Consider the following 57,671-nt stretch of genomic DNA (forward strand, 5'->3'; position numbering starts at 1 on the left):
CCAGTGCCGCGTAGGGGTCGTCGGCGCTGCGGGACTGCGCGGCGTACTGACGCACTTCGGCCAGCGCGGCCTGTTCACGGGCGATGTCCCGTTCTTGGAAGGCCGTCACGGCGGCGAACCCGGCAATCGTGGCGAGCGCGGTCAGCATGGTGATCACCAGACGCACATGGCGCCGGGTTCTCCGGTGCTGGCGAACGTCGTCGCCGATCAGCTTGTCCTTGTCGACACCGTGCAGGGGGGACGCCAAGCTGGCCAGTGCTGTGCGGAACTCCGGGTCACGCGGCGACAGTTCCGGCCGGGCGCGTGCCCAGCCGAGAACCAGCGCATGGGGTTCCTCTTCGAAGCGCCCCGACAGACACTTGGGTATCGCGGTGGTCCGCTCCCAGTCGAAGTCGCCCCGGAGCTCGTCCCAGACCATCCCGGGCGGCTTCCCCGTACCGTCCGCGAGAGGATCCGTAAGGACGATGACCAGGTTGTCCACGCCCCGTTGGGTGCACCAGTACTCGACCTCTTGCACGACCCAGGGCGCCCGGGCCGAACGTTCGCAGGCCAGCAGGATGAAGTAGCGGGAAGTGCCCAGTGCCTGCTGGATGGAACCCCAGAGCCGTGAGCCGACAGCCAGGCTGCCTTCGTCCCGGAACACCCGCAGAGCCCGCAGGCGGTACCACGGCCTGGCGAAGGCGTGCAGTCCGTCCTGGAGAGCCCGCGCCAGGGCACGGTCGGCTTCCCTGCTGTAGGAGATGAACGCGTCGTACGCGAACTGCTCGTCCGCTTGCGCGGGACGGTCCGTTTTCGCGGGACGGTCCGTGCCGGACTTTCTCCGCCGCGTCAGAGCATGAGGCATCCTCAGCACAGCACCGCACCCCCGTGAACTCCCGCAACGGCCGATCAGTAGGCCACGGCGGGATTCGGTCTGACAAGAATGCGCCCTGAGCAAGGGCGAGAAACAAGCCATGCGGCTCGCCGACCAGCCGGTGACGTTCGTACGTTCGTCGACACCGCCCGACACCGGGGCGACGCCACCCGACACAGGGCCGGCTGGCGCTCACCAACCGGCCCCGCCACTGAAATCGATCCAGAGGATCCAGCCGCCCGTCCGTCCCAACCACCGGCAGCCGCCGGATGCCGGAATCACCCGGGACAGGGTGTGGGTACATCGACTCCGTCCAGGTAGAAGGCCAGCTGCGAGGGAGTCGGTTCCCCGTCGGCGAGCCGGCACAGATCCGCACGCCAGTCGGCGGGCGACACGTTCCACAAGCCGATGTTTCCGTTCGGGCGGATGGTCGCGACCCGGGTTCCGTCCTCCACCAAGGCAAGGTGGGTGAGTTGTCCTCTGGGGACAGTGGCCATCGGCTCCTTCCATGAGCCCACCAGCCGTCCCGTCGCGAGGTCCCAGAGCAGCAGTTGGTTGTGGCTGTCGGCTTCGTCCGCGCCTTGCCTGATGCCGTCGGTGTGCTGCACGACGACCCCCTGCTCGTGGGCGATGACGTACTCGCTCGATCCGCTCACCGTATTGCCGCCGTCCATGGGCCGGGGACGATCAGGCTGGGACCGGCGGACGATCTCGCCCTTGTCCTCGATGTCTCCCAGGACCAGGTATTCACCGTCGTCGCTCACTGCGACCTTGCTCAGCGAACGGTCTGTCCGCGTTCGCCACAGAGCCTTCGGGGCGAGCAGGCCGTCGCACTGCCACACGGTGACGGTCCAGTCGCTGACCTGCCCGTCGGTGTCGGTCTTGCTCGGGATGGCGACGGCGAAGTAACGGCCGTTCACTGCTGTAGCCGGGTAACCGGAAGGGGTGGACAGCACGCGCCGCCCGCCGTCCCACACCGCCGAGACTGTCAACGGGCCGCTGTTGACCGAGCCCGCATTGCTGCGCTCGGTGACGATCCGGAATCCGCCGACGGCAGAGGTCAGCGCCCGGCCTTTTGCCGCGCTGTCGCCGCGGGCCGTGCGCTCGGCAAGAGTTTTCAGAGACTGTGTGTCCCGGACCCGTATGGTGTCGCCTTCGAGCAAGGCGAACCTTCGCCCGTCCGGGCTGAAAGACACCGCCTGTGCCGCCTGCCGATAGATCGCGTGCCGGACCCGACGCCGGACATCCCACAGCTCGACGGATCCGGATTGCCAGGTGAGCAGCCATCTGCCGTCGGGGCTCGCGGTCAGCGATGTGTACGGAAAGTCATTCACCGTATCCCGCGACCGGATACCCGCCGTGACATTGGCCAGCTGTGCTTCGTCCGGCAGTGACGACTGGACTACGTCGCCCACGTCGCTGGTGGACAGGACCACCGAGCCATCGGCGTTCATCGCGATGTCCGCGACCGAGTTGGAGTGCCGGGCGAGGGACTGTTCGGCGGAGAGGTCGGCGGCGAAGCTGACCACATCACCATCACTGTTGCCGGCGGTGATCCACTTCCCGTCCGCCGAAATCGCCGTCGCGATCCACGCCACACCAGGGTCCAACCGCTTGGACGCAACCACCGCTCCGCTCCGCGTGTTCAGAACGCGCAGCTCGCCACCGTCACAGACAATCACGAGGCGTTCGGCCGCACGGCTCGCGTCCCACGGCCGCCAGGGCGCTTCGGGGGTGGCCGGTCCCCGGAACACGCACTCATCCGGAAGATCGGGAAGGAACGGGGGCTCCTCAGAAGCGGACGGCACGCTGGAGGACATGGGTCCGGTCTTGCGTAATTTTCCGGAGGGCACCTCCCATTCAGCGGCCCGGCCCGACGACGGATTACTGACCGTGAGAGTGCGGCCGGAGTCGTCGAAGTCGACGTACGGGGTCAGATTGCCCCCCGTCGTTCCGGTCCGCGAGGGCAGCAGGGCGATCTCCCGGTGCCTGACCGTGTCCCAGACGATCACGTCGTTCACTTGCTGATGGACGAGCGCGGCCATCCGGCCGTCAGGGCTGAGAACGATGCTCTTGACCGTGATTCCGTTGGCCTTTTCCCGGCCCGGAAAGGATTGATATGCCCGCCGGACGAAGGAGGTGATCCGCCCGTTCGCGGCAATCAGCCGCATCAACTGGGCCTTGGCCTCCGGCGTCGAGTCCGCTTCGTATGCGTAGAGCCCGAGCCGTATCGCCAACTGTGGGTCGTCGTCCGAGCGGTCCTGCGCCGCGGCGGCCAGCGCCCGCGACAGCGCCCGCCGGGCCTGGGCACGGGCCTCGTCACGCTGCTGCCATGCCACGACGGCGGCGCTCGCCGCGAGGACGCTGAGCACGGTAAGGCCGACCAGCAGGGACCTGCGCACCCGCACCGCGCGCCGGTGCAGCCGGAGGTCCTCGCTGACCAGCTGTGCCTTGGAGCAACCGCGCAGTGGTGCCGACACCGTGGCCACGGCGTCCTGGAACACCGGGTTACGCATCCGCAGTTCGAGCATCGGTATCGCCCGCATGTCCACCCAGAGCGGTTCCTCCGCGAACCATCGCTCCGCCTCGGGCCGCGGTAACGCGGTCGTCACCGTCCAGTCGAAGTCACCAACGGTGGGATCCCAGCGCAGTTCGCCTCCCGCGAGCACCAGTAGGACCTTCGTCGCCGGCCTGTTCTCCCTCCAGAGAGCGATCTCCTCCCGCACCCAGCGCGACTGGGCGGACGCCGGGGACGCGACGAGTACGAAGTACTCACTGGAAAGGAGCGCTTCCTTGATGGAACCCTTGAGACTCGCGCTCGCGGAAAGATCATGGGCGTCACGGAAGACGTCCACAGCACGCAACCGGTGCCAGGGCTTGGCGAGCCGGTGGAGGCCGTTGTGAAGCGCATGCGCCAGTGGTTCGTTCTCCCGTTTGCTGTACGAGAGGAACGCGTCGAACCGAATCTCTTCCACCGAACATCCATTCCAGTCGGCTCCGCTGAAGTCAACCTCGCAAGTTTATAAGGGAGTTCACGACCAAGAGGGCGGGGAACGGCAATTCGGAGCCGATGACACGAAACCGGTGACAGATGGAAGGGAGCAGCGCTACCTTCTTCGGCATCAGTGCGCATCCGGTACATGGCACGGATACCGGAGGTCACGGCGGGGGTGATGAGACTGATGACGGATTCAGCGCCTCTCCACTCAACCGAATTCAGTCACGAATTCACCTACGACGCGTTCATTTCCTACAGCACCACCGCCGACAAGGATCTGGCCGCGAAACTCCAGCACCACATCGAACGCATCGGCCTGCCTGCATACAGGCGGCGTCGGCTACGGGTCTTCCGCGACTTCACGAATCTGTCGGCGGACGCTGATGCCGGCAGGGTGATCCAGCACGCACTCGCCCGGTCACGGCGGTTCATCCTGCTCGTCTCTCCTGAGGCCAGGCGGTCGAAATGGGTGGGGAGAGAGGTGGAGTGGTGGCGCGACAACCGCTCGGCGGACGACATGTTCCTCGTACTGACCGCCGGCACGATCCGCTGGGACGACACCCTCCGGGACTGGAACTGGACGGAAGGCACACCGCTTCCTGAGGCACTGCGCGGAATGCATCCGGTGGAACCGCTGTGGGTCGACCTGTCGGCACGGACGACGGGCGGACCACGGCGCACCCGCAAGGAACGCGAGCAAGCCAGGATGGACTTGCTGAACGCGTGCGCCACGATCGCCGCTCCGCTGCGGTCGATGGACAAGGATGCCCTGTACGGCGCCCACATTGTGCAGTTGCGGCGGGCCAGGCAACGGCTCATCGGCGGGACGGCCCTGCTGTCGGTGCTCCTCGTCCTCGCGGTGATCGCCACGTTCGTCGCCCGTGACCGGACCAGAGCCGCGGAGGAGCAGGCCCGAATCGCATCCGCCCGCTCCCTGGCCGCGGCTTCCGTCGCAGGCCACGACGATCACCTGGATCTCGCCCAGTTGCTCGCGGTGGAGGCATACCGGCTGGACCGCAGCCCCGAGTCGCGGTCGGCACTCCTCGAGACGGTCACTGCCCAGCCGCACCTTGTCCGCTACCTCCAGGCCGGAGCCACAGTGACCCAGGTGCTCGGCTCGGAGAACGGAGAGAAGGTCGTGGCCGGCACGGCCAAGGGCGAGGTACTCAGCTGGACGGGACCGCAACGGCGCAAACGTACTCTGGGCCGACTCGACAGAGGCATCACCGACCTCGCACTGAGTGCGGACGGCACCATCGCGGCAGCCTGTGACGACACCCGGGCGATGGTCTGGGCAGGCGGGCGAGCCGGCCGTCGGATCGCGGTGCCCACCGGGGAGAAGGCGGATCTCGTCGCGGTGTCACCGTCCGGTCGGTGGGTGGCGGTGCACAGTACGTCGGCCGACTTGGACATGGGAAGCCTGACTCTGCTGGATTTACAGAGCGGGCGGGTGACCCACACGGCGTCAGCGGGATCGTGGTCCGTTCTGGCCTTGCCTTCTGAGGAAGAGGCGATTCTCTTCGACTCTGCCTACGGGACGTGGGAGCGGCGAACGTTCCCGGCACTGAGTCGGCTGGGGGGAGACTCAATTGAGTTCGGAGTTCACAATTCCGCGTCGGCCCTGTCCTCCGACGGCTCAGTATTCACCTACAGCAACGGCGACACATGGCTTCCCGTATGGGAGTCCCAGGAGACTGCGCAGGAACTCAACAAGGCACCGCTGGAAGCCGACAGCGCCGGGCCGAGGCCGACAGCTGTGGCCTTGTCCTCCAACGGGAGCTACGCCGCAACGGCGGCCAACGGCGTCATCCACGTGTCACAGGTCGGGCCGACAGGCGCCGACCGTCCGCCCATGACCGAACTGCGGGGAAACGCGGAGGTCAATCAGGACGCCCTGGCGTTCATCGATGACGGAGACCGCCTGGTCTCCGCCACAGGATCACTGGTCACCGAATGGGATCTGAAGAGACTGAGCCGTATCGGGGTACGAGCGAACGCCCAGGTGCCCGTGACCTGTGGTGCCTGCGCCGAGAGTTGGCTCACGATCAGCCCGGACGGCAGAAATGCCGCCATCACCGGCGGATTGGCAAATGAGGTGTGGCTGCACCCCTTGACCTCACCCACTACGACGGGGAGGGCAGGTGAGGCCGGTTTGTCCAAGGCATACACCGAAGGGCCTGCCCTCTGGGACCACGACGCCGAGAAGCTCTATTTCATGAGTTTCGAGAAGGGCAGCCTGCAGATCTACGATCGGACCACTGGCACCCTCAGCCACTCGCTCTGGGATACGGGAGCGGCCGATACCGCCCTGCCGCTGTCCGTCTCGGCGGATTCGCGGAAACTTCTCGCAGTGATCGGCAACGCCATTGTCGTCCGCGACATACCGGGCAGGCGCACGATCAGCAGAGTCGAACTGGGCACTGAGGCCGCTTCGGGGGAGCTCTCCGCGGCTCGACAAGTAGCAGTGAATTCCTCCTGGACAAAGGCCGCGGTCGTCGCCAAGAACCGTGTACTGCTGATCGATCTCGTCACCGGAAAGGCCTCCCGCCTCCGCGGGACATCCTCCGCCGTGGGCGTCATGTACGGCGGAGAACTGCTCGCCATCGCCAAGAAGGACGGCAGTACTGTTCTGTACGGCCCACGGGGCAGCCGGCCGGAGAGGACGATTCCAAGAGATCCCACGACGGCGTGGCGACCGTTTGCGCTCAACAGCCAGGGCACTCTGCTCGCCCAGCAACGTTTGGACGGTTCCGTTCTGCTGACGGACCCTCAGGACGGTCGGCGGCTGGGCGCTCTGGCGCTGTCTCCTCCTTACTCCGGGTCCAAGACTTCCCTGCGTTTCACCGACGACGGGAAGAAGCTGGTCGTCGCCCTGGAGGACCAAGGGACGGACGAGGCACCGGGAATCATCCAGCAGTGGGACACCACGCCGGATGCCTGGATCGCGGAGGCCTGCCGAACGGCTGGCAGGGATCTGTCGGCAGCCGAATGGGAACGTTACGTTGGCACACCGGCCCCCGACGATCTGCGCTGCGAACGCAGCTGGACCGAGGCCGACTGAGACCAGCCGGGCCTTGGCCCAGCTGGTGCAAGGCATCCCGTCAATCCGTTCCCACCGCGGTCCCCGGCGGGGCAGACCAGCAAGGCGTCAAGCCGACAAGGGCTACGGCTACACCCACCTGGGGTGATGATTATCGCCACGAGGCATCCGATCTGTCAGCGCCGCCTCGCCCGCTGATGTGCCGCTGATGTGCCGCTGATGTGCCGCTGATGTGCCGCTGATGTGCCGCTGCAACAGCTTGACTGCCAAGTCATGGCTGTAGTGAAGGGCAAGGCCCATAGGCGTTTGCCCATCTGGCCCCGGGAGTTGCGGGTCAGCGCCGAAGGACAGGAGCACGGCGGTGGTACGTACAGTCAGCGGGCTGCCGCTCTGCAAGGCGCCATCGCCTTCCGTGTCAATGGCGTGGACCAGGAGCGTCATGTTGTCGCATACCTCATCAGGGTCGACTCCGTTGGCCAGCAACTGGGCCAAGGTCTCCGCGTCCTCGTTCTCCACCGCTTGATGGGCCGGTGTCCAGGTGTTCTCCACGGCGGTATTCAACCGTTTCGGCACCGCGGGCGGCCTGCAAGAAGTGGCCAATGTCGGAGCGGTAGAGGCAGCTGCCCATGGGGGTGAGTGATATCGCTGAGTGTGTCGGCCGATCTCTGGTAGCCACCGAGCCGGCCGTACGTGGCGCGTGCGGTGCCATCGAACGTGTTGCCGTACTCGTGTAGCGCTGGACCTCGGCAGCCTTCGTGTCGTCCAGCGGGAGCGGGACAGCGATGCCACCGTGAAGAGTGGGTCCACCGCCCTGTCCTCCGCTACCGGCCGGGTCGGGCACGTACTCGCCGAGAATCCGCAGGGCGCGGACCTGAACAACAAGTCCGCGGCCGCGATCGCCGATACCCGATACCCGGTACTGTCGGCCCTGACGCAGGCGAGGGGCCTGCTCAAGAAGACGGATACGGCGGAGGCCGACACCTTCCGCAGCACCGTCCTGGTCGCCTTCGAAACGGCCACCCGGGCCCGCAAGGGCGAGACCACCCCCGCCCTGACCGACATGACCCGCAAGATCACCGCGGCCTCGACGCCGCCGCCAGTGCCTGATCAGCGCCTGGACGAAACCATCCCAGCGCCCACGGTCATGGCACTTCGGCGTCTCATTGCCCCAGGTCAGCGACGTGGTGGCGTTCAGACGTTGAACCTGAACGTGCGCGGCAACACAATGACCTGCAGAAACCGCCGTTCTCGGAACACGATCCAGCAGGGATCCAGCGATGAGGCCGGGCCGACCGGCTACATGGTCGCGCGCGGGCTGTAACGACCTGCGCCACGGCTCGGCAGCGGCAAATCCGCGCCCGGCGCGCATCTCAAGTGCAGTAGGCAGCACCTACTTCAGGGCGGTTTCGAAATCCGCATTTTAGCAAATTGTCGCAGGCCCCGGAGGGACGACGTCTGCTGGCCGTGCCGTCTCGTACGCAACGAAGCTCCGGCTGGAGAAGGCGACCTCTCAAGTCGCCCTGCTGAGCCGAAGCTTCGATGTGCCGTCAGTCTGCCAGTGCTGCCTGATCAAGTCACTTACACCGGCCACCCTCACCAAGATTAATCAGGAACTATTCATGAAAGTCACCCATAGTCACGTCCCATCGAAATTCATACCAAAAAGAACCCTCGACATATGCGGACGGGTCGACTCGACGAATCAATTCTTCCACACGAAGCGCGGCATTCTCCCATTCATCGAGATCCGAATCCTCGGAATAGAACGGCGCCATCGCGGTTAGATCGCGAACGCACTCAATGAACTGAGAGAGTGAAGTATTGACAATCGCGACATCGTTCGGACCCATCCCCGAGAGGACGCGCCCGGAATCTTCACCGATGAACACGGAAGTCGCGCGACCGATGATTCCGAATCGAATGAGATGTCCACCTTCGGCCGACGCAACTCTTTCCGCCACATCAAGTGAACGGAAGGCGAAGAACCGGTCAGGCACGACAAGCTCGAAGTCGCCCGAGGGGACAGGCACGCTGACCAGGTTGAATTCCACGATCGCTCCCACTGCATCCGCTTCAGCCTGAAATGGCATGGTATGGCTCGACCGAAGTCGAGCCATACCATTAGATCACACGTCAAGCAGCGCAAATCACTTGCCGTTGAACAGATTCTTTACCGCGGCGGTAAGGTCCCGATTCGTTTTAGCCCTGCCTGCATCCCCAATTCCATTCCAGGGGAATGACCAGCTGACATTCTTGACCCCGGCGGTCCTGAGTTGCGATGCACAGTTATGTCCACTATCGCATGGGGCTCTCTCCGAATATGCAGCAACGATCTTCCTTTTTCCGGCCCGTTCAAGCAGATATTCCTCGGAATGCATTGTGCTGTCGGAGTGGGCGACGAGTGTAGTTCCGTCATCTAGTAGAGCTGACGCATAATTCCCATTCTTCTTATTGTCCAGGATTCGCTGCAGTTGCACCGCGCTGCTGAGATGGCCTTCCCCGTAGGGAATCTGACCCACCAGCTCTATCGCCTCGTCGATCTTCTTGGCGGCCTTTTTGGCGTCCTCGCCTCCGTCCAGAAGCTTCGACAATTTCTTGAGCTTCCCAGCTGGCAAGAAGCCGGCTATCAGCCATCCGCAGCCGTCCAGCTCACCTCTACCGCAACCCTCGAGATCCTCGGTGTCGGGCGCTAGAACGGTTTTCCATGCCTCATAGTTCTCATGGAGTGAGCACTTGACATCCCAGAAGCCGCAATCGGACTTCCAGAGATCGTTCCAGCCGCACTTGACGTCCCAGAAACCGCAGCCGCCGCTAGGCGCGGGAGCCGGGTACTCGACGCTGCCGCCCCCTCCGCCATTGCTTCCCGATGAGGATGTTCCGGATCCGGGCCGGTTGGTGTTCGGAGAGCCAGGGTTGGTGACACCGTCGCCGTTCGAGTCATCCTTGGGGCACGGGGTGTCCGTTCCTGGCCCGCACGCGATCTTCTGGCCGGTGGGGTCCGAATAGGTGGCTGGGTTGTTATTGGCGTAGGCGTAACCGTTGAGGGATTGCTGCTGGTCGAGGGTGAGCAGCGGGTCGACGCTGATGAACTGACCGACGGCTGGGTCGTATTCGCGGGCACCGATGTGGGTGAGGCCGGTGGTGGTGTCGTTGGTCTTGCCGAGGAAGCCCTTGTCATCGGGCCATGCTGCGCCGGCCGGTTTGCCTCGCTCGGCGCCGAAGGCGGTCATGTAGCGCTTGCTGACGGTCTGGGAGCTGTCGGCGCTGATGGTCAGGCTGGAGGTGCCGTGGTGGTCGCCGGTCAGGTAACTGAGTTTGGATGTGCCGGATTCGTTGGTGCGGACTGCGACCGTCATGCCGCCTGCGGCGTAGTAGCGCTGGGCCCACAGGGTGCCGTCTGCCTTGAGGTGCAGTTCGGTAGTGCCCGCGTACAGGATCCGTTCGCCGTCCTGGGTGTTGCGGATCAGCAGTTCACCGGTGGTGTCGTAAAGGTAGTCGGTGGCTTTGCCGTTCTCGGTGAGCTTGGTGAGCTTGCCCTCTTCGGACCAGGCCAGGTCCTGGGTGTTGCCGGCTGTCCCGGGACGCTTGAGAGTGTCGCCTGTGGCGTTGTACTGGTAACTGCGGTCCGGACTGGTGCAGTCGGCCTTGGTGCTGGTGCCGGTCAGCGCGTGGGGCTGGGCGCTCTTGTAGCAATAGGTGGTTTTGGTGTCTCCGCCGCTCTGGTGCTTGGTTTCGCTGGTGCGCTGGCCCGCCGAGTTGTAGGTGTACGAGGTCCAGTACGGGGCCGGGCCTGACAGGCTGGAGGCGTTACGGCCATCAGTGCACTTCTGTGAGGCGGGGGTCCAGGCCTCGGTGAGGCGGCGGTGGCCGTCGTAGGCGAAGCACTGGGTTTCGGCGCTGGTTCCCGCGACCGTGGTGGGGTCCGCGATGGAAGTGACATTGCCGGCTTCGTCGTAGGTGTAGTTGAGATCCTGCAGGACGTATGGAGCGGTCTGACTGTCCGTGTGACTGCGGGTAAGCCGCCCGGTGCCCTGTTCGTAAGTATTGGTGACGTAGGTCTTCTTATGGTCCTCGGTGTTGGCGGTGCCAAGGGTGAGTTGCAGAGGCTGACCGAGGGCGGTGTAGGAGGTGTCCAGGAGGTAGCCGGTGGCGCCGCCGATCGAGGTGACCTGGCCCAGTCCGTTGTAACCAAAGTCGATGATCTCGGAGGGTAGGCCGCCGAGGGCTGGTTCCTTGCTGTTCTGCAGGGTGCCGTCGAGGTTGTAGTAGTTGGTGTACCCCAGCACGGCTGGGGCTCCGGCCTTGACGAACGGGTCGTCGGCGGGCAGTTCCAGTTTGGAGGCCACGGGTCGGGAAAGGTTGTCGTAGTCGGTGACTGTGTCGGTGTAGGCCTGCCCGGTCTTGCCGCCGACATAGCGGGTGGAGGAGGTCGGCTTGCCCTTCAGGGCTGTGTCGTAGGTCTGGGCGGTGAGTTGGTTGGCGTCCGTCTTGGAACCGGCCCAGGTGCCGGTGAGGCGGCCGACCTCGTCGTATTCGCTCACGATGGACTTGCCGCGTGCATCAGTGGCCTTGATGACCTGGTCCAGCACGTTGTAGTCAGCTCGCGTGGTGCCCTTGTCCGGGTCTGAGGCGGACCTCTGCAGGCCGAACAGATCGTAGGTGTAGGACCACTCGGCGCCGTCTGGGCCGGTTATGGACTGCGGCTTGTCGTCCAGGGTGAAGCCGAACTTGGTGGAGGTGTAGGAAGTACCAACGCCGTCGCCGAACTCAGGGTCGGCGGGGGTCGTGCCCGCGTATTCGCGGGTCTCGATCGTGCGGCCACGGGCGTCGGTAACAGTGCGGGTGGCCGCGCCGCCCTCCAGGGCGGTGGTGGCCGTGGAGTTGCCGGTATAGCTGGTGGAGGTAGTCCACTTTTTGACGCCGAACACGAGCAGGGTGCTGCTCACTGTGCGGCCAGCGCCGTCGTAGGCGGTTGCTGTCTGGGTGGGCGCCTGGCCGTATTCGGCGCGGGTATAGGTGCCATTGGGCGCGGCTTCGGGGTCGAAGATGTCGGCGTATGTCTCGTAGGCGAGGCCGCGGGTGTCGTAGCGGGTGTCGGTCAGCAGCCGTCCGCCTTGCGGTGTCGGCGACTGGTTCTGCAGCGGGCGCAGCAGTGAGTCATAGATTGTGTAGTTGGTGTTGTAGCTCGTGCCGTCCTTCTTCAGCGTCGAGCTCGACACCCAGGACTCGTCCTTGTTGTCCAGGTGGTAGACGAACTTGCTGTTTGGAGCATCCCCGGAACTCGTCCGGTTGGGCAACCACACCGCGGTCAGACGTCCCAGCGCGTCGTAGGCGAGTTCGGTCTTCTTGTTGTTCGCGTCGTAGCTGCGCAGCACTGCGCTGCGGCGCGGGTCCAGGAAACTGACCGTCCGGTGACTTTTGGCGTTGGTGGTGATGGTCTGGGTCAGGGGGCCGGACGCCGTTGGGCTATAGGCGGTGGTGGTGACCTTGCCGTCCGCGTTGGTGGCAGAGGTCGGCCGTCCGAGGCTGTCGTAGGCGGTGGCGGTGACCTTCTGGAAAATCACCGTGTCCTTGGTGGGGTAGGCATTGGCGCGGCCACTCCAGGTGGCCAGTCCCTTGGTCGGCTTCATGTCCGCCGACCACGTCGCCGCACCGTCGTAGGCCGTGGCGGTGTCGGACAGCACATCGCCACGGCGCGATGAATCAGTGGGCAGGTCCAGGGTGGTGTTGGTGACTGAGCATGCTTTGCCCACGACGCGGGTGCGTGAGGTAAGACGGGTCAAACCGGCGTCGGTGTTTCGGGCGTACCAGTTGACGGTGCAGGTCTCGTCGCCACTGTTGGCGTCGTCGCCCAGATCCTCTACCTGCTGCGCCATGCCGAAGTTGTCGTAACCGGTCACCACCGAGTGTGCACGCCACTTCTTGGCCACGGTCAGGTAAGTGTGCGTGGTGGATTTCTTGGTGCGTACGAAGCGGGCTGCGTGGTCGGCCGCATCGGGCACGCTCTGGGTGGCGGTCTCCTTGGACCACGGCTCGTTGACCTGCGCGCTGATCGCCATGGCGCCGTCATAGGTAACCTGCTGGCGCAGTTGGCCCGCGTACGGGTCGCTGTCGGCGATACCGGCGATACCGAGGTCGGGAGCCGCTAGTGGTGCCAAGGTCACCGAGCGGGTGGTGCCGTCCTCTTTCTTGTCGCCGTCCATGCCCTGCAGGTAGAGGGAGACGGTCTTGGAGCGGTTCGTCTGGTCCGCACCGGTGTGCACGGTCACTTGCCGGTAGCCGCGCCAGTCCGACCAGGTTCGTTCGTCCTTGGGGGTGAAGGGGTCGTCGGCGTGGTGCCAGGCGGCACCGGTGTAGTCGTAGTCGTTGAGTACCGGCTCGTTGTTGGTCGCCGGGTCGGACACCATCACGGCCTGGACGCGGTACTTGTGAAACCAGTCGACTGACGCGTTCTCCCCGCCGTTGATGTGCCAGTACTGCGGATAGCACGAGCGGGTGTTGGCGTCTTGCGGGGCATCCAGCATTTCGCTGCGCTTGCACTCCGGTGCGGACAGCGTGACCTCAGTGATCGCTCCGGTCTCCGAGGTGATGGTGGAGATGCGGTGCCGCTTCATGGGCAGGATGTCGTCGGTACCGTCCACACGGTTCGGGCGCAGTTGATAGGTGAACGACACGGGGTTGACTGGTATATCGGTGCCGGCTTTGGCGGTGCGCTTGATCGACTCCAGGACCAGGACATGGTCGGTGGTGTCACCGATGTCGCCGGCGTCCTTGTAGTCCTGGGTGAGCGTCCAGGAGTCGACCGGGGCGTAGGTCTTCGTGGTGGTGGCCCACGAGTAGGCGTTGATGCCGGTGAGCCTCTTGCGAGAAAAGAAGGAGGGGCCGGCCGAGTTGCACTCCGTGTCGCCGTCCGAGCAGATCGCTTCGAAGGGAACGTCCGGCCAGTTCTTTGCCGTGTCCTTGGTCAGCTCGGCGCAGTCGGCGACGGTGCAGCGTTCGGCGTGCTCGAAGGTGACCTTCGCGTCGGCGTCGTCGGTGAACAGTGCGTCTTTGCGGAGCCCGTACTTGATCTCCTTGAGGTAACCGCCGCGGGTGTAGGAGGTGTTGGCGGTCTCTGCCTTGTTCTTCTTGTAGTGGTTGGTTTCCTTGGTGTACCAGTTGGTGGAGGCGTTGCCGCGGGTGTCCTCGACGTAGTCGAGGTTCCAGCGCCAGGCCTGGGTCTTGGACCGGTCACCGAAGGCACTGCCGCTGCTGTAGCCCGGTTCGCCGCTGTCGTCACCGAAGACCGGCACGGTCCAGGTGGAGTTGGTGCGCTGATCTGCCGCGCCGTCCAACGTGTTCAGGCCGAAGACGTACTTGGTGCCGTCGCCGGTGATGACGGTCCAGTACTCGCCGTTGTCGTCTCCGTTGTCAGCGCTGGTGGAGCGGGTGACCGTGGAAGCGTCATCATCGGCCAGCCGCCAAGTGCTGTCCCAGTCGCCGGAGATCTTAACTAGGCGGGTGGACTTTCCATTGAGGACCAACTGGGCGTTGTCATACTTCCAGCAGCTGTCGAAGACGTCCTCTTGCCCGTCGTCGTCGCAGCTTCCGTAAGTTCGCTCGATATAGGACTCGGTCAGGCTGAAGCCCTCGCCGATCGCGCTGCCCTGGTTGTTGGTGGTGGCGGTGCGACCATCGATACTGCCCGAGTCATACGACAGAGACAGCTCTGGAGCAGGTCCTGCGGCCGCGGACGGCATCGCGAAATCGTAGGACCAGGTGAACGAGCCTGAGCTGCTACCCGCCTGCCAGGCGGAGGACGGAGCCAGTTCCGTCGCAGAGTAGGTACCCAGGCCCGTTGGCGACTCGCCGCCCACAGCGGCAGCCGTCAGCGCGAACACCGTCCCAGGTGACGCAGCCGATGACAGCCGCGCCCTACCACCGCCGCTGGTCCCGGCCAGGGCGATCTGCGCCGACACCGACTGCTTCACGATGTCGTTGTCCGACTTCAGCGGGGTCTGCTCGCGGCAGGTTGCCTTGGTTGGCGTGGTCAACGCACAGGCAGGCAACTGCACTAGGCGCAGCCGCTGGGACCAGCCACCCCCCAGCGCGGTTGCGAAGTCGCTGTAGTCGACCTTGATTCGTGCCCTGCCCGGGTCGGCGACGGCCGCGGTGAACAGCACGCCCGTGACACCGGCCTTGTCAGCGGCCTTCTGACCCAAGACCGCGATGTCGGCTTTGCCTGCTGCCGGATCGCTGCGTTTCGCGCTCGTGGGTTCGAGCGAGACGGGTATCCCGGCGAGGGCGGCCTTGTCTGTCCTGCCCTCTCTCAGCGTCAGGGTTGCCGAACCCTGCTTCGGCCACGTGGCCTGCTGCTCTCGGCGCGCCTGCTTGCCTTGCGCGACGTTGGCCTTGCGGTCCTTGGCGGCGTGGGCGCGGGCCTCCTTCGCACCAAGCCCCTCGAATTCGCTGACCTTGCTGACCCGCTGCTTGGGAACGTCGGGCAGGCCCCTGCCGCTGCCATCCGCAGCAACAGCCGGCGTACCGAGCGATGCCTGCGCTACGGGGGCAATCAGGGCGAGGGACAGGGCAGGCACCACGATCCTGCGGCTCCAGCGCCGCCCGCCATCCCGCCGCCGTCTTGAGGTGCCTATGCCAAACGCCATTAGTTCTGCCCCACCCGGTTCCAAGAGAGAAGGTCGAAGTCATGTACACGGTCTGCCGCAGGCCGTGGCGGGGCAGCGCTACCCGCTGCCCCGCTTGGTTGCTCAGCCGCCGATGGTGGCGTCAATCTGTTCGGAGCCGGCCATCGCGCCCGCCCACAGCCGGACTTCCGCGACCCGGACCGGCAGATAGTGCTTCCATGCGTCGCCGTTGAAGGCTTTGCCCAGGGCGAAGTCGCCCGTGCCGAGCTTGACCGTGAACTCCTCGGCATCACCGTTTTGGTTGTGGCCGAGATACAGACTGATCGTCCCGTTCAAGGAGTTATAGATGCCGGTGAGACGGACCGAGGTATCGGGTGCGGCAGCCTCGTCGGAGACGACGGAACTGAATGTGCCGTCCGCGTTCAAGCGGCCGAAGTGCCACTTGCCGACCGAGACCGTCTTCTCCTCGAAGGTTTCGTCGTCCAGCACGGTCTCTTTGCCGGTGAGCTCGTACCAGATCCCCCACGCCGATCCGTCCGCGGTGCGCTGACCCAGAACCTGCCCGATGTAGCCGACGTCCTTATCCGCCAGTGCGGCTCCGTTGAGCCTCGCCACGGTGGAGACGGTGAAGGCCGCATGGTCGTACACCAGCGGGCCGTTCGCGGTGGCTGCATCGTCCACCCCGTCCAGCACGATCGCCGATCCGTCCAGCGATGCCCCGCTGCTCAGGGTCAGGGGCCTGCCGTAACCGGAGGTCGTGTCCGCAACCGTGGTGCCGCTGCCCCTGGACGCATCCCAGTCCGCCACCAATTCCGCCGCAGCAAAGGTCTGCGACGTCAGCAACTGGGCCTCCTCTGCGACCTCCTCGGGCTCCAGCGCCCTCTGCCACACCGCGACCTCATCGATCGAACCGGGCAGGTGATAGGTGTAGCTGCTCGTGAGCTGAAGCCTGCCGAACTGCAGCGGCTGATCGGTCGTAACGGACTGCGACACAGCGAGGGGGGTGCCTTGCCGTCGTCCGTCGACATAGAACACCTGCTCCCCCTTCACCGGGTCATAGGTGGCGGCAAGGTGCGTCCAGACATTGGCCTGCGCCTCATAGACCGAGTAGCGGCCCTGGTAGCCGGACGCGCCGACTGCGCGCACACCGAAATACCACTTCTTCGTGTCCGCCAAGTACCACAGGGCGAATGCATTGCCGTCCGGCCCGGTCTGCCCCAGGACAGTCGCAGGCTTGGTCAGGGAGTCCAAACGGACCCACGCCGAGAGGGTGTACGCAGAGCGGGTCTCCAACACAGGGCTCTGGGTCGCCGCGTAGCCGGTGCTACCGTTGAGGGCCAGGCCTTTGTCGGTGACTGCGTTCTCCAGTGGCAGCCCCTGCGCATCGTGGGTGATCAGCCCGCGGCGCCCTCGGTCATCACGGACGGCACCGCCGCCGAGCACTGCGTCGTGCCGGGTCGTGCCGCCGGCCGTGGCGGAGTCCTTCGCCGCGCCGCTGGCTTCGTCAAAACGCCAGCGCCCGATCGGCCCCTCGCCGGCAGCAACCAGGAACTCCACTGTGTTGTCGGCGCCAGGTCTGCCGCTTCCCACGTTGTCCACAGCGTGCACCTGCAGGGTATGCGTCCCCGATCGCTGAGGTGTGAACTCAACGCTCACCGTCGATCCAGTCTTACTGGTCCAGGTATCCTGGTCGGGCAATTTGTACTGGTAGCGGACGACGTTGGTATCCGTTGTGTCGGGGCTGAAGGTGAAGGTGGCCTTCTGCCCGGGGCCGCCATTGGGCATGCAGGCCTCGGCAGTGCACGCCCTATACGGATCGCTGATCGCGATCTGCGGGGCCTTGGGCGCTGAGGAGTCGACCTTGAAGTAGCACCAGCCGGTCGTCGTCGCGTTCGACGGCCCGGAAAGGAAGCTGTTGCCCCCGTTGTAGTAGGAGCGCACCCACGCCCGGTACCGGTACAGGGATCCGTCGTTGAGCGTCGACCAGGACAGGGCAAGTGCTCTGCCATCCCCCGCATAGCCGCTCGGCGGCATCAGGTCACCCGTGCCAGGGGGCGTCGTGTCCGACCAGGTCCCGTCGCTGGCGTTCTTCTGGTCGATGTCGTAGTTAATACGCAGTTGGGCGCCCGACTCTCCGCCCGCCTTGGTCTGTGTCGTCGCCCGCAGTAGCGGCCGCGGGTTTGACACGATTGCCTGATCAGTCTCGCTCTTCTCACACACTGTCCCGGTGCCGGCTGCCAGTCCGACACCGGTCGGCTTGTCCGGCAGGCCAACAAAGTCCACCTCGAGCACCGCGTCATTGCGGAACCGCTTCCAGGCTGAAGTGTCCGTCTCGTCGTGCGCCTTGACCATCAATGTGAGCCGGTCGAACTTTCCGGCCGCGAAGTCACGCACCGTCGGCGTCAGGTTCTCGTTCGACTCATCCGGGTTGTCGTTGAATTCGATCGGTGCGTCCGGCGAGTCCGGATCGCACAGCGACCCACGCCCAGCCGACACGAGGCGGTCTCCCATGGTGTCCCAGCCCCCTGGACGGGAAGCCCATGTGGTGGAGGAAGAGATGTTGTCCTTGGTGCGGATCAGATCCACCCAGCGCGGATCACACTGGAACGCCCATGGCTCAGTCACCCTGAAGGTCGTGTCCAGAACCCTCTTGCCCTTCAAACTGGCCGGCGAGAACTCGAAGTACAGGCGCTGCACATAGCCCGGCCCGCAGTAGTAGCCGTTCCATGTCCCGCACTTGCCCGCGCCTTTGCCCAGGTCGTCCTCGCCGTTGCCCCAGGCGTAGTCCTCATAACCGTCGGAGCGCAGCAATGTGCGCTCCGACTCCCCCCACGTCACGCTCGGGTCGATGAACAGCGGGAACTTCGATGCATCCGACTGGGCCAGCATCCCGGCGTCCGGGGTGACCGACAGCAATCCCTCGGTGACCTTCACGTCCATCCGCGCTACTGCATCGCCCTGGCCCGGCTCGACCCCTGAGCCCGACGGGGCGGACTCGGACGGGTCGGCGGGATCCCCTGCATCAGCCAATGCCCGCTGAGTCGAGGGCGCTTGATCCTTGGCAGCCTTGCCGGCCGAGTCCCACATCCGAGCCGGAGGTGCTTTGAAAACGGCGTTCCCGTCGGAATCTACCGCTGTCACGTTTCCGGCATTGCCTTCCCGGACCTTCAACCCTTCGGTCCTCAACCCGAAGGTGAGTTTCTCCAACTCCGCGCTTGCCGCGGCCTTGCGCGACTTGACCACCAGCACATGCTTGAAACTCTCAACGGTCGCCGTCACCTTCAGGTCGACGTCCGGAAACACCTCGGCATACAACGCACTGGCACCATCGAGTTTCGGTTCAGGCAGTGTGCCCGGCCACTCCAGTTCCAAGGACCGCCCCGTATGAGCGATTCGCGCCAACGGCTCCCGGTCGCCGCCACCGGAGAACACGATCTGCGGCGCGGCCGCCTTGGGCGCCACCGATCCATCCTCGCGTTTGACCAGCGTGGCATCGGGCAGTTGCCATCCCCCGCCGGGTTTGACCACCCGCACCGGAACCGACGACTCCTGCAAGGTGAAGGTGTAACCGTCCGGGTTGGCGAACACGGTTGTCCGCTCGGAACGCTCGCCCGTGACCTCCACCCGCTTGCCGGATTCGGCCGCCTCGGACAGGGCAGTCTGCCCTTCCGACAACTCAGCAGATTCGGCTTCCGGAACGGCCGCCTGCGCGTCCGCCAACGGCACTACAAGCGGGGACAGCAGTGCCATGAAGGCCACAGCCGCCACACCGGCGCTGCCCCGGGATGAACGTCTTTTTCGTACCTGGACACACCGGTACCCCCACCCGTACTCCACAGTCCCCACCCCAGAGTCACAAACAATTCACGAGCGCAGCGAGTTAACGCCTCATCAGTTCCACAAGTCAAGGATCCTGCAGCACAATCAGAAGTCACAGGTGCCGCCTGACCTGCATATTTACACAGATTCGTCCGGGTTAGCGATCACCCTCTAACCAGACCACCTCAACTACTCCGGGTAGCGCTCTTCGGGCAAAACCAGCCGAATCCCGCCTCGATCTTCAGAGATCACTCCTTCGCTGCAAACTTGCCCCAGGGACCTAGTCCACAGGCAAGTTCATGACCGAGTTCCACCCGGCAGCGCCGTTCAGATCTGGCCACGCCAACGGGAGTCTTGGCTCCTTCCTTACTGGCTGCGACGACTACATGGCCGTGACGGGAACCTCGGTAGAACCTGCGCAGACATCATGTAGTTGCCGAGCGAGCGTCGCCGTGAATCGCTCGTCGTCGCAGCCTGCGAGGGTCCCCGAGTGCGAGCTGACCAACTCCAATAACAGGACAAGGACGGTCGAGGTACCAGCCTGCAACCGCCCCGTGCACGCTCCGCTCCATCGGAGGATGTCCCGAGAAGTCCCGTTCAAGGTAGGGCTTTTGCTGTCCGCTGCAGCAGGATCACGACCGTGGCCAGGTAGATCGCGTTCTCCTGGCTGGTGGTCAAGTACTCGTAGTCCCTGGAAAGTCTCAGGTACCGGGCCAGCCTGGCAGAACTCCGCTCGATCACCCAACGGCGCGGAACCACCGTGAACATCGGCACCTCACGTGGTGGAGCGTCGGCCTTGCCCCAGGTACTGCGGAAGTCGGCGTTCTTGCGCAGCACGGCCTGGATGGTGATCCCGCCTCTTCCAGGACCCAGGCCAGGAAGTCCCGGCCGCGGTAGTCCTGGTCGGCCCACAGATGCCGCAGCCGCGGAAACTTCCCGGCACAGCGGGCAAATGGCACCATGGCGCCGTCCCGGTCACTGACGTTCGCCGGGCTGAACACAGACGGCCAGGGCCAAGTCTAAAACCGACGATCACCCGCCATGCTCCGTGGCCCCTACCCGTCCCTCCGCGAACTGGCGCGTCCTCGTTGCCGACGGCACCCGCCGAAGGCTGGTCTTCCAGTCACGCCGACCGAACCAGCAAAAATCCAGCAACCGGAAACCCCCGCCCGGATTCAACTACCGGACCGCAACGCCCTGACCTGCGCAAACACTTTTTCGCAACTCGTGAACCGAGGCCCTGAACGTTTCGCCACAACATACGAATCCAAGCAACAAATCGCCCCCTGACCTGCACGAACGCAGACCAGTGGGCGATTCGAGGTGAAACTAAACGTTGAAGCGGAACTCCACCACATCCCCGTCCTGCATCACATAGTCCTTGCCCTCCATACGGGCCTTGCCCTTGGCGCGGGCCTCCGCGACCGAGCCCGTTTCCACCAGGTCGGCGAAGGAGATGACCTCCGCCTTGATGAAGCCCTTCTGGAAGTCGGTGTGGATGACTCCGGCGGCCTCGGGGGCGGTGGCGCCCTTCTTGATGGTCCAGGCTCGGGATTCCTTGGGGCCTGCCGTGAGGTACGTCTGCAGGCCGAGGGTGGTGAAGCCGACGCGGGCCAGCGTGGCGAGGCCGGGCTCCTCCGCGCCGACGGACTGGAGGAGCTCCAGGGCGTCCTCCTCGTCGAGCTCGGCGAGGTCCTGCTCCAGCTTGGCGTTGAGGAAGATCGCCTCGGCAGGGGCGACCAGCGCACTCTGCTCGGCCTTGAACGCGTCGTCCGTCAGCTCGTCCTCGTCGACGTTGAACACGTACAGGAACGGCTTGACGGTGAGCAGGTGCAGGTCGTGGAGGAGAGCCTCCTGGTCCGAGTCCTGCTTGATGCCCGCGGCGAAGAGGGTCTGGCCGGCGTCCAGGATCTCCTTGGCCGCCTCGACCGCCGCCACCTTCGGCGCGATGTCCTTCTTGATCCGCGACTCCTTCTGGAGTCGCGGCAGGACCTTCTCGATGGTCTGCAGGTCCGCGAGGATCAGCTCGGTGTTGATCGTCTCGATGTCGTCCTTCGGCGAGACCTTGCCGTCCACGTGCACGACGTTCTCGTCCTTGAAGGCGCGGATGACCTGGCAGATCGCGTCGGACTCGCGGATGTTCGCGAGGAACTTGTTGCCGAGGCCCTCGCCCTCGCTCGCGCCGCGCACGATGCCCGCGATATCGACGAAGTCGACCGTCGCCGGGAGGATCTTCTGGGAGCTGAAGATCTCCGCCAGCTTCGCCAGGCGGGGGTCGGGGACGCCGACCACGCCGACGTTCGGCTCGATCGTGGCGAACGGGTAGTTGGCCGCCAGCACGTCGTTCTTGGTCAGGGCGTTGAACAGGGTCGACTTGCCGACATTCGGCAGACCGACGATTCCGATCGTGAGCGACACGTTGCGACTTCCCGTACGTAAGGGTGGAGGACGAGCCAGACGATCCACCAGTCTACGGCGTTCCGCGCCCCGCACCGGCGACGTATCGAACGCTTGCCCAAGGTCGGCGAAAGCGCGTGTCCCAGGGCCTGTTCCACACATAACCCGACCTAAGTTGGACCTGTGGAGCAACACAGAACTCGTACCCCTCAGTCACCGCCGCTGCGACGCGGCGCGCCCCTTCCCCCGCAGGCCGGACGGGGTGGAGCCCGTACGACCCGGCAGGCCGGGGCCGGTGTCCCGCGGACCGCGCCGGCCGTGTCACCGCTCGTGCAGGCCGTACGCCGGTTTCCGAACCCCCGGCTCACCGGGCTGGGCAGCGGGCTGTTCTGTGCCGCGTCGATGTTCGCGCTGGCCTGTCTCGACGCACTGCTGTTCGGGGCCTCGCCCGTCGTCTACGGGGTGCTGTTCCTGCCGGTGTGCGCCTTGACGGCGGTGTGGGTGCGGCGGGCCGACCTCGTCACGGCGGTCGTCGCCGTGCCGATCTCCTTCGCCGTCGGACTGCTGCCGATCGCCGACAGCGACGGGGGGTTCTTCGGGCGGGTGATGGGGCTGGTCACCGCACTCGCGCTGCACGCCGGGTGGCTGTACGGAGGCACGCTGGTCGCCGGGCTCATCGTCACCGTACGGAAGCTGCGGATGATGAGCCGTCGTGCCGCGCAGCGGCGCCGAACCGCCTGACGGTCAATCCCCCTGGGGCGGTCGGCGCCCGGCTCGCCGGACAGGCCTCGCCGGCGGTTGTGGCTAGGCCGACTTCGCCGCCCGCATCGCCGCCCCCACGATGCCCGCGTTGTTCTGCAGTTGGGCCGGGACGATCTCGGCCTTGATGTCCTCGATCAGGGGCAGGAACTTGTGGGACTTGCGGCTGACGCCGCCGCCGATGATGAACAGCTCGGGCGAGAAGAGCATCTCCACATGGGCCAGGTACTTCTGGACGCGCCGGGCCCAGTGCTCCCAGGTGAGGTCGTGGTCCTCCTTGGCCTTGGTGGACGCGTGCTTCTCCGCGTCGTGGCCGTTCAGCTCCAGGTGGCCCAGCTCCGTGTTCGGCACGAGGACGCCGTCCACGAAGAGGGCGCTGCCGATACCCGTACCGAACGTGAGGAGGATGACCGTGCCCTGGCGGTCGCGGCCCGCGCCGAACTGCATTTCGGCGACGCCCGCCGCGTCCGCGTCGTTCAGCACGGTCACCGGCAGTCCCGACAGCCGGTCGCTGAGCATGGCGCGGGCGTCGGTGTCGATCCACGCCTTGTCCACGTTCGCGGCCGTACGGATCGTGGCGCCGCCGGTGACCACGCCCGGGAAGGTGATCCCGACCGGGCCCGTCCAGCCGAAGTGGCCGACGACCTCCTTCACGCCGTCCGCCACCGCTTCGGGCGTCGCGGGGTGCGGCGTGAGCACCTTGTGACGCTCCTCCGCCAGGTCGCCCACGTCCAGGTCCACGGGAGCGCCCTTGATCCCTGAGCCGCCGATGTCCACACCGAAGATCTGCATGGCTCTACGCTACGTCGTACGACGGACAGTCACTCCGCCGAGGGGGTGCTACCGGTGCGCTCCGCCACCAGGGCCGCCGCCTCCGCGCGCAGGTCGCGGCGCAGCTCCTTGGGGAGGGAGAACGTGATGGACTCCTCGGCCGTCTTCACCGTCTCCACGTCTCCGTAGCCGCGCTCGGCCAGCCACTCCAGCACGCCGTCCACCAGCACGTCCGGGACCGAGGCGCCGGAGGTCAGGCCGACCGTGGTGACGCCCTCCAGCCAGGCCTCGTCGATCTCGGCGGCGAAGTCCACCAGGTGCGCGGCGGCGGCGCCCGCGTCCAGGGCGACCTCGACCATCCGGATCGAGTTCGAGGAGTTCTTCGAACCCACCACGATCACCAGCTGGGCGTCCTCGGCGAGCTTCTTCACCGCGATCTGGCGGTTCTGCGTGGCGTAGCAGATGTCGTCGCTGGGCGGGGAGATGAGCTGCGGGAACTTGTTCTTGAGGGCGTCGACCGTCTCCATGGTCTCGTCGACCGACAGCGTGGTCTGGGAGAGCCAGACCACCTTGGAGGGGTCGCGCACCTCGACCTTGGAGACGTCCTCGGGGCCGTCGACGAGCGTGATGTGCTCGGGGGCCTCGCCGGACGTGCCGATGACTTCCTCGTGGCCCTCGTGCCCGATCAGGAGGATGTCGTAGTCCTCCTTGGCGAAGCGGACGGCTTCCTTGTGGACCTTGGTGACCAGCGGGCAGGTCGCGTCGATGGTGGCGAGCCTGCCGGCCGCGGCCTCGTCGTGGACGACCGGGGCGACGCCGTGCGCCGAGAACATGACGATGGACCCCTCGGGGACCTCCGCCGTCTGCTCGACGAAGATCGCACCCTTCTTTTCCAGGGTCTGCACGACGAACTTGTTGTGGACGATTTCGTGGCGGACATAGATAGGGGCCCCGTACTGCTCCAGGGCCTTCTCGACGGCGATCACGGCACGGTCGACTCCCGCGCAATAGCCACGGGGGGCGGCGAGGAGGACACGGCGGCCAGTCGAAGCAGTCATGCATCCCATCGTAAGGCCGCGCCCGGCGGGTCAAAGATCACCGCCTTGGGGAGACTGGTCGGGAACTCGGGAACGGGGGAACTGGGGAGCTGAGCCGGGGCTGCGGCGCAGTCTCGGCTTCCGCGATCTGGTCGTCCACGGGCTGCTGTTCATCGCCCCCATGGCCCCGGTCGGCATCTACGGGACCCTCGACGCCGGGTCCCACGGGGCGGCCGCGCCGGTCTACGTCGTCGCCACGGTCGCGATGGCGTTCACCGCTTTCAGCTACGCCCAGATGGTGTGCGTGGTCCCCCGGGCGGGTTCGGTGTACGCCTACGCGCGCGTGGCGCTCCTAAAGGAGGCGAGGTTCGTCGCCGGGTGGATGGCGATGCTGGACTACCTCCTCAACCCACCACTGCCCGCACCCGCCCAACTCGCCCCAACCCGCTACGACCCTCGACCGCTCTGTCACAGCCTGCGGCTACGCTCGCCGTATGGCTCTCAACACGTCCGCGGACGCGCCCATCCCCGTCAGTGAGGTGTCGCGGCTCATCGGGGGGTGGATCGACCGGCTCGGGGCGGTGTGGGTGGAGGGGCAGATCACCCAGTTGTCGCGGCGGCCGGGCGCGGGGGTCGTGTTTCTGACGCTGCGCGACCCGTCGTACGACATCTCGCTGAGCGTGACCTGCTACCGCCAGGTGTTCGACGCGGTCGCCGATGTCGTGAGCGAGGGCGCCCGTGTCGTCGTACACGCGAAGCCCGAGTGGTACGCGCCGCGTGGGCAGCTGTCGTTGCGGGCCGCCGAGATAAAGCCCGTGGGCGTGGGTGAACTGCTTGCCCGGCTGGAGCAGTTGAAGAAGTCCCTGGCGAGCGAGGGGCTGTTCGCGGCCGAGCGTAAGAAGGCGTTGCCCTTTCTGCCCCAGCTCATCGGGCTCGTCTGCGGTCGCGCCTCCGCCGCCGAGCGCGACGTGCTCGAGAACGCGCGCCACCGCTGGCCCGCCGTCCGCTTCGAGGTGCGCAACGTCGCCGTGCAGGGCGTCCACGCCGTCCCCCAGGTCGTCCAGGCGGTGAAGGACCTGGACGCGCTCGACGACGTGGACGTGATCATCGTGGCGCGCGGCGGCGGCAGCGTGGAGGACCTGCTCCCGTTCTCGGACGAGCAGCTCGTACGGGCGGTCGCGTCCTGCCGTACACCGGTCGTCTCGGCCATCGGGCACGAACCCGACACCCCGCTGCTCGACTACGTGGCCGACCTGCGCGCCTCCACCCCCACCGACGCCGCGAAGAAGGTCGTCCCCGACGTCGGCGAGGAGTACGAGCGCGTCCAGTTCCTGCGGGACCGCGCCCGCCGAAGCGTCCAGTCCTTCATCGACCGGGAGGAGAGAGGACTCGCGCACGCGCTGGCCCGCCCCTCGATAGAGGATCCGCACCGGATGGTCGACGAGCGGGCGGACCAGGTCTCCTCGCTGCTCGACCGCGGCCGCCGCACGCTCGGGCACCTCCTCGACCGTGCCGACTCGGAGCTGACGCACACGCACGCGCGCGTGGTGGCCCTCTCCCCCGCCGCGACTCTCAAGCGGGGGTACGCGGTACTGCAGAAGTCCGACGGCCACGCGGTCCGGTCCCCGGACGAGGTGACGGCGGACGAGCCCCTGCGGGCGCGGGTCGCCGAGGGTGAGTTCACGGTACGAGTCGATGTCTGAGGGAGACCCTAGGGTGGGCGCATGACCAGCACGACGGACGAGGCGCTCGGGTACGAGCAGGCGCGGGACGAGCTCATCGAGGTCGTACGACGCCTGGAGGCGGGCGGTACGACGCTTGAGGAATCGCTCGCTCTGTGGGAGCGGGGCGAGGAGTTGGCGAAGGTGTGCCGACGATGGCTGGACGGCGCCCGCGCCCGCCTTGACGCGGCTCTGGCGGAGGAGGATGCCGAGGAGGAGGAGTCGGGGACCTCTGGAAACTCGGGGGACACCGGCTCCTAGTGGCGAGGGGCCCTGGAATCCGCCTGACGGGCGGGGCCGTGGACGCCCTTCGCACTCACGGCACCACCCCCTGCCCACCCTCAGGCTGTACGGCGGTGTCCGCGCTACTCCGTCTTCAGTGCCTCGGCCATCTTCGCCAGCTGTGCGAAGGACGCCGTGCCGGTCACCACCGTCGTGGAGCCCTTCTCCTTCAGGACCAGAGCGTCGTACTTCGCGCCCTCGTAGCGCGTCCAGGAGCGCGTGCCGATGCGCTGCGTCTCGTCCGTCTCCTCGGCGCCCTGGCTCGCGTCCTCTATGAACGGGACGGGCTTCTGAGTGGACTGCTCGATCGCCACGTATTCACCGTCGGGGTCATGGAAACCGAGGTGCCACGCGTCGAAGTCGTCGCCCTGGAACCGCACCGACGTCGCCTTCCACTCCGCGGGCAGGCCTTCCGGCGCCGCCACCGGATAGGCGGCCGCACGGCGTGCCGTGAGGAGCTCCACGCGGTAGTCGACCCGCTTGAGAGGGGGCTCCGAGTCGTCATGGGGAATGAAGACGTAGATGAAGCCCGCGACTACGCCGATCAGGCCCAGGGACAACACCATGTCCCGGACCGTCTGCTTGCCTTTCATACCTGCCACGCCCCCATCGTCGCAGGTGTACTGGTCTGCTCATCCGTGGGCCCCCCTGCTCATTTTGTCGGACTGAGGATAGAGTCGGCCCGAACCCTCATCCGGCCGTCGTCGTATCAGAAAGGTGCGCTCCGATGACCGAGCATCACTTGCCGTCCGAACTAGAGGTCCCGTCCGAGGCCCCCGACCGCAACCTCGCCCTGGAGCTCGTCCGGGTCACCGAGGCCGCCGCGATGGCCGCGGGCCGCTGGGTCGGCCGCGGCGACAAGAACGGCGCCGACGGCGCGGCGGTACGGGCCATGCGGACCCTCGTCTCCACCGTCTCGATGAACGGCGTGGTCGTCATCGGGGAGGGCGAGAAGGACGAGGCCCCGATGCTCTTCAACGGGGAGCGTGTCGGAGACGGGACGGGCCCCGAGTGCGACATCGCCGTCGACCCGATCGACGGCACCACGCTGACCGCGAAGGGCATGACGAACGCGATCGCGGTGCTGGCCGCCGCCGACCGCGGCACCATGTTCGACCCGTCCGCGGTCTTCTACATGGACAAGCTGGTCACCGGCCCCGAGGCCGCCGACTTCGTCGACATCAACGCGCCCGTGTCCGTGAACATCCGCCGGGTCGCCAAGGCCAAGCGGGTCACACCCGAGGACGTCACGGTCGTCATCCTCGACCGGCCGCGCCACGACGGCATCATCAAGGAGATCCGGGAGACCGGCGCGCGCATCAAGCTCATCTCCGACGGCGATGTCGCGGGCTCCATCCTGGCGCTGCGCGAGGGCACCGGCATCGACCTGCTGCTCGGCATCGGCGGTACGCCCGAGGGCATCATCTCCGCCTGTGCGGTGAAGTGTCTGGGCGGCACGATCCAGGGCAAGTTGTGGCCCAAGGACGACGAGGAGCGCGCCCGCGCCGTCGACGCGGGGCACGACCTCGACCGGGTCCTGTTCACCGACGACCTGGTCTCCGGCGAGAACGTCTTCTTCGTGGCGACCGGGATCACCGACGGCGAGCTGCTGCGCGGGGTCCGCTATCGGCCCGAGACGGCGACGACCGACTCGATCGTGATGCGGTCGAAGTCGGGGACGGTTCGGCAGATCAACTCGGAGCACCGGCTGGCGAAGCTGCGGGCGTACAGCGCGATCGACTTCGACCGGGCGAAGTGACTCCGTCGGTTGTGCCGTTCATGCGGGCCCGTGGGTATCTGCGGGTTCGTTGTGGCTGGTCGCGCAGTTCCCCGCGCCCCTTAAAGCGCGTCCTGGCAACGCGGTAGCAGCCGCAGGGCCGCAGTAGGCGTGACGCAACGACAGTCGCCGTGGAGGAAACCGCGGCGGAGCGGTTGATCTCGTACGCCGATGGGGCGCCCCTTGTGCGGAGGGGCGCCCCATCGGTGTGACGGTCTAGCCGGCCGCGGCTATCGTCCCCGCTGGGCGGGCGGCCTTCTTGAGTTCGAGGTCGCGGCGGCGGCGCCGGGCGAGCACGACGCGGCGCTCGGCGGCGGTGAGGCCGCCCCAGACTCCGTACGGCTCGGGTTGCAGCAGCGCGTGTTCTCGGCACTCGACCATCACCGGGCAGCGGCCGCAGACCCGCTTTGCCGCCTCCTCCCGGGACAGCCGGGCGGCGGTGGGTTCCTTGGAGGGCGCGAAGAACAGGCCGGCCTCGTCGCGGCGGCACACGGCCTCCGTGTGCCACGGGGCTTCCTGGTCCCTCTCCCGCACCGGCACCGGCTGGGGCGGAACGGCAGCGACCTGCAGGGACTGATGCGGCGGATGCAGCACGGTCTACTCCTGACGACGGCTTCGCGAGCGAGAGACGATGCAGCAAGGCCTACCCGCTGTGCGCGCGCCTATGCACTGAGTTCCCAAGCGCGGGAGATCCCGTCCGGCACTGGACCGTCACTACTGGACCTGTACCCTCCGCTCGCCGCGAAATTCGCGACCGTCAATGCCCGAGGTGTTTGCGCAACTTGGCATTCACCTGGTCCCCGACCCGGTCGAGGATGTCCTCGATCAGCTTGCCCCGCTTGGGTTTTGCCTCGATGCTGCCCAGGACGGCCAGCCCGTCCACGTACACCACGGGTGCGTCGTGGTCGGCCGAATCGAGCGTGTCCACCTCGAAGCTGCCGAGGACGCCGCCGCCGTTGCCCCGCAGCGACACGTTCTCCGGGACGCGGATCTCGATGCTGCCGAAGACCGAGATCGCCTTGATCACGACCTGCTGGTGCTCGAAGATCGCCTCGCTGAGGTCTATCTCCACGCTGCCGAAGATCGCGTACGCGTGCGTGCGGCGGCCGATGCGCCAGCGGCCCTTGCGGACGGCGGAGCTGAACACCGCCACCACGTTCTCCTCGGCGACCGGCGGGACCGTGCCCGGAGTGGGGCGGTTCGGCGCCGCGGCGAACGTCGCCGTCGGCCGGGACGGGTGGGCGGCCGGCAGGTCCGCCACGAGCGGCTCCAGCTCGCCGACGGTCTTCGCGCGGAAGACGTCCTCGACCCGCTCGGCATGCTCCTCCGCGGTGAGGCGGCCCTCGGCGAGGGCCTCGCGCAGGATGTCCGCCGTCCGGTCGCGGTCGGCGTCGGAGGCCCGGAGGTCGGTCTGCTTCCGGAGGTCGGGTGCGGGCGCGGTGCTCTTCTCTAGGTCCACGACAGCAGCGTACCCAAACGCGATAGATCGCGACTAGGGCCTGTCTGGCTATTCCCGTCGTCGCCCGGAGGGCGGCCTCGCGGCGTCAGGTGCGTGCTCTCGGCGCGCCGGGCGTAGATCCTCGTACTGGATGTACGTGGGTCTGCGCCCGGTGCGGCGAGAGTGCGTGCATGGCGTCGCGAGGCAGGCGGGAATTGCCAGACAGGCCCTAGGGGGTACGGACGGCGAACTGAGCCTTACCTCACAAGCGTGGTGTCAGTAGCAGGTTCTACGCTGGTGGGCGCCCGCCAATGGAGGCCGGCCACTATCTGTCGATGAAGGATTTGGCGAGATGCCTGAGTTCGTGTACACCGATCTGCTCCCCCAGGGAGAGGACACCACCCCGTACCGGCTGGTGACCTCGGAGGGTGTTTCCACCTTCGAGGCCGACGGGCGCACGTTCCTCAAGGTGGCGCCCGACGCGCTGCGGACGCTCGCCGCCGAGGCCATCCACGACATCCAGCACTACCTGCGGCCGGCCCACCTCGCGCAGCTGCGGCGCATCATCGACGACCCCGAGGCGTCGAACAACGACAAGTTCGTCGCGCTCGACCTCCTGAAGAACGCGAACATCGCGGCCGCGGGCGTCCTGCCCATGTGTCAGGACACCGGCACGGCGATCGTGATGGGCAAGCGCGGGCAGAACGTGCTCACGGAGGGCGGCGACGAGGCCGCGCTGAGCCGCGGCATCTACGACGCCTACCTCAACCTGAATCTGCGGTACTCGCAGATGGCCCCGCTGACCATGTGGGACGAGAAGAACACCGGGTCGAACCTGCCGGCCCAGATCGAGCTGTACGCGACCGACGGCGGCGCCTACAAGTTCCTGTTCATGGCGAAGGGCGGCGGTTCGGCCAACAAGTCGTTCCTGTACCAGGAGACGAAGGCCGTTCTGAACGAGGCCTCCATGATGAAGTTCCTGGAGGAGAAGATCCGCTCCCTGGGGACCGCGGCCTGCCCGCCGTACCACCTGGCGATCGTCGTCGGCGGGACGAGCGCCGAGTACGCCCTCAAAACCGCGAAATACGCGTCCGCGCACTACCTGGACGAGATTCCGGCCGAGGGCTCCGAGCTCGGGCACGGCTTCCGGGACAAGGAGCTGGAGGAGAAGGTCTTCGAGCTGACGCAGCGGATCGGGATCGGGGCGCAGTTCGGCGGCAAGTACTTCTGTCACGACGTGCGTGTGGTGCGGCTGCCGCGGCACGGGGCGTCCTGCCCGGTCGCCATCGCCGTCTCCTGCTCCGCCGACCGGCAGGCCGTCGCGAAGATCACCGCGGAGGGTGTGTTCCTGGAGCAGTTGGAGACGGACCCGGCGCGGTTCCTGCCGGAGACCACGGACGAGCACCTCGACGAGTCGGCGGACGTGGTCCGTATCGACCTCAACCAGCCCATGGACGACATCCTCGCCGAGCTGACCAAGTACCCGGTCAAGACGCGGCTTTCGCTCTCCGGGCCGCTGGTCGTGGCGCGGGACATCGCGCACGCCAAGATCAAGGAGCGGCTTGACGCGGGCGAGGAGATGCCGCAGTACCTGAAGGACCACCCCGTGTACTACGCGGGGCCGGCCAAGACCCCCGAGGGGTACGCGTCCGGGTCGTTCGGGCCGACCACGGCCGGGCGGATGGACTCGTACGTGGCGCAGTTCCAGGCGGCGGGCGGTTCCAAGGTGATGCTGGCGAAGGGGAATCGGTCGCAGCAGGTGACGGACGCGTGTGATGCCCACGGGGGCTTCTATCTCGGGTCCATCGGTGGGCCGGCTGCCCGTCTCGCGCAGGACTGCATCAAGAAGGTCGAGGTCGTCGAGTACGAGGAGCTCGGGATGGAGGCCGTGTGGAAGATCGAGGTCGAGGACTTCCCTGCGTTCATCGTCGTTGACGACAAGGGAAACGACTTCTTCAAGGACCCGGCGCCTGCGCCGACGTTCACGTCGATTCCTGTGCGGGGGCCTGGGCTGGGTTAGCTGGTGATCGCTGCGGGTGTTTTTCGCCCCCGCCGCCCCTACCCGTTCCCATCCCGTTCCCATCCCGTTCCTGGGGGCTCCGTCCCCAGACCCCCGTATCGCGCTGAACGCGCTCGTCCTCAAACGCCGGACGGGCTGGAAGTCAGCCCCTCCGGCGTTTGAGGAGCGGGGGTGCGGGGGCAGCGCCCCCGAGGGACGGGAATGGGTAGGGGCGGCGGGGGCGCTGTACCTCTCATGAGCGACTACCGGATCGAACACGACTCCATGGGTGAGGTCCGCGTCCCCGCGGACGCGAAGTGGCGGGCCCAGACCCAGCGCGCCGTGGAGAACTTCCCGATCTCCGGGCAACGGATCGAGCGGGCGCACATCGAGGCCCTCGCCCGGATCAAGGCGGCCGCGGCCAAGGTGAACGCCGGGCTCGGGGTGCTGGACAAGGACATCGCCGAGGCCATCCAGGACGCGGCCGCGGAGGTCGTGGACGGGAAGTGGGACGAGCACTTCCCCGTAGACGTTTTTCAGACAGGGTCCGGGACCTCGTCCAACATGAACACGAACGAGGTCATCGCCACGCTGGCGACGGAACGGCTCGGCAGGGACGTACATCCGAACGACCACGTGAACGCCTCGCAGTCCAGCAACGACGTCTTCCCCTCGTCCATCCACATCGCCGCGACGGCCGCCGTCACCCGCGATCTCGTCCCCGCCCTGGAGCACCTCGCGGCCGCGCTCACCCGCAAGTCCGAGGAGTTCGCCGACGTCGTGAAGTCCGGGCGTACGCATCTCATGGACGCGACACCCGTGACGCTCGGACAGGAGTTCGGCGGGTATGCCGCCCAGGTGCGGTACGGGATCGAGCGGCTCCAGGCCTCCCTTCCCCGGCTTGCCGAGCTGCCCCTCGGGGGGACCGCCGTCGGGACCGGGATCAATACCCCGCCCGGGTTCTCCGCCGCCGTGATCGCCGAGGTCGCGCGGAGCACCGGGCTGCCGCTCACCGAGGCGCGCGACCACTTCGAGGCGCAGGGGGCGCGGGACGGGATCGTCGAGACCAGCGGGCAACTGCGGACCATCGCCGTGGGACTCACGAAGATCGCCAACGATCTGCGGTGGATGGCCTCCGGGCCTCGTACCGGTCTGGCCGAGATCAGTCTGCCCGACCTCCAGCCGGGCTCGTCGATCATGCCCGGCAAGGTGAATCCGGTCATTCCCGAGGCCGTACTGATGGTCGCCGCGCAGGTGACCGGGAACGACGCCACGATCGCCGCCGCCGGAGCCTCCGGCAACTTCGAGCTCAACGTGATGCTGCCGGTCATCGCGAGGAACGTACTGGAGTCGGTCCGGCTCCTCGCGAACGTGTCGCGGCTGCTCGCCGACCGGACCGTCGACGGGATCACGGCCAACCGCGAGCGCGCCCGCGAGTACGCCGAGTCGTCGCCCTCCGTCGTGACGCCGCTGAACAAGTACATCGGGTACGAGGAGGCCGCGAAGGTCGCCAAGAAGGCCCTCGCCGAGCGGAAGACCATCCGCGAGGTCGTCCTGGAGTCCGGTTACGTCGAGCGCGGCGACCTCACCCGGGAGCAGTTGGACGAGGCCCTGGATGTCCTGCGGATGACGCGGCCGTAACGTCATTCGGCCCGGCGCGCGAACCGTGACGCGCGCCGCAGCGTCTCATGCCATGGGCACCTAATATCTGTTCATGGCAGAGGGTGAAGCGGTGACACAGGTGGAAGCGGGCGGGTCGACGGCGACGTACTGGAACCCCGGGAGTCAGATCCTGTGGCGTTACCGGGAGAACGCCGGCGAGCGCTTCCACATCGTGCGCCCCGTGACCGTCGTGCGGGACGACGAGGAGCTGCTCGCCGTGTGGCTGGCCCCGGGGACGGAGTGCGTCAAGCCCGTTCTCACCGACGGGACACCCGTGCACGTGGAGCCGCTGGAGACCCGCTACACCAAGCCGCGGACCACCGGGCGCGGCCACTGGTTCGGTACGGGGGTGCTGAAGCTGGCGCGGCCCGGTGAGCCGTGGTCGGTGTGGCTGTTCTGGGAGCCCGGCTGGCAGTTCAAGAACTGGTACGTCAACTTGGAGGAACCGCTGGCCAGATGGGACGGCGGAGTGGACTCCGAGGACCATTTCCTCGACATCTCGGTCCACCCGGACCGGACTTGGGGCTGGCGCGACGAGGACGAGTTCGCGCAGGCCCAGCGGGACGGCCTGATGGACGCCCGACTGGCCGCGCGGGTGAAGGAGGCCGGGCGGGCCGCGGTGGAGGTGATCCGCACCTGGGGCCCGCCGTTCCCGGACGGCTGGCAGAACTGGCGCCCGGATCCGTCCTGGTCGGTACCGTCATTGCCGGACGACTGGGATCGTACGCCCGCGCACGTGTCCACGTGAGACCCTTGCTGTGCCCCCGTGGTAGAACCGTAGGATCGTCCTCCGCAACGAACAGTCAGGGTCGGTGCGCGGCACCGTCGTTGAGGAGTGGTGGTCGGGTGGCGGGTGGGCGCGAAGCGACAACTCCCGGAGCACGCGCTGGGCTTGACCGAACGTCACCGAGGGGCGGCAGGACGTGAGCGAGGGGTACGAGGGCCACAGCGGTACGGTCTGGAGACGGCCGGACGGGCTGCTCCCGCCGGTGCCCGACGGTTTCTCTTCTGAGAGGCTGTCTGACCACGCGGGGATTCCGTTCCTGGGGCACGCATTCCGGGTATCGGGATTTCTGCGGGACGAACTGCACGCACGGCGCGCAGCACCGGACGGATGGATTCGACACGCGTGACGGAGCACCCCACCTCCCACGAGCGCCGCCAGCCAAGCGCTGCCCGGCCCACCGCCCCCGCGGACCCCCGCGGGGCGCTTCTGCGTACCCCGGAGCCGCCGGCGCAGGGCTCCCCCGCTCTGCCCGCGCAGGGCCGGCCGGCCGAGGCCCCCGCCCTGTCCGGGAGCACGAGTGCGCCCGGTGGTGCGCCCGCTTCCGACGACCAGGCCCCGCCCGGCTCTCCCACGCCCTCAGGCGCCCTCTCCGCGGCCACGGGAACGCCCGCCGCGTCCGGGACCCCGGCGGGCAGCCAGGGCCCGCCCGCGCCCTCCGGCGGCCACGGCCCGACCGGCGCGCCCGCCGGCTCGGGGCCCGAGCACTCCCAGCCGTCGGCCACGGAGCCCGATCCGCACCGCCCGCGGCCCGCGGAGGCCATCCCGGCCCAGTCGGGTGCCGAGTCGACCGCCGCCCAGAGCGGCAAGGAGCGGCGTACGGGCCAGGGCACGGCGCCGGGCACTCCGATGCCCATGCGCCGGGACGGCGACCGGCTGCGCTTCGTGGGGGCCGCCACCCGGCGGATCGCCCGCGGTATCGACCTCGACGAGATCGTGATGGGCCTGTGCCGGGCCACCGTGCCGACCTTCTCGGACGCGATCCTCGTCTATCTGCGCGACCCGCTGCCGGTCGGCGACGAACGGCCCACCGGGCCCGTCGTGCTGCGGCTGCGGCGTACGGACCGGATTCCGGAGGACCGGGACACCGAGGGCTTCCTGCTGCCCGCGCTGCAGCCCGAGCCCGACCTCGGGATCACCGCCGAGCTGTGCACCGTACGGCCCGGTGGCGCGCTGAACGAGGTGCTGCGCGGCGTACGGCCGGTCTTCGCGGACGCGCCCGCCGCGCGGGCCGCGCTGCCCGAGCTGATCGGTGACGACCTGACCGTGCCGGGCGGCCAGCGGGCGATCCTCGCCCCGCTGCGCGGGCGTCGGCGCGTGATCGGCGCCGCGCTGTTCCTGCGCCGCCCGGACCGGCCGGCCTTCGAGACGGACGACCTGCTCGTCGCGGCCCAGCTCGCCACGCACAGCGCGCTCGGCATCGACAAGGCGGTGCTGTACGGGCGCGAGGCGTACATCGCGGACGAGTTGCAGCGCACGATGCTGCCCGAGACGCTGCCCCGGCCGACAGGTGTGCGGCTGGCGTCCCGGTATCTTCCGGCCGCCGAGACGGCACGGGTGGGCGGCGACTGGTACGACGCGATCCCGTTGCCCGGCAGCCGGGTCGCCCTCGTCGTCGGTGACGTCATGGGCCACTCCATGACCTCGGCCGCGATCATGGGCCAGCTGCGGACGACCGCGCAGACCCTCGCCGGTCTCGACCTGCCCCCGCAGGAGGTCCTGCACCACCTGGACGAGCAGGCCCAGCGGCTCGGCACCGACCGCATGGCGACCTGCCTGTACGCGGTGTACGACCCGGTCGCGCACCGCATCACCATCGCCAACGCGGGCCATCCCCCGCCCGTCCTGCTGCACCTGGGCGGCCGGGCCGAGGTGCTGCGCGTACCGCCGGGCGCCCCCATCGGCGTGGGCGGCGTGGACTTCGAGGCGGTCGAGCTGGACGCGCCCGCCGGTGCCACACTGCTGCTGTACACCGACGGTCTGGTCGAGTCGCGGCTGCGTGACGTGTGGACCGGGATAGAGCAGCTGCGCGAGAAGCTCGCCGCCACCGCGCAGCTGACCGGCGCCGACCATCCGCCGCCCCTTGAGGCGCTGTGCGACGAGGTGCTCGACATGCTCGGCCCGGGCGACCGGGACGACGACATCGCACTGCTCGCCGCCCGCTTCGACGGGATCGCGCCGAGCGATGTCGCGCTCTGGCATCTGGACCCCGAGGACTCGGCGCCCGGCCGGGCCCGTCGGCTGGCCCGCAAGGCGCTCTCCCGCTGGGACCTGGAAGAGCTCACCGACTCCCTGGAGCTGCTCGTCAGCGAGGTCGTGACGAACGCCGTGCGCTACACGTCACGGCCCGTCACGCTGCGCCTGCTCCGTACGGACGTGCTGCGCTGCGAGGTCGGTGACGACGTGCCGCAGCTGCCGCGGCTGCGGCAGGCGCGGGCCACGGACGAGGGCGGCCGCGGTCTCTACCTGGTGAACAAACTGGCCAGACGGTGGGGAGCGACCCGGCTCAGCACGGGAAAGGTGGTCTGGTTCGAGTTGAACCACGGCTGAGGGGTACCCGCTCGGGACGCCCCTCGGCAGTCGGTCCGCATCGAACCGGAACAGGCCCCTTCCCGTTCAACCGGGAGCGGGTCCCCGAGCGGGTGGCGCGCGCCAAAGGCAGTGGCGCGTACGGATGTGACTGGTCGAGCTCACGCGGCGGAGCCGCATATCGACTCAGCCCCGCGCCCCTGTCGGGGTGCGGGGCTGCTCGGGGCGCCCCTATTTTATTGGTCGGACTGCGGGTCGTCCGGGTCCGTCGGTAGTTCTATGCCGCCCGGTGACGACGGCGCACTGGTCGTCGGGGTCGGTGATTCCTCGGGCGGCGGGGTGGACTCGGGACTGGTCTCCACCGGCGGACTGGTCGTCGGCGGCGTGGTCTTCGGGTCCTCGGGGGTCGGCGTGTCGGACGGGGTCTCCGGCTGCTGCGAGACCGTGGGCGTCTCCGGCGGCTGGACGGCCGCCCCCTGGTCGGTGTCCAGGTCGAACTTGGAGACGTCGCCCATCACGCCGAAGGTGTACTCCGCCCATATCTGGGCCGGGAAGGCACCGCCGTTGACCCGGCCGCCGCCCGCCGCGCCCTGCAGCGAGACCTGGCTGTACGCCTTGACCTTCACCGGCTTGTCCTTGCCGCACCGGGTGGTGCCCGCCTTGGCCGCCTCCCCGAAGACGCCGACCGAGGTGACGAGCTTCGGCGTGTAGCCGGTGAACCAGGCCGACTTGTTGCAGTCGGACGTTCCGGTCTTGCCCGCGACCTGCTGGCCGTCGCGCGCCGGGTTGTCCCGTACGGACTTCCTGGCCGTACCGTCGTCGACCACGCCGGTCAGTACCGAGGTGACCGTGTCGGCGGCCTCGGGGCTGATGACCTGGTCGCCGATCGGGTCCGGGAACTCGACCGCGCGGTCCTTGTGCTCGACCGACTTCACGAGGGCCGGGGTGACCTTCCTGCCGTGGTTGTCGAGCGTCGCGTAGGCACCGGCCATCTCCAACGGGCTCGCGCCCATCGTGCCGAGCGTCTGGGCGGGCACCGCCCTGGCCCCCTTGACGTCCATGCCGAGTTCGCCCGCGGTCTCCATGACCTGGTCCATGCCGACGTCGACGCCCAGCTGTGCGAAGACGGAGTTGACGGACTTGTTCATCGCGGTCTGGACGGTGATGTCGCCGTAGTCGGCGTCGTCCTCGTTCGGCGGGGAGAAGCCGACCTTCTTGCCCTTGTCGACGACGGGCCGCTTGCTGGTGCCGTCGTAGATCGTCTTCGCCGTGATCGGCGTGCCGTCCTGCGTCTCCGCGTCGTGGTCGACGGCCGCGGCCAGGATCAACGGCTTGAAGGTGGAGGCAGGCTGGTAGTCGCGGCGCGTCGCGTTGTTCGTGTAGTGCTTCACGTAGTCCACACCGCCGTACATCGCGAGGACCTTGCCGGTCTCCGAGTCGACGGATACGGCACCGGCCTGGACGTCGGCGTCGATGGCCCGCTCCTTGGAGTCGAGCTTGCTCGTCAACTGGCTCTTGACGGCCTTCTCCAGCTGGGCCTGCTTCTTCTTGTCGATGTTCAGCGTGATGGTCCAGCCGCCCGCCTTGACCATGGTCTCGGCCTCCTTCAGGTCGGAGGCCATGTCCTGCGCGACGAGCTGCTTCATCAACGAGTTGTCGGCCGCCTCCACCAGGTAGCCGGCCTGGCCCTGCAGACCGGGCGCGCCCTTGGGGTCCTTCGGCACCGGGAACTTCATGCCGTCGCGCTCGGTGGCGCTCAGCCAGTCCTCCCCGACCATGTTGTCCAGGACGTAGTTCCAGCGGTCGGTGACCAGCTTCTTGCTGGTGGGGGTCGCGACCGCCCAGTCGTACTGGCTCGGTGCCTGGAGCAGCGCGGCGAGGTAGGCGCCCTGCGCGACCGTGAGGTCGGCCGCGTCGACGCGGTAGTACGCCTGAGCGGCGGCCTGGATGCCCCACGCATTGCGGCCGTAGTAGCTGGTGTTGATGTAGCCCGCGAGGATCTCGTCCTTGGACTCCTGGCGGTCCACCTTCAGGGAGATGACCAGTTCCTTCAGCTTGCGCGTGACGGTCTGGTCCTGCGTCAGGTAGAAGTTCTTGACGTACTGCTGAGTGATCGTCGAACCACCCTGCTTGCCCTTGCCGGAGAGGGTGTTGATCAGACCGCGGGCCGTGCCCTTGAAGTCGACGCCCGCGTCGTCGTAGAAAGACTTGTTCTCGGCGGCGACGAAGGTCATCCGGACGCCCTTGGAGACCTGGTCCAGGTCGACGAGCTCGCGGTTGACGTCGCCGTCGCGGGCGAGCGTATCGCCGTTGCTGTACTTGTAGATGTTGCTCTGCTGGACCGCGGCGGCGTTGCCCTTGGGAACGTCGATCATCAGGTACAGAGCGATGAAGGCGACCATCCCGAGCAGACAGAAACCGAAGAACGTCCCGAGGAGCTTCTTCCAGGTGAAGAGGCGGCGTATGCCGCTCTTGGCGCCGTCCTTGGCACCCTTGGCTCTCTTGGCGCCTCTGGAACCGCTCGCGACACCGCCCGTGCCATCGGCTCTGGAACCGCTCGCGACACCGCCCGTGGCGCCGGCTCTGGACGAGCGCTTCGGCGCGGCACGGTGGCCACCGCGCTGCCGCGCACGTCTCTCTTCCGCTCGTCCCATGGGTCCGTCCGCTCCGCTTCCGTCTCGCGAGTCTCACAGGTTCGTAGCTCAGGTCAGCTCAGCAAACTAACACCGCGCGTACTGACAAAGGACGGCCGATCCCGTCTTTTACGGACGTGACAATCAGCACCTGTCCCGACTGAACCGACTTCCGGGAGGAGTGGAAGGTTGCCGTGCGGGGTAAAGTGTTATCACTTTGATAGAACAAAGATAGGCTCTCACACGAGGGCGACAGCACGACGAAACGGGGGATCACCCATGTCCACGCACGACTCGCACGGCTCTCCACACACCGCTGACGTGCCCGAGATGCCCGCACCACGCGTCCGGGAGTCCGTCGCACACAGCATCGGCGGCGGTCTCGCGCTGCTGCTCGGGCTCGTCGGCCTGCTGCTGGGCGCCGGCATGATCGTGAGCGCCACCGCGGTGGACTCCACCGGCGGCAAGGCCGCGCTCATCGTGTTCGGCATCCTGATAGGCCTCGCGGCCTTCGTCGCCATGTGCGGTCTGAACATGGTGGCGCCGGGCGAGGCCCGCGTCGTCCAGCTCTTCGGCCGCTACCGGGGGACGATCCGCGAGGACGGCCTGCGCTGGGTGAACCCTCTGACGTCCCGTACGAAGATCTCGACGCGGGTACGCAACCACGAGACGGCCGTCCTCAAGGTCAACGACGCCTACGGCAACCCGATCGAACTCGCCGCGGTCGTGGTCTGGAAGGTCGAGGACACCGCGCAGGCGAGCTTCGAGGTGGACGACTTCCTGGAGTTCGTCGCCACCCAGACCGAGGCGGCGGTGCGGCACATCGCCATCGAGTACCCGTACGACGCGCACGACGAGGACGGTCTGTCACTGCGGGGCAACGCGGAGGAGATCACCGAGAAGCTCGCCGTCGAACTCCACGCGCGCGTGGAGGCCGCGGGTGTGCAGATCATCGAGTCCCGCTTCACGCATCTCGCGTACGCTCCCGAGATCGCCTCGGCGATGCTCCAGCGGCAGCAGGCGGGCGCGGTCGTCGCCGCGCGGCGGCAGATCGTGGACGGTGCGGTCGGCATGGTCGAGGACGCGCTCGCCCGGATCACCGAGAGGGACATCGTCGAGCTGGACTCCGAGCGGAAGGCGGCGATGGTGTCGAACTTGTTGGTGGTCCTGTGCGGGGACCGCGCTCCGCAGCCCGTCCTCAACACGGGATCCCTCTACCAGTGACCTCACCTCCGGAGGGGACTTCCCCTCAGCAGCGGCCGCGGCAGCAGCGCAAACAGGTGCTGCTGCGGCTGGATCCGCTCGTGTACGAGGCGCTTGCGCGGTGGGCGGGCGATGAGCTGCGCTCCGCGAACGCGCAGATCGAGTTCCTGCTGCGCCGCGCTCTCGCGGAGACGGGACGGCTACCGGGCGGGGCTGGGCCGATACCTCGCCGGGGTCGGCCTCCCGTCTCTGGGGAGGCCGAGGAGTAGGTGCGCTTTTTTTGGGGGCGGCGGGTTCGTGGTGAGGGGCGGCGGGTTCGTGGTGAGGGGTGCGGGTTCGTGGTGAGGTGCGGGCTCGCTGTGGCGGGTCGCGCCCACGCGGCGGGGCCGCATATCGACACGGCCCCGCGCCCTTGAAGACTGAGCCCTTCCCCCGTCCCTCTTTCCAGTAGCAAAACCGTGACAATCGCATCTGACCTGCGGACCCGTACGCCTCGGATCCGAGTATCCACGGTGCGTATACACGCGGTGTATACGCCCTGTGTACAGTGCTCCGCATGTCCATCGGTCACACCCTTCTGGGGCTCCTGGAGTCCGGGCCGCGTCACGGTTACGACCTGAAGCGGGCCTTCGACGAGAAATTCGGTCACGACCGGCCGCTGCACTACGGCCAGGTCTATTCGACGATGTCCCGGCTGTTGAAGAACGGCCTCGTGGAGGTCGACGGGATAGAGGCGGGCGACGGGCCCGAACGGAAGCGGTACGCGATCACCGAGGCGGGCGTCACCGACGTCCAGCGGTGGCTCGCCACGCCGGAGAAGCCGGAGCCCTATCTGCAGTCGACCCTCTACACGAAGGTCGTCCTCGCCCTCCTGACGCACCGCGACGCCGCCGAGATCCTCGACACCCAGCGCGCGGAGCACCTGCGCATGATGCGGATCCTCACCGACCGCAAACGCAAGGGCGATCTCGCCGATCAGCTCGTCTGCGACCACGCGCTCTTCCATCTCGAAGCCGACCTGCGCTGGCTGGAACTCACCGCCGCGCGCCTCGGCAAGCTCACAGAGGCGGTGACCCGATGACCCCCGCAGGCTCCCTGCTCGTGGCCCACGACCTGCGCAAGGCGTACGGCCCCACCAACGCCCTCGACGGCGCCGGGTTCTCCATCCACCCGGGCGAGGTCGTCGCCGTGATGGGCCCCTCGGGCTCCGGCAAGTCGACCCTCCTGCACTGCCTCGCCGGGATCCTGACGCCCGACTCGGGCTCGATCATGTACAGCGGCCAGGAAATGGCGACGATGAGCGACACCCAGCGCAGCGCGCTGCGCCGCTCCCAGTTCGGCTTCGTCTTCCAGTTCGGCCAGCTGGTACCGGAGCTGACCTGCGTCGAGAACGTGGCACTGCCGCTGCGGCTGAACGGCACCTCCCGCAAGGAGGCCGAGCGCATCGCCCTGGCCCGGATGGAACAGGTAGAGGTCGACGATCTCAAGGCCAAGCGGCCCGGCGAGGTCTCCGGCGGCCAGGGACAGCGCGTCGCCGTCGCCCGCGCGCTGGTCACCGACCCGCGCGTGCTCTTCGCCGACGAACCCACCGGCGCGCTCGACTCGCTCAACGGCGAGCGCGTGATGGAGCTGCTCACGGAAGCCGCCCGGTCCGCCAACGCCGCCGTCGTCCTCGTCACGCACGAGCCCCGCGTCGCGGCCTACTCGGACCGCGAGGTCGTCGTACGCGACGGGAAGTCCCGGGACATGGAGCGCGCCGTATGAGCGTCGGCCCGTCACCCACCACCGCCCGGTCCGAGACTCCCCCCGAGCCGAACGCCTGGGAGCCCGCACGCGCCACCCCTGGTTTCCAGCAGTGGTCGAAGGACCTGGCCATGGGCGCCAAGTTCGCGTTCACCGGCGGCCGTGAAGGCTGGGTGCGCGTCCTGCTCACGGGCGTGGGCGTCGGTCTCGGCGTGGCGCTGCTGCTGCTCACCACCGCGATACCCAGCGCGCTGCAGACCCGGTCCGATCGCAGCCACGCGCGCATGGGCCTCTCGTTCGGCGCTACCGAGCCGGCCAAGGGCGACAACACCGCGCTCGTCGGGACCGTCGACACGGAGTTCCGCGACATGGACATCCGCGGCCGTGAGCTGGAGCCCGAGGGCCTGCGGGCGCCGCTGCCACCGGGGTTGAAGGAGTTCCCCGCGCCGGGCGAGATGGTGGTGTCGCCCGCCCTCAGGACATTGCTGGAGTCCAAGGACGGCAAGGTCTTGCGCGAGCGGCTGCCGGACCGCATCACCGGCACGATCGAGGAAGCGGGCCTCATCGGTTCGGCCGAACTCTCCTTCTACGCGGGCGGTGAGAACCTGGCCAAGTACAAGGCCGCCGGCGGCCCCGTCTCACGCGTCGACACCTTCCGGGGGAAGGCCGCGCCCGCGGAGCCGCTGGGCCCCATCCTGCTGCTGCTCGTTCTCATGGTCTTCGTGGTGCTGCTGATGCCGGTCGGCGTCTTCATCGCCACGGCCGTACGCTTCGGCGGCGAGCGGCGCGACCGAAGGCTCGCGGCGCTGCGGCTGGTCGGCGCCGACGGCCGGATGACCCGCCGGATCGCCGCGGGCGAGGCGCTCTCCGGGGCGCTGGTCGGGCTGCTCTTCGGCATCGGCTTCTTCCTGATCGGTCGTCAGATCGCGGGCTCCATCGAGATCCTCGACGTCAGCGTCTTCCCGAGCTACCTCAACCCGACGCCCGCGCTCGCCCTCCTGATCGCCGTGGCGGTCCCGGCGGCCGCGGTGGCGGTGACGCTGCTCGCCCTGCGCGGTGTGGTCATCGAGCCGCTCGGCGTGGTGCGCACGGCCAGGCCGCCGCGACGTCGGCTGTGGTGGCGGCTGTTGATGCCGCTGGCCGGTCTCGGGCTGCTCGCCCCGATGATCGGGAAGGGCAACCAGAACGGGAACTTCAACGAGTACATGGTGACCGGTGGCGTCGTCCTGCTCCTCGTCGGCATCACCGCGCTGCTGCCGTGGCTCGTGGAGGCCTTGGTGGCACGGCTGAACCCCGGCTCGATCTCCGGGCAACTGGCCGTCCGCAGGCTCCAGTTGAGCAGCGGTACCGCGGCCCGCATGGTCAACGGCATCGCGGTGGCGGTGGCCGGCGCGATCGCCCTGCAGATGCTCTTCACCGGAGTCGAGGACGACTTCACGAAGGCCACCGGCCAGGACCCCTCGCGCGCTCAGATGCTGGTGGAACTGCCGTCGTACGTCCCACTCGCCGACGCCCGGCGGGACTTCACCAAGACCCGCGGCGTGCGCGAGGCCATCGCGATCTCCAAGGGTGAGCTGGGCGAGACCAACAAGGACCCCGAGATGTACGGGGGGATCACCGTCGGCGACTGCGCCGCACTGCGCGAGGTGGCGAAGCTGCCCTCCTGCCGCGAAGGCGACGTCTTCGCCGTGCACGGCGCCGAGGAGGACTCGTCCACCGCGGAGCTCGCCACGCCCGGCCGGAAGCTCTCCATCGACCCTTCCTACACCGACTCCGAGAAGGGCAAGGAGGTCGCCTGGACGGTGCCGCGCGGCATCAAGAAGGCCCAGCCGCGCGAGGACCCGACGGGTTGGCAACAGGGTGGTTTCCTGTTCACCGCGAGCGCGCTGCCCGCCGCGGCGGCCCCGGCCCTCCACGGGCAGGTCTTCCTGGGGCTCGACATGACAGTCCCCGACATCCGCGAAATCGTACGCAACACCGCCACCAAGATCGACCCGTTCACGAGCCCCATGACCCTCGTGGCGAGTGAGAAGTCCCGGCGCTTCGAATCCATCCGCACCGGCCTGTTCGTCGGCGCGGCCGGTGTCCTCGCGCTGATCGGCGCGAGCCTGCTGGTCTCGCAGCTGGAGCAGTTGCGTGAGCGCAAGAAGCTCCTGGCGGCCCTGGTCGCCTTCGGCACCCGGCGCCGCACGCTGAGCCTGTCGGTGCTGTGGCAGGCCGCGATCCCGGTCGGGCTCGGCCTGGCCCTCGCCTGCGTGGTGGGCCTCACCCTGGGCACGGTCCTGCTGAAGATGACGGCCACTCCGGTGACCGTGGACTGGCCGAGCGTCCTGGCCATGGCGGGCATCGGCGCGGCGGTCATCCTCGCGGTGACGGCCCTCAGCGTGCCGCCGCTGCTGCGGTTGATGCGCCCGGAAGGGCTGCGGACGGAGTAGCGCCCGCTGTCGGGCGCGCCTCCTGCGGGGCGCCCCTCGGGGGTACGGGGAACCGCGGGACCGGTCACGGACGGCCCGCGGTTCCTCGTACCACCTCTTGCTCCATGGCAGTCTTGGCGGCGTCCAACCCGCACGGAAGGTCGCAAAGCGGCCTTTTCCGTCGCCCAGGAGGAGCCCCATGCTCACCGTAGGTGACCGTCCGCCCGCCTTCGAACTGGCCGGTGAGTGAACCATGTCGCTCGACGCGCTGAAGTCCGCGATTCCGGACTACGCCAAGGACCTTCGGCTGAACCTCGGTTCGGTGATCGGGAACTCGGAGCTGCCCCAGCAGCAGCTGTGGGGAACGGTGCTCGTCTGCGCCATCGCCTCGCGGTCACCTCGTGTGCTCCGTGAACTGGAGGAAGAGGCCAATGCGAAGCTCTCCCCCGAGGCGTACACGGCGGCCAAGTCCGCCGCGGCGGTCATGGCGATGAGCAACGTCTTCCACCGCACGCGGCACCTGCTCTCCGACCCGGCGTACGGGACCCTGCGGGCCGGGCTCCGGATGAACGTGCTCGGCAACCCGGGGGTGGAGAAGGTCGACTTCGAACTGTGGTCGCTCGCCGTGTCCGCGATCAACGGGTGCGGGAGTTGCCTCGACTCCCACGAGCGGGCGCTCCGCAAGGCGGGGGTCGACCGGGAGACGATCCAGGAGGCCTTCAAGATCGCGGCGGTCGTCCAGGCGGTGGGCGTCACCCTGGACGCGGAGGCGGCATTGGTGGAGCCGCTCGGCCCACCGCTGAGGTGAACGGGGCACGACGGCGAAGGCGGCGTCGCAACGGCGGGGCGCCCGCCGGGAGTTGACTCCCGACGAGCGCTTCGCATCGGACTCGCCTGCCACCGTCCCGCTCACGCCTCCGAGCCGGGGACGAGAGAACTCACCCGCCCGGCTCGGGGACCCGCCCGGGGCGAAGAGGGCCTCCCCCGCCCCTCCTAGCTCTGCTGGCCGGCCAGGCGTTCTGCGGCCTTGCGGCGTTGGGGCTGGAGGGGGTCGATGAGGACGCCGGCGCCCTTGCCGGGGGTGTAGGCCCAGGCGCGGAGCTTCATCGCGACCCGGGTGAGTCGTTCGTCGCCCGGCGGTACGTCGATGTAGAACAGCGACTCGTCCGGTCTGGCGTCGTCGCCGCCCCAGCGGACCACGCCCTCGCAGTCGGCGAGGATGTCCCGGATCACCAGCTCCTCCATGGGATAGAAGCCGCCGTGGGCCCCGGAGGGATAGGAGCCGGGCCGGATCCGCACCGCCGTGCCGGAGGCCAGGTTGGACTCCGCCAGCCCCTTGCGTACCGAGCCGGGCTCGCGCCAGCCGAGGACCTCGCCCTTGCGGAGGGTGTCGATCTCGTAGTGGAAGCGGCGGACCACGTGGACGAGGACCGTCTCGACCTCCGCCATACGCATCTGGACGCCGTCGAGCGGCGTGGCGGGGACCGGTCTGGTGTAGATGTGGCCGTGCTCGTCCACGGTCTTCTCCATCTCCCACCCGTTCTTGGACGGGATGCCCGTCAGGACTCGCTTGTTGCGCTCCTGCGCCCTGCGTATCGCCTCACGGACCTTTTCCGGCTCGGGGTCCTTGTCCGCCGCCTGGGCGGGAATGGACAGAGCCTGTGAGCCGACGGCAACACCGATCGCTACGAACGCGACACGTCGTAAGGCAGTGCGGCGAGAAATGTTCTGGGTCACTTCTTCGTCTCCTCGTACCAGTTTTTGGGGCGCGCGGCGTAGGTCAGAGCGGCGGCCGCTACTCCGAAGACCCCTGCCACGGGATTCACGTATCCGGGCACGACGGCGTCGTACGTCTGCCCGTCCGTGACGCGGCACCGGAATTGCAGGGGAAGGAACGAATACTCGTATCCGACAACGGACTTGGCCTGCTCCGACGTCAATCTCTCTGCACACGCCAGGGCTTGGTTGCTTTCATCCAGCATCAGGAGATGGAGCATGCCCCAGCCGTACATACCGACCGTGCAGGCCCATGCCAGGGCACCAACGCCCTTGACGACTCTCTGCGCATCTCGCTTGCCGCGGTTGCGGAACAGCAACAGCAATCCGCGGATGGCGAGCCATGGCGTGACAACCACGCCGGCCGCGCTCAGGAGGAGCACAAGCCCGATATAGAGGTCGTCAGAAGCGTCTGTTACCAGCATGCTGGTCAGCCTGTCAGACGTTCCGAGAGATGGAGTTGTACTTCTCCATGATCTGGTACAGCGCCGACCGCTGCTTGGCGTGGGGCGTTGCCTCCGATTCCGCCGGTCCCTGGTACCGGCGCAGGATCTCGAATATCTCGCTCTCCGTGTAGTCCAGGCGCATGGAGCGGAGAGGCTCCTCTTCATGAACGTTGCCCGGGGCCCCGTCCGCGTTCCACAGATGGATCAAAGGGACGGTGGACATGGCGAATTGCTCGTCAAACCGGCAGTCATCCCAAATGTTGTATTTATCCTCGTCGCTGCCACCGCGGATGGTGCCCTCCGCGTAGCCGTTTCGAATGGCGTGATTCCACGCCAGAAGGGCGGTGTTGCCGAAGATCTGGGCGATGCCGGTGGAGCTGTCCTTGAAGAACCCGGTCGTGTTGAACGTCGTGGAGACCACCTCGTCCACACTCAGGTCGACCGCGTCGATGTGCCGCATCTCCCAGTACGCGGTCGTCTGGATGAGGGCCTTTCGCATCTTGTACCGATAGGCGAGCAGGGTGGTGACCGAATCCCATTCGAGTACGACCCTGCGGAAGCACTCCTCGTGCGTATGCGACCTGAGGCCGCCGTCGTTGGGGAAGCCGATCGACTCCATGTACTTGCCGACGTCCGTCCTCATGGCGTTGACGAGGTCCGAGTCGAGGCTGGTGTCCGGGAGAGGCGCACGGGGCGGGTTGAACGAGCCCTGTCCGGTGTCGCGCCCCGAGGCGATGTTGATGTCGATGTTGATCGCCCCTGTGCCGGTGCCGACGGTGCGGGTGACGATCTGGTCGTACGCCCAGTCGGGCGGCAGCGGATAGCCGAAGTTGCCGGAGAACCCGGACGACATGTCGCAGACGAACGACGCCGTGGAGTGGCCGGCCTCGGCGACGCGGATGCACACGTTGCGCGGCCCGTAGACGCCGATCTCGAACCGGTTGCCGTCGTCGGCGACCGCGTCCGCGATGCCCTTGAAGTGCGGCAGGACGTTGCTGGTGACCTCTTGGTCGAGGGCGTCGAAGTCCACGGCCCAGAAGATCCGTGTCCCCGCCTTGAAGCCGTGGTCCAGGGCCGCGTTGATGGCGGCCTGCCCGGCCGCACGGCCCTGCGGATAGGTGAAGCCGTCGGCGTCCCGCCCGTACGTCTGGTAGATCGGGAAGCAGCGCAGTCCGTTCGCGGCGATGGTCTGGAGTTCGCCGGGCTGGATCGCCTTGTGCTTCAGGTCGTCGGGCGGGGTCGGGTCCGGCTGGGTGAGATAGCGGCCCAGGTACTTGATGCCCTGCGCCTTCAGCGTGGCCGCACGCTCGGTGGTGATCAGGGTGACGCCGTCGCAGGCTTCGCCGTTGCGGGACTGGTCGCCGTAGGAGACGAGGAGGGAGGCCCAGGTCGAGAAGTTTCCGGTGCCGGTGACGGGGAGCTTCGCGAACGACTGGAAGGTGGAGACGGCCGAGGCGAGGCCACTGGTGAAGGTGGAGACGAAGTCCACCGGCCGCTGGTTGAGCACCATGGCGGCGGAGAACAGCTTCACGAACGTGTTGGAGTCGCCGGTCGCGACGGTGTGGGACTTCAGCCCGCTCTGCGTACCCGGCCCGAAGACGCCGTTGGCCGTACCGTCGGCCATACCGAGTTCGTACTGCACGGCGAACAGCATCGACTTGGCGACGTCACGCGAGTGGTTGCCGTCGGCCGGGATGATGAAGAAGTCTCTTCGGTGGATGTACGACCCGTTCAGCCATCTCTGGACGGCCCGGATGGTCTCCGAGCCTCCGTTGACGGTGACGTAGGCGTCCATGTTGAGCAGGCCCTTGAACACCTTCGGCACCAGGTTGCCGCCGGGGTAGGCGAAGTCCACGCCCATGTTCTGCTTCAGCTGGGTGACCGAGGCCACCACACGGGAGTTGTACGTCCCGTCGATGTCGCCGCCGTCGTAGCCCTTGCAGTACAGGGCGGACTGGATGATCTTGGCGAAGTTCTGGGACGGCACCGTACCGCTGTTGAGGGACGGGTACTTCGACGTGAGCGTCGAGAGCGTGGTGGGGCCGAAGGTGTCCGACAGGCTGGTGATGCCGAGTTCGTACTGCAGGGCACGCGTGAGGGCGAACATCATCGGCCAGCCGGTCACCCCGGTCTCGGGTATGCGGTCGATGCCGAGCTTTCCTGCGTAGGCGCCATTGATGAACTGCTGCGCTTTGCGCACCATTTCGTCGGCCATGTGGGGCTCCTGTCAGTCACTGGTCAGGCATGAGTCGGACGGTTTCGGACACGGCGGAGAGAGCCGACCCGGAAAGTGGTGTGCGCGTTCGGTATTTCGTGCCGCGGGAAGAGCCCCTGCACCACCCGGCGGTACGCCATTGGCGTCGCCCTCAGCCGCAAGGAAATACGTAACTCGAGCTGTAGTTGATGAAGAGGCTGGTGGAGGTCCGCCCCATTTTCGCGGTGACCGGCGCGCAGGCGAAGCTGGAGACGTATACCGGCCCCGCGTATTCGCTGAAGTTGCCTTCGTCGGGGTCACAGGCGGTGCCGCCCGTTTTGCACACCCTGAGGTACATGTATCGCGAGGCGCCGACATTGTTGTCGAGGATGACGCAGCCCTTTCCGCCGTTCTCGTACGAGAACAGGGTGGCCAGGCGCAGATCGGGGTCCGTCCCGAGGGGCAGGGGGATCCCCTTCCGCAGCGTGTATCCGGTGCCGCAGACGTTGGCGGCGGCAGCGGCGGCGGACATGTCGGCCCGGGCGACCGCACGGGTCACGGCGTCGGCGTCCCGCGAGATCGGCACGTGCGGGGTGTCGGCGGCGACAGCCTGCGGCGCGACCAGAACGGCGGAGAAAAGCGCCAGGGCGGCGACAGCCGCGCGCAGGATTGCCTTCGGTCTGAGCATGTGACGTGGAGACCTTTCAGTAGGCTGCATGGTGCATTACTGAATTCACGGGCACAGCAGTGCACTGCTCGGCCGCCATTCTTCGGCCCCGGGGCATGGGTGTACCTCGTGGACGAATAGGAAATGGGAGCGGCAGAGCAGTGCCGTGTGAATGTGGGGTTGATCTCGTCGCTTGATTGCGCAATCACTTTAGATGCGCAGAGAATCTTCCTCCAGGGATTATTGCCGCGCTCGGGCGGCTGACCGGAATTCGCCCCGGAAGCGGAATGACATGCTCATGATCTGGAGGTCAGGCGAGTTACAGGAGAGACTCGTGTGTGTGCTGTGAAGCGGAAGACGGGTGAGGGCTCCGGGGCACGCGAGATTGGCCGGATGGCGATGTCGACGTTGGCCGAACCCCACGCGGCCCGGGGGGGAACTGGCAGGAGTTCGGCGGGGCGATACCCCTCAGACGGTGACGCGTCCGATCACGACGATGACGCGTCCGACGGGGGCCGTACCGGAGCGACTCGTGTCGCGGTCGCCCCCCGCGGCATCGGCGACGTACGCAGGGCCGGCTCCTGGGAGTACGAGCTCAGGTAGCCGACCACCGTGTTGGCGACCGCGACGAGCGGGACGGCGACCACCGCACCGCCGATCCCCGCGACCATGCCACCCGCCGCCACCGAGAGAACGACGGCGAGGGGGTGGACCCGTACCGCACGGCCCAGGATGAACGGCTGGAGGATGTGACCCTCGATCTGCTGGACGGCGAGCACGACGGCCAGCGCCATGACCGCCGTGAACACCCCTTGTGTCACCAGCGCGACCACCACCGCCAGCGCGCCGGAGACGACGGCACCGACCAGCGGGATGAAGGCGAACAGGAAGATGAAGACGGCCAGCGGGACAGCCATCGGGACATCCAGGAAGAAGATGCCCAGGCCGATGAAGATGGCGTCGATCAACGCCACTATCACCGTCCCGCGGACGTAGGCCGTGAGCGTGCGCCAGGCGCGCGGGCCCGCCCCGGCCACTCCGGGCCGCGCCGCGGCGGGCACCAGCTTGAGCGTCCACTGCCAGATGCGCTTGCCGTCGTAGAGAAGGAAGAGCGTGGAGAACATCGTGAGGAGGATGCCGGTGAGGGCCTCGACGATGACGGTGACGCCTTCCAGGCCCGCCGACGTGATCTCGTCCGTGTTGTCGCCGACGGCCTCGCGCAGGCTCTTGGCGATGTCCTTGATCTGATCCTCGGTCACATGGAACGGGCTGTTGAGCAGCCAGCGCTGCAACTCGTCGATGCCGTCCTGGATCTGGTCGGAGAGGTTGTCGATGTTCTCCATGACCTGCCAGACCACGAACCATCCGACGAGCCCCATGATCACGAAGCCAAGGGTCGCGGTGAGCGCGGTGGCGACCCCGCGCGGCATTCCGTACCGCCGCAGCCGCGCCACGGTGGGCTGGAGCAGCGCGGTGATCAGCAGCGCGGCGACGAAGGCGAGGACGACGAGTTGCACGGCGCTGATGACGCGCATCAACACCCAGACGGTGCCCGCGAGTACGAGCAGCCGCCAGCCGGCCTCGGCGGCGACCCGCATGCCCCAGGGAACGGCCGAGGCGGGTTCGGGACGAGGGGCCGGCAGGGCGGCCACGTCCGAAGGAGGGGCGGGGGGCGAGGGCGGCGAGGGCGGCGAGGCCGCGGGCGGGACGGACTCGGCGGGCGGGCCCGAAGTGTCGGCGCCATCCTCGTGGCGTCGGGTGGTGTCGTCGGCCGGGCCGAAGTCGTCGGCCTCCGCGGCCTCGGCCTCCGCGCGCCGCGCGTTCAACCGCTCTCCCATTTCGGTGAGTCCGGCCCCGAGCCGACTGAGCCACCCTGGCACTCGCGACATGATCCGTCCCTTTTCCCCGTTGTGCCCCACCACTCCCCCCTGGAGCCGTCGGCACCGACCGTACATGGCAGAAGCCCCTCACCGTAGGACGGTGAGGGGCTCTGAAAAGGTTGAGAAGCGCGAGCGGATGCCGGCTCAGTACCAGTTGTTGGCCTGCCAGAACGACCATGCCCCGCACGGGCTGCCGTATCGGCTGTCCATGTAGCTGAGGCCCCACTTGATCTGGGTGGCCGGGTTCGTCGCCCAGTCGGCGCCGGCCGAGGACATCTTGGAACCCGGCAGGGCCTGCACAAGGCCGTAGGCGTCGGAGGTCGGGTTGTCGGCCCGGTAGTTCCAGCTGGACTCGTGGTCCACGATGTTGCTGAAGCACTGGAACTGGTCCGCCGGAACGATCTGGCGGGCCATGTCCTGGACTTGAGCGACGGTGTACGAAGACTGCGCCGGGAAGCTGGAGGGGTCACGCGTGGTGGAACGGCTGGCAACCTTGAGGGCTTCCTTCCGCTCCTTCGCCTCCTGCTCGGCCTTCTCCGCGGCCTTCTGCTTGGCGACGGCGTCCTTGGCGGCCTGCTTGCGCGCAGACTCCTCGGCGTCCTTCTTGGCGGTCGCGTCGGCCGCGATGGCCTGCGAGTCGGCCTGCTGAGTCAGGGATGCGGTCTGCACCTGCGCCTGCGCGCCCGCGGGTATGTCCGCGAGCAGCGTCGCGCCGGTCGCCGTTGCCTCGGCATCGTCACTTGAGGACGCGGTGTTGCCCGAGGCAACACCGGTGACAGCACCGACAGCGGTGACCGCGGTGGCCGAGGCCACTGCGAATCCCCGGACCGAAATCCGGCTCACACGGTTTCCTTCCAGCATCGCCCGCTACAGGTGACCCTCGCGGACGCAATCGTGCCCCTGGCGCTGGCCTCCCAACTGCGGGGTCACGGGAGGCACGGACCCGGTGGGCAACTCCCATGGCGGGAGCGCCGCGTAGTGCTCGGGCGGCATACGACTGCTATATGGAGTTCTGGGCAACTTCTGTGGTGCCGTACCGCTGGGGGTACAGGTGTGTCGTATGCGGGGCCTGACAGGAGTGAGACTCTGCCGCACGCTGACGCCGGGAGGCAATTCTGTGTCGGGTGTGAAAGCTCACACCTCGTTTGCCTCACGAGTTCTTCGGAAACTAGCACACGCCAGGACGCCGCCCGGCTAGGCTCTTCAGCCTTTGCCGGACGGCGTCAATTATCGTGTAGCCACCACCCGTTGGACAGATGCCGCAGGGCGGGGCACGCTGGATCAGATGTGTCCGTCCTCCAGCATTTCGGTCACAAGCGCCGCAATCTGGGACCGCTCGGACCTGGTGAGCGTGACGTGCGCGAAGAGCGGATGGCCCTTCAGCTTCTCCACGACGGCCACGACACCGTCGTACCGGCCGACCCTGAGGTTGTCCCGCTGGGCCACGTCATGGGTCAGGATCACCCGTGAATTCGCGCCGATTCGGGACAGAACGGTCAACAGGACGTTCCGCTCCAGGGATTGGGCCTCGTCCACGATCACGAACGCGTCGTGGAGGGAGCGGCCGCGGATGTGCGTGAGCGGCAGGACCTCCAGCATGCCGCGGGCGGTGACCTCCTCGATGACGTCGCGGCTGGTGACCGCGGAGAGGGTGTCGAAGACCGCCTGCGCCCAGGGGCCCATTTTCTCGGACTCGTTGCCGGGCAGATAGCCGAGCTCCTGTCCGCCGACCGCGTACAGCGGGCGGAAGACCATCACCTTCTGGTGCTGGCGCCGCTCCAGGACGGCCTCCAGGCCCGCGCAGAGCGCGAGCGCCGACTTTCCGGTGCCGGCCCGGCCGCCCATCGATACGATGCCGACGTCCGGGTCGAGCAGCAGATCCAGCGCGATGCGCTGCTCGGCGCTGCGGCCCTTGATACCGAAGGCCTCCCGGTCACCCCGGACGAGCCGGACGTTGCCCTCGGACGTCACGCGTCCCAGGGCCTTGCCGCGCTCGGACTGGATCATCAGACCCGTGTGGACCGGGAAGTCGGACGCCTCGGGGACGTACAGGCTCTCCTGGTCGAAGAGGAGGTCCACCTGCTCGCCGGAGAGCGTCAGCTCGGACATTCCGGTCCAGCCGGAGGAGCCGGTGATGGCGAGCTCCGCGCGGTACTCCTCGGCGAGGAGTCCGACCGAGGAGGCCTTGATCCTGAGCGGCAGGTCCTTCGACACAACCGTGACGTCGAACCCCTCGGCCTGCAGATTGCGGGCGACCGCGAGGATGCGGGAGTCGTTGTCCCCCAGGCGATAGCCGCTGGGCAACACGCTGGGGTCCGAGTGATTGAGCTCGACACGCACCGTCCCGCCCAGCTCCCCGGTGGGGATGGGGGCATCGAGACGGCCGAATTTCACTCGGTAGTCGTCGAGCAGGCGCAGGGCCTGCCGGGCGAAGTAGCCGAGTTCGGGATGGTGCCGCTTGGCCTCCAATTCCGTGACCACGACGATGGGAAGCACGACTTCGTGCTCATCGAAGCGGTTCATGGCGTGCGGGTCGGCCAGCAGGACGCTGGTGTCGAGAACATAGGTGCGCCGGTCTGGCATACGGCGCTTTGTGCTGGTCACCACGGAAGGACGTACCCCCTCGGATGAGGTCGGGGAGCGACGGAGGAGAGCTGGACCGGTGTCCGGCCGCGATGCACGGGCCGACTACCGGCCCTCTCCGCTTCGTCCGTACTGACCGCACGGTCGAGCTGGTGCAAAGGGCCTCCCGGGCGGACGGCCCCGTGCCGTCCGCTGAGATACGACACCCGTGGTTCGGGCGTCGACCTGGAGGGCTTATGCCCTCGAACGCACGATGCCATGCCAGACCGAAGGACGGCGCGTTCGTTAACACCAGATGACGTACGCCCCTGATGGCGCCCCCTGCGAGCGGGAACACGCCGGGCGAGTGAGCCGAAGGGCGCCCCCGGAGGCGAACCGAGCCTCAAAAAACGGGGGAACCCTAGCCTCCGTAGCGCCTGTGGCGGGCCGCGTAGTCGCGCAGGGCACGCAGGAAGTCGACCTTGCGGAAGGCCGGCCAGAAGACTTCACAGAAGTAGTACTCGGAGTGGGCCGTCTGCCAGAGCATGAACCCGGACAGCCGCTGTTCGCCGCTCGTACGGATCACGAGGTCGGGGTCGGGCTGGTCGCTGGTGTAGAGGTGCTTGCCGATCATGTCGATGTCGACGTTGTCGGCGAGCTCCTCCATCGTGGCGCCCTTTTCGGCGTGGTCGAGGATCATCGAGCGCACGGCGTCGGCGATCTCCTGGCGGCCGCCGTAGCCGATGGCGACGTTGACGACTATTCCGTCGACGTGCGCGGTGGACTCCTCGGCCTCTTTCAGGACGGTCTGCGTGCGTGAGGGCAGGATGTCGGGAGTACCCACGTGGTGCACGCGCCAGCGGCCGTTGGCGGCGAGGGAGCTGACGACGTTCTCGATGATGCCGAGCAGCGGTACGAGCTCTTCCTCGGGGCGGTTGAGGTTGTCCGTGGACAACAGCCAGAGGGTGACGACCTCGACGTCGGTCTCGGAGCACCAGCCGAGGAACTCCTCGATCTTGTCCGCCCCGGCCCGGTGTCCCTGGGCGGCGGTACTGCCCGCCGCCTTCGCCCAGCGCCGGTTGCCGTCCACGATGACGCCGATGTGCTTGGGCACCTTGTCGTGGTCAAGGTGGCCTTCCACCCTGCGTGTGTAGACCCTGACCAGCAAGCGGCGCAGGTTGTCGCGCAGGTTCACGTTTTTCGTCAGCCCCTCCGTGCAGATAACGGTCCCCCGAGGGCGACACCCTACCGCTGCTGTAGCGCCCCTCGCCCTTGGGGTGCAAGGCCTCCCGCTCGCCGGACGGCACCGGGGCGGACGCCGGGCGACACCCGGACGCCAGTTGGGGCGAGAGCGGACCCACACCGGGACCAGGGCTAGCGGTGCGGGATGGCGGCACCCCAGGGGCGTACGCCAGGCGCGCGGAAGCGGACAAAAAACGGGCCGGTCCGTGGGGGGGGAGACGGACCGGCCCGAGGGGGGGTTTCCACCATAACCCTTCGTAAGTGATGCTGCGCGCATCGGCATGCGAAAACTACTCTCCGGAGTCGCCCGGCGACATCAGGGTGAGTGCGGAAGCGTTCATTCAAGGGCCGAACATGGCCGAATCACACCGGATTCCAAGGGAACGAAGGGGAATCTGGAGAGAACCAGGGGGTTTGCGAGTGATTGTGGGGCACTCGGCCATCCGCCTCGGACGTACCTCGCAAGGGTGACGCCCCTTGGAACGCCCACTTGACGCCAAGGCCGCTTTCACGACCACGACCGCTTCCCGGCCCTACCCACATCAGAGGCCCGCACAGGGCTCCCGAACGCGCCCCCCGGCGAAGGCAGCAGGGCACCGCGCAGCCCCCTCCTCCGCGCGGTGCCATCCCGCGCAGCTTTGCTCGCGCGAATTGCCTTGTCTCGAATTTACGTGAGCCGCAGAGGTGGTCCGGACCATTCGCGATAACGATGTGGAAACTGTGTGAGCGTTCTGAGGTTTCTGCGAGGGCTTTTACCTGAACTGAATGGCAAACGTCGCCTCTTTGCTCAAGTGTGGGCGTTTACGAGCGATAATTACCCGCATGCGCAAATCACCCCATTCGCCCAACGATAGGAGAGCAAGGTGGCAGGGGGCGGCAGAAGAACAATGTTCCAGCTCGGGCAGCGGACAGGATCTGACCTCATTCGCATCTAGCGTCGCCGCCATGACATCGAGGATCACGAGGATCACCTGGGACGAGGCCGGCGCACGGCGCTACGAGCGCCAACTCCTGCGTACGCCCGCGCCGCCCGGCACCCCCGTCGCCGAGGTTGTCGGCACGCTGCTCGCCGCGCACGCGCAGGTCCTGTCGGCCGCCGAGCTCTCCGTGGGCCTGCGGCTCGACGGCGCGACCCGCCAGGACGTGCGCGCGGCACTGTGGGACGACCGGAGTCTGGTGAAGACGTACGGGCCGCGCGGCACGATCCATCTCCTCGCCGCCGCCGAGCTCCCGTTCTGGAGCGCCGCGCTGACCGCCGTGCCGAGCGGCAAGAGCGCCCCGCCGGGCCTGCGGATGACGCCCGAGCAGGAGGAGCGGGTCATCGCCGCGATCGGCGACGCCCTCGACGGGCGGCAGCTGACCATCGACGAACTGTCCGAGGAGGTCGTGGCCCGCACCGGCCCCTGGGCCGGAGACCTCGTGATGGAGGCGTTCCAGGGCAAGTGGCCGCGCTGGCGGCAGGTCATGCACCGCGCGGGCCAGTCCGGCGCGCTGTGCTTCGCCCCCGACCACGGCCGCAAGGCCACCTACACGCGCCCGCCGCGCTTCGACCCGCTCCCCGCGGACGAGGCGCTCGCCCTGCTCGTACGCCACTATCTGCGCGCGTACGGTCCCGCGACGCCGCCGCACTTCGCCAAGTGGGCCGCCGCGCCCCGGGGCTGGGCCGCGGACCTCTTCGCCTCGCTGGCTTCCTCGGGCGGGATCGAGGAGGTCGACTTCGAGGGGGCGCCGGCGTGGGTGGTGGCGGGCGACACGGAGTTCCCGTCGGAGGCCGTACGCGGGGTGCGGCTGCTCCCCTACTTCGACGCGTACGCCATCGCCGCGCAGCCTCGCGAGCGGATGTTCCCCGGCGCGGCGTACGGGCGCGCTCTGGCGGGCGGGCAGGCGGGGAACTATCCCGTGCTGCTCGTCGACGGCGTGGTCGCCGGGGTCTGGCACCAGCGGCGGCAGGGGAAACGGACGACAGTGACGGTGGAGCCGCTGGGGCGGCTGAGCGCGGTGCGGGAGCGGGAGCTGGGCGAGCAGGTGGTGCGCGTGGGCGAAGTCCTGGAAGCCAGGGCGGAGTTGGTGGTGGGAAAGGTGACGTCGGGCCCGCACGCATAGCCCCCGAACGTCAACTCCGCCCGCCCTTCGTGGACTTGTTCGCGCCACGCGCTCCACGTGCTCCACGCGCTCCACGTGCTCCACGCGCGCTACGGCTTGCGGGCCTCGATGAGGTGGCGGGAGCTGTGGGCCACGAACGGGCCCGTGGCCATGATCCGCTCGTGCAGGCTCAGGAGGCGGGTCCGGTACTGGTCCACGGTGAAGCCGGGCACCATCCACACCACCTTCCGCAGGAAGTGCACGACGGCCCCGATGTCGTGGAACTCCATCCGCAGCCGCTCCGCACGCAGATCGACGACCTCGAGTCCGGCGGCCTCG

General features: G+C 67.6%; 39 protein-coding genes and 3 pseudogenes (2 of these 42 cut by a window edge). 19 read left to right on the forward strand and 23 right to left on the reverse strand.

Going from position 1 to position 57,671, the window contains the following annotated elements; translation table 11 throughout:
* On the reverse strand, window positions 1–844 hold the beginning of the coding sequence (locus OHA11_RS15555) for a TIR domain-containing protein (protein WP_266496624.1). Its footprint begins 2,162 nt before the window's first position; 844 of the gene's 3,006 nt are visible here — the first part of the coding sequence; it begins with the start codon at window positions 842–844; the stop codon falls past the left edge of the window.
* Between the two features lie 287 nt (window positions 845–1,131).
* A complete protein-coding gene (locus OHA11_RS15560) occupies window positions 1,132–3,828 on the reverse strand; it encodes a TIR domain-containing protein (protein ID WP_266496626.1) in 2,697 nt (898 codons plus the stop codon).
* A gap of 207 nt (window positions 3,829–4,035) precedes the next feature.
* Here OHA11_RS15560 and OHA11_RS15565 point away from each other — a divergent pair, with 207 nt between their 5' ends.
* Together OHA11_RS15565 and OHA11_RS15570 are read left to right on the forward strand one after the other, a co-directional pair.
* Window positions 4,036–6,912 (forward strand): TIR domain-containing protein, encoded by a 2,877-nt coding sequence (locus tag OHA11_RS15565; RefSeq protein ID WP_266496628.1) that lies wholly within the window; start codon window positions 4,036–4,038, stop codon window positions 6,910–6,912.
* A gap of 4 nt (window positions 6,913–6,916) precedes the next feature.
* A pseudogene (locus OHA11_RS15570) lies at window positions 6,917–7,036 on the forward strand (IS5/IS1182 family transposase); the annotation flags it as partial.
* Window positions 7,037–7,107: 71 nt separating this feature from the next.
* Here OHA11_RS15570 and OHA11_RS15575 read toward each other — a convergent pair.
* Window positions 7,108–7,440, reverse strand: a pseudogene (locus tag OHA11_RS15575) (ankyrin repeat domain-containing protein); the annotation flags it as partial.
* A 241-nt stretch (window positions 7,441–7,681) separates the two neighbouring features.
* Between OHA11_RS15575 and OHA11_RS15580 the strand changes: the two are divergent.
* Window positions 7,682–8,212 (forward strand): hypothetical protein, encoded by a 531-nt coding sequence (locus tag OHA11_RS15580; RefSeq protein WP_266496630.1) that lies wholly within the window; start codon window positions 7,682–7,684, stop codon window positions 8,210–8,212.
* A gap of 292 nt (window positions 8,213–8,504) precedes the next feature.
* Here the strand turns inward: OHA11_RS15580 and OHA11_RS15585 are convergent, their stop codons facing one another.
* From OHA11_RS15585 to ychF, 5 genes are all read right to left on the reverse strand, one after another.
* Window positions 8,505–8,942 carry an SUKH-4 family immunity protein gene (locus OHA11_RS15585; RefSeq protein ID WP_266496632.1) on the reverse strand — a complete coding sequence of 146 codons (438 nt, stop codon included), beginning with the start codon at window positions 8,940–8,942 and terminating at the stop codon, window positions 8,505–8,507.
* A gap of 96 nt (window positions 8,943–9,038) precedes the next feature.
* Window positions 9,039–15,467, reverse strand: coding sequence for an RHS repeat-associated core domain-containing protein (locus OHA11_RS15590; protein WP_266507195.1), 6,429 nt, complete (start codon window positions 15,465–15,467; stop codon window positions 9,039–9,041).
* A gap of 171 nt (window positions 15,468–15,638) precedes the next feature.
* Window positions 15,639–19,265 carry a LamG-like jellyroll fold domain-containing protein gene (locus tag OHA11_RS15595; RefSeq protein ID WP_266496634.1) on the reverse strand — a complete coding sequence of 1,209 codons (3,627 nt, stop codon included), beginning with the start codon at window positions 19,263–19,265 and terminating at the stop codon, window positions 15,639–15,641.
* 666 nt (window positions 19,266–19,931) lie between these two features.
* Window positions 19,932–20,171 (reverse strand): transposase, encoded by a 240-nt coding sequence (locus tag OHA11_RS15600; RefSeq protein WP_266496636.1) that lies wholly within the window; start codon window positions 20,169–20,171, stop codon window positions 19,932–19,934.
* Between the two features lie 492 nt (window positions 20,172–20,663).
* The gene (gene ychF / locus OHA11_RS15605; RefSeq protein ID WP_266496638.1) at window positions 20,664–21,752 is read right to left on the reverse strand and encodes a redox-regulated ATPase YchF; all 1,089 of its coding nucleotides are present in this window, start codon (window positions 21,750–21,752) and stop codon (window positions 20,664–20,666) included.
* 162 nt (window positions 21,753–21,914) lie between these two features.
* Here ychF and OHA11_RS15610 point away from each other — a divergent pair, with 162 nt between their 5' ends.
* Complete coding sequence (locus OHA11_RS15610) at window positions 21,915–22,472, forward strand: DUF6542 domain-containing protein (RefSeq protein ID WP_266496640.1); 558 nt, start codon at window positions 21,915–21,917, stop codon at window positions 22,470–22,472.
* Between the two features lie 63 nt (window positions 22,473–22,535).
* On the opposite strand, the gene ppgK is transcribed toward OHA11_RS15610, so the two are convergent.
* On the reverse strand, window positions 22,536–23,282 hold the full coding sequence (gene ppgK / locus OHA11_RS15615; protein ID WP_266496642.1) for a polyphosphate--glucose phosphotransferase: 747 nt from the start codon (window positions 23,280–23,282) through the stop codon (window positions 22,536–22,538).
* A gap of 29 nt (window positions 23,283–23,311) precedes the next feature.
* Window positions 23,312–24,328 carry a 4-hydroxy-3-methylbut-2-enyl diphosphate reductase gene (locus OHA11_RS15620; RefSeq protein ID WP_266496644.1) on the reverse strand — a complete coding sequence of 339 codons (1,017 nt, stop codon included), beginning with the start codon at window positions 24,326–24,328 and terminating at the stop codon, window positions 23,312–23,314.
* Between the two features lie 91 nt (window positions 24,329–24,419).
* Here OHA11_RS15620 and OHA11_RS15625 point away from each other — a divergent pair.
* From OHA11_RS15625 to OHA11_RS15635, 3 genes and pseudogenes are all read left to right on the forward strand, one after another.
* Window positions 24,420–24,734: pseudogene (locus OHA11_RS15625) on the forward strand (amino acid permease); the annotation flags it as partial.
* 58 nt (window positions 24,735–24,792) lie between these two features.
* Entirely contained in the window at window positions 24,793–26,001 is a 1,209-nt protein-coding gene (gene xseA / locus OHA11_RS15630; RefSeq protein WP_266496646.1) for an exodeoxyribonuclease VII large subunit, read from the forward strand.
* A 21-nt stretch (window positions 26,002–26,022) separates the two neighbouring features.
* Window positions 26,023–26,280: an exodeoxyribonuclease VII small subunit gene (locus OHA11_RS15635; RefSeq protein ID WP_266496647.1), complete on the forward strand. Its 258-nt coding sequence runs from the start codon at window positions 26,023–26,025 to the stop codon at window positions 26,278–26,280.
* A gap of 104 nt (window positions 26,281–26,384) precedes the next feature.
* On the opposite strand, the gene OHA11_RS15640 is transcribed toward OHA11_RS15635, so the two are convergent.
* Window positions 26,385–26,903 carry a DUF4245 domain-containing protein gene (locus tag OHA11_RS15640; RefSeq protein WP_266496649.1) on the reverse strand — a complete coding sequence of 173 codons (519 nt, stop codon included), beginning with the start codon at window positions 26,901–26,903 and terminating at the stop codon, window positions 26,385–26,387.
* 125 nt (window positions 26,904–27,028) lie between these two features.
* Between OHA11_RS15640 and glpX the strand changes: the two genes are divergently transcribed.
* Window positions 27,029–28,060, forward strand: coding sequence for a class II fructose-bisphosphatase (gene glpX, locus OHA11_RS15645; protein ID WP_055615017.1), 1,032 nt, complete (start codon window positions 27,029–27,031; stop codon window positions 28,058–28,060).
* Between the two features lie 234 nt (window positions 28,061–28,294).
* Here the strand turns inward: glpX and OHA11_RS15650 are convergent, their stop codons facing one another.
* Window positions 28,295–28,672, reverse strand: coding sequence for a WhiB family transcriptional regulator (locus tag OHA11_RS15650; RefSeq protein ID WP_266496652.1), 378 nt, complete (start codon window positions 28,670–28,672; stop codon window positions 28,295–28,297).
* Window positions 28,673–28,835: 163 nt separating this feature from the next.
* Window positions 28,836–29,537 carry a DUF1707 domain-containing protein gene (locus tag OHA11_RS15655; protein WP_266496654.1) on the reverse strand — a complete coding sequence of 234 codons (702 nt, stop codon included), beginning with the start codon at window positions 29,535–29,537 and terminating at the stop codon, window positions 28,836–28,838.
* A 331-nt stretch (window positions 29,538–29,868) separates the two neighbouring features.
* On the opposite strand from OHA11_RS15655, the gene OHA11_RS15660 reads away from it, so the two are divergent.
* From OHA11_RS15660 to OHA11_RS15675, 4 genes are all read left to right on the forward strand, one after another.
* Window positions 29,869–31,536, forward strand: a complete 1,668-nt coding sequence (locus OHA11_RS15660) for a fumarate hydratase (RefSeq protein WP_266496656.1) — start codon at window positions 29,869–29,871, stop codon at window positions 31,534–31,536.
* A 234-nt stretch (window positions 31,537–31,770) separates the two neighbouring features.
* Window positions 31,771–33,156: an aspartate ammonia-lyase gene (locus tag OHA11_RS15665; protein WP_266496658.1), complete on the forward strand. Its 1,386-nt coding sequence runs from the start codon at window positions 31,771–31,773 to the stop codon at window positions 33,154–33,156.
* 73 nt (window positions 33,157–33,229) lie between these two features.
* The gene (locus OHA11_RS15670) at window positions 33,230–33,925 is read left to right on the forward strand and encodes a DUF402 domain-containing protein (RefSeq protein WP_266496660.1); all 696 of its coding nucleotides are present in this window, start codon (window positions 33,230–33,232) and stop codon (window positions 33,923–33,925) included.
* 381 nt (window positions 33,926–34,306) lie between these two features.
* Entirely contained in the window at window positions 34,307–36,511 is a 2,205-nt protein-coding gene (locus tag OHA11_RS15675; RefSeq protein ID WP_266496662.1) for a SpoIIE family protein phosphatase, read from the forward strand.
* Between the two features lie 215 nt (window positions 36,512–36,726).
* Here OHA11_RS15675 and OHA11_RS15680 read toward each other — a convergent pair whose 3' ends face one another.
* The gene (locus tag OHA11_RS15680; protein WP_266496664.1) at window positions 36,727–39,144 is read right to left on the reverse strand and encodes a transglycosylase domain-containing protein; all 2,418 of its coding nucleotides are present in this window, start codon (window positions 39,142–39,144) and stop codon (window positions 36,727–36,729) included.
* Window positions 39,145–39,402: 258 nt separating this feature from the next.
* On the opposite strand from OHA11_RS15680, the gene OHA11_RS15685 reads away from it, so the two are divergent.
* The 6 genes from OHA11_RS15685 to OHA11_RS15710 all read left to right on the forward strand — a co-directional run bounded on the left by OHA11_RS15685 (window position 39,403) and on the right by OHA11_RS15710 (window position 45,291).
* Window positions 39,403–40,347, forward strand: a complete 945-nt coding sequence (locus tag OHA11_RS15685) for an SPFH domain-containing protein (RefSeq protein ID WP_266496666.1) — start codon at window positions 39,403–39,405, stop codon at window positions 40,345–40,347.
* Complete coding sequence (locus OHA11_RS15690; RefSeq protein ID WP_266496668.1) at window positions 40,344–40,595, forward strand: hypothetical protein; 252 nt, start codon at window positions 40,344–40,346, stop codon at window positions 40,593–40,595. Before OHA11_RS15685 ends, OHA11_RS15690 begins: the two co-directional genes overlap by 4 nt.
* A gap of 287 nt (window positions 40,596–40,882) precedes the next feature.
* Window positions 40,883–41,407, forward strand: a complete 525-nt coding sequence (locus tag OHA11_RS15695; RefSeq protein WP_266496670.1) for a PadR family transcriptional regulator — start codon at window positions 40,883–40,885, stop codon at window positions 41,405–41,407.
* Entirely contained in the window at window positions 41,404–42,090 is a 687-nt protein-coding gene (locus OHA11_RS15700; RefSeq protein WP_266496672.1) for an ABC transporter ATP-binding protein, read from the forward strand. Before OHA11_RS15695 ends, OHA11_RS15700 begins: the two co-directional genes overlap by 4 nt.
* 110 nt (window positions 42,091–42,200) lie before the next feature.
* Entirely contained in the window at window positions 42,201–44,504 is a 2,304-nt protein-coding gene (locus OHA11_RS15705) for an ABC transporter permease (RefSeq protein WP_266507197.1), read from the forward strand.
* Between the two features lie 232 nt (window positions 44,505–44,736).
* A complete protein-coding gene (locus tag OHA11_RS15710; protein ID WP_266496674.1) occupies window positions 44,737–45,291 on the forward strand; it encodes an alkyl hydroperoxide reductase in 555 nt (184 codons plus the stop codon).
* 185 nt (window positions 45,292–45,476) lie between these two features.
* Here OHA11_RS15710 and OHA11_RS15715 read toward each other — a convergent pair whose 3' ends face one another.
* The 8 genes from OHA11_RS15715 to OHA11_RS15750 form a co-directional block, all read right to left on the reverse strand.
* Window positions 45,477–46,220 (reverse strand): hypothetical protein, encoded by a 744-nt coding sequence (locus tag OHA11_RS15715; protein WP_266496676.1) that lies wholly within the window; start codon window positions 46,218–46,220, stop codon window positions 45,477–45,479.
* Window positions 46,217–46,684 carry a hypothetical protein gene (locus OHA11_RS15720; protein WP_266496678.1) on the reverse strand — a complete coding sequence of 156 codons (468 nt, stop codon included), beginning with the start codon at window positions 46,682–46,684 and terminating at the stop codon, window positions 46,217–46,219. The genes OHA11_RS15715 and OHA11_RS15720 overlap by 4 nt, the downstream gene beginning before the upstream one ends.
* 13 nt (window positions 46,685–46,697) lie before the next feature.
* Window positions 46,698–48,920 (reverse strand): glycoside hydrolase domain-containing protein, encoded by a 2,223-nt coding sequence (locus tag OHA11_RS15725; protein ID WP_266496680.1) that lies wholly within the window; start codon window positions 48,918–48,920, stop codon window positions 46,698–46,700.
* A gap of 151 nt (window positions 48,921–49,071) precedes the next feature.
* Window positions 49,072–49,587: a hypothetical protein gene (locus tag OHA11_RS15730; RefSeq protein WP_266496681.1), complete on the reverse strand. Its 516-nt coding sequence runs from the start codon at window positions 49,585–49,587 to the stop codon at window positions 49,072–49,074.
* Between the two features lie 467 nt (window positions 49,588–50,054).
* A complete protein-coding gene (locus OHA11_RS15735; RefSeq protein WP_266496683.1) occupies window positions 50,055–51,455 on the reverse strand; it encodes an AI-2E family transporter in 1,401 nt (466 codons plus the stop codon).
* A gap of 135 nt (window positions 51,456–51,590) precedes the next feature.
* A complete protein-coding gene (locus tag OHA11_RS15740) occupies window positions 51,591–52,289 on the reverse strand; it encodes a transglycosylase SLT domain-containing protein (RefSeq protein ID WP_266496685.1) in 699 nt (232 codons plus the stop codon).
* Window positions 52,290–52,727: 438 nt separating this feature from the next.
* Complete coding sequence (locus OHA11_RS15745; protein ID WP_266496687.1) at window positions 52,728–54,053, reverse strand: PhoH family protein; 1,326 nt, start codon at window positions 54,051–54,053, stop codon at window positions 52,728–52,730.
* Between the two features lie 376 nt (window positions 54,054–54,429).
* Window positions 54,430–55,203: an isoprenyl transferase gene (locus OHA11_RS15750; RefSeq protein ID WP_266496689.1), complete on the reverse strand. Its 774-nt coding sequence runs from the start codon at window positions 55,201–55,203 to the stop codon at window positions 54,430–54,432.
* 992 nt (window positions 55,204–56,195) lie between these two features.
* Here OHA11_RS15750 and OHA11_RS15755 point away from each other — a divergent pair.
* The gene (locus OHA11_RS15755; protein ID WP_266496691.1) at window positions 56,196–57,353 is read left to right on the forward strand and encodes a winged helix DNA-binding domain-containing protein; all 1,158 of its coding nucleotides are present in this window, start codon (window positions 56,196–56,198) and stop codon (window positions 57,351–57,353) included.
* 89 nt (window positions 57,354–57,442) lie between these two features.
* On the opposite strand, the gene OHA11_RS15760 is transcribed toward OHA11_RS15755, so the two are convergent.
* Window positions 57,443–57,671, reverse strand: the 3' end of a protein-coding gene (locus OHA11_RS15760; RefSeq protein WP_266496693.1) for a class I SAM-dependent methyltransferase. It continues 602 nt past the right edge of the window; the window shows 229 of its 831 coding nt (coding positions 603–831); its start codon lies off the right edge, out of view — the gene reads right to left on this strand; it ends in the stop codon at window positions 57,443–57,445.

It is taken from the genome of Streptomyces sp. NBC_00878 (genome assembly GCF_026341515.1).
Lineage (GTDB): Bacteria > Actinomycetota > Actinomycetes > Streptomycetales > Streptomycetaceae > Streptomyces.

Excerpts from the sequence above, each read along its gene's own strand:
- OHA11_RS15620 (WP_266496644.1), bottom strand. The coding sequence starts at position 24,328 with ATGGGATGCATGACTGCTTCGACTGGCCGCCGTGTCCTCCTCGCCGCC.
- OHA11_RS15725 (WP_266496680.1), bottom strand. The coding sequence starts at position 48,920 with ATGGCCGACGAAATGGTGCGCAAAGCGCAGCAGTTCATCAATGGCGCC.
- OHA11_RS15670 (WP_266496660.1), top strand. The coding sequence starts at position 33,230 with ATGGCAGAGGGTGAAGCGGTGACACAGGTGGAAGCGGGCGGGTCGACG.
- OHA11_RS15660 (WP_266496656.1), top strand. The coding sequence starts at position 29,869 with ATGCCTGAGTTCGTGTACACCGATCTGCTCCCCCAGGGAGAGGACACC.
- OHA11_RS15565 (WP_266496628.1), top strand. The coding sequence starts at position 4,036 with ATGACGGATTCAGCGCCTCTCCACTCAACCGAATTCAGTCACGAATTC.
- OHA11_RS15680 (WP_266496664.1), bottom strand. The coding sequence starts at position 39,144 with ATGGGACGAGCGGAAGAGAGACGTGCGCGGCAGCGCGGTGGCCACCGT.
- OHA11_RS15695 (WP_266496670.1), top strand. The coding sequence starts at position 40,883 with ATGTCCATCGGTCACACCCTTCTGGGGCTCCTGGAGTCCGGGCCGCGT.
- OHA11_RS15755 (WP_266496691.1), top strand. The coding sequence starts at position 56,196 with ATGACATCGAGGATCACGAGGATCACCTGGGACGAGGCCGGCGCACGG.
- OHA11_RS15730 (WP_266496681.1), bottom strand. The coding sequence starts at position 49,587 with ATGCTCAGACCGAAGGCAATCCTGCGCGCGGCTGTCGCCGCCCTGGCG.
- OHA11_RS15705 (WP_266507197.1), top strand. The coding sequence starts at position 42,201 with ATGGGCGCCAAGTTCGCGTTCACCGGCGGCCGTGAAGGCTGGGTGCGC.
- OHA11_RS15720 (WP_266496678.1), bottom strand. The coding sequence starts at position 46,684 with ATGCTGGTAACAGACGCTTCTGACGACCTCTATATCGGGCTTGTGCTC.
- OHA11_RS15685 (WP_266496666.1), top strand. The coding sequence starts at position 39,403 with ATGTCCACGCACGACTCGCACGGCTCTCCACACACCGCTGACGTGCCC.
- OHA11_RS15635 (WP_266496647.1), top strand. The coding sequence starts at position 26,023 with ATGACCAGCACGACGGACGAGGCGCTCGGGTACGAGCAGGCGCGGGAC.
- ppgK (WP_266496642.1), bottom strand. The coding sequence starts at position 23,282 with ATGCAGATCTTCGGTGTGGACATCGGCGGCTCAGGGATCAAGGGCGCT.
- OHA11_RS15595 (WP_266496634.1), bottom strand. The coding sequence starts at position 19,265 with ATGGCACTGCTGTCCCCGCTTGTAGTGCCGTTGGCGGACGCGCAGGCG.
- glpX (WP_055615017.1), top strand. The coding sequence starts at position 27,029 with ATGACCGAGCATCACTTGCCGTCCGAACTAGAGGTCCCGTCCGAGGCC.
- OHA11_RS15700 (WP_266496672.1), top strand. The coding sequence starts at position 41,404 with ATGACCCCCGCAGGCTCCCTGCTCGTGGCCCACGACCTGCGCAAGGCG.
- OHA11_RS15710 (WP_266496674.1), top strand. The coding sequence starts at position 44,737 with ATGTCGCTCGACGCGCTGAAGTCCGCGATTCCGGACTACGCCAAGGAC.
- OHA11_RS15735 (WP_266496683.1), bottom strand. The coding sequence starts at position 51,455 with ATGTCGCGAGTGCCAGGGTGGCTCAGTCGGCTCGGGGCCGGACTCACC.
- xseA (WP_266496646.1), top strand. The coding sequence starts at position 24,793 with ATGGCTCTCAACACGTCCGCGGACGCGCCCATCCCCGTCAGTGAGGTG.
- OHA11_RS15665 (WP_266496658.1), top strand. The coding sequence starts at position 31,771 with ATGAGCGACTACCGGATCGAACACGACTCCATGGGTGAGGTCCGCGTC.